Here is a 43,638-nt window from a genome sequence, read left to right as displayed (position 1 = left end):
CTTGTACGGTTGTCGTGACAAGTTGTATTTTTGTTGTGAGAAAGGGACGCTCAGGAGTATCGGGAGGGCGGGTGGGTCCAATACCTTAATGAGTGGACGGGGACACTTTCTTGCGGATGGCCTCTTCGTAGACGGTGCATTCTTGAGGACAGTGCATTCGCGGGACGGGGTCACCTTTTAGGAAGTGGTAGCGGATGTAATAGAGGGTATCGTCTTCGCCGCGTTCCGAGAGCATGCGCAGCAGAAATTCGAGCTGCGAGAGTGTCTCGGGATGGACGAACCAGAGGTGGCCGATTCCTTTTTTGAGATACTGGTACGGCGCCTGATCGGTATAAGCGTCTCCGAGGTAGACGCGGGACGCGCTGATGCGGTCCATAATCATCTCGGCGACGTAACGGCGCGGCATTGGGACGCCTTTGATGATGGTGTCACAATTGATACCGTAATCAATCCAGTATTCAAAATGATGTTTGTTGCGCCCTTTATGGTGCATCCAGGATTTTGACATGCCGGTGTCTTCGCGCTCGGCGTTATTGGGACTCCGGTCGCCCTGATAGTATTTCATGCCGACCAGAAATTCCGTCGGCGAATATTTCGAGAGGTCGTGGGTCAGTCCCTGCCAGTACAGTCCTATTTTGAAGCAGTACCGCATGACCCACATTTTGTGTGTGGTAATGGTTTTAAAGTGCTGCCATGCTTTCATCATTCTGCCTCTTCTCCTGCTTTCCTGTTAAAATTATGATACTGCGCGGCGGCACGATGACCGTTTTTGCGCTGACTTTTTTCTGATTTTCTTCTGTCAGGAAGACTTCCGGTGTGTTGGTGTCGGCCGTCAGATACCAGACCTTCTGTTCCGGGAGGGACGGCAGTGCCAGCTCATGCGGATTCCAGTGCATGTTGTAGGCAATATAAAGATCGTCGTCCTTGTTGCCGTCTTTATCCTGGAAATAGCTTCCGCAGTACATGACGCCGATAAAACGGCACGTATTTTCCATCTGGGAGAACCAGGCTCTCTGGCTGTGGAAGGACATATCCGGGCAGCCGTAGGATTTGTAGTCGATGAGGCGCGGCTCGCGTTCGCCGTGCAGCGCCGGATGCGCTTTCCGGAAGGCGATTGCTGCTTTTACAAAGGCGGCAAACTCCGGATTCCGGGCGGCTGCTTTCCAGTCGATCCAGCCGGTTTTGTTGTCCTGGCACCAGGCGTTGTTGTTGCCCTTCTGGCTGTTGCCGAATTCATCACCGCCGTAAATCAGCGGTGTTCCCTGGCTTGTCATCAGCATGAGAACGGCATTTTTCAGCTGGCGGAGACGCAGCGCGCGCACAGCCGGTTTCCGGGTCACGCCTTCTGCGCCGCAGTTCCAGGTCAGGTTTTCGTTGGAACCATCCATATTGTCTTCGCCATTGTCCAGATTGTGTTTCTGTTCGTAGGAAACGCTGTCATACAGGGTAAAACCGTCGTGATCCGCAAGATAATTGATCACACCGTGTGTCTCCGGGCTTCTTCTCAGATAATAGGTGAAGTCGGAAAGGCTGCCCTCATCGCCTTTTAAGAAGCGGCGGATATGGTACTGGTAGCCCTGATTGTGTTCCCCTAAATTCCGGAACCACGGGCGTTTTCCCTGATAGATCCGTGCGCCGTCAAAACCGAGGAAAATCAGTTTCGTCTTCCGAAGGAGTGCATCTTTGGACGCTTCTTCTGCCAGCGATGCATCGCCGACCAGATGGAAACCGTCGATCTGGTAGCGGAGCTGCCAGTGGTGCAGAACCTGCAGGGCAAAACCAGAAGGCGTTCCCGGGGCAAAACAGAATTCCATCAGGCATTCGATACCATTCTCATGCAGGGCATCGACCATCTCTGCGAACTCTGCGACGGCATCTGCGGATGCAGCATACGAAGCTTTCGGAGCAAAATACAGGGCCTTTGTGCCGTATCCCCAATAATTCACGCGCTTCTCTTCCGCCGGCGCCGGATATACATAGGCCGGCTCCGTAAGGGAGGTCCACTCAAAAAACTCGTAGGACGGCATCAGTTCTACTGCATTGATACCGAGTTCTTTTAAGTATGGAATTTTTTCGATCACGCCGCGGAACGTTCCCTTGTTCTTTACACGGGAGCTTCCGTCTTTGGTGAAACCGCGCACATGGAGCTTATACAGAATCGTCTCCTCATACGGCCGGTGCAGTGAGGTGGTGCGCATTACCGGGTACTCCGGGAGAAGGCAGCAGCAGGCGCCCTCTTCTTTTTCCATCGGTGCACCGAAGGTTTCTCTTCCTTCTACTGCTCCCGCATACGGATCCAAGCAGAAAGCTTCGTCCATCCGGTAGGCATACGAAAACTTTCCTACCGTCAGGCCTGTGATTTCCACGGAACTGATCACGCCAGTGCGCTCCTCTTCCGGAAGCGGCACGGTAAGAAACGGTTTCTGGTGACCTTTCCGGTACAGCAGAAGCTCTGCTTTTTTTCCATCTGATACTTCTACGGCAAAATTGTATCCGTCTTTCGTCGCCGATGCGCCCATTTTCTCCGGATTTCCCGGTAAAATTCGATATTTTCCTCTGTTTTTTGTCTGTATCATAATTTCCGCCCTTATTTTTTATAATTTGTTGCAATTGTCATACTATTAATGTAAATCATTTGAATAAAATTGTCAATTGACCAATGTTACCAATTGTTATACCTCTAAATCCAGTTCCACCGGGCAATGGTCGGAACCGAGAATTTCGGTATGGATTTTGGCATCTGCAACTGCATCTTTTAAGGACTCTGATATCATAAAGTAATCAAGCCGCCATCCTGCATTCCGCTGGCGTGCCTGAAAGCGGTATGACCACCAGGAATACGTCACGGTGTCCGGATACAGCATACGGAAGGAATCAACAAAGCCTTTTTCTTTGATCACAGCAAATTTTTCGCGCTCCTCTTTCGTAAAGCCGGCGTTTTTCTCATTTGCCTTTGCATTTTTGATATCCATCTCGGTCGCTGCGACGTTCAGATCTCCGCAGAAAATCACCGGTTTTTCCTGCTCCAGTCCTTTTAAATAAGAAAGAAACGCATCCTCCCACTCCATCCGGTAGGCAAGGCGTTTTAATTCATCCTGCGAATTCGGTGTGTAGACGGTTACAACAAAGTATTCCGGAAACTCTGCCGTAATCACACGGCCTTCCATATCATGTTCTTCGATTCCGATACCATAGCGAACGGAAATCGGCTCCTCTTTGGTAAACAGGGCCGTGCCGGAATATCCTTTCTTTTCCGCATAATTCCAATACTGATGATAGCCGGGCAGCTCAAGGTCGATCTGTCCTTCCTGCAGCTTTGTCTCCTGCAGGCAGAAAATATCGGCATCTGCCGCCTCAAAGTATTCCTGAAAGCCTTTCTTCATACAGGCTCTCAGTCCATTTACGTTCCAGGATATCATTTTTTTCATACGCAATTCATCTCCTTTTCCTGACAGTCTGTTCTCTGCGGTTTCTGTTGCAAAGCGCTGGGAACCGACTTCCGTTTTCTTTTATTCCTCTTTCAGAACATACAGCACTTCCAGCGACGCATCCGACGGTCCGTGAAATTCGCAGCCGTCTGCTTTATACTGGCGCATCAGTTCCAACATTTCTCTGCTGTACCGCTCGCCCGGGCAGATGAGCGGGATTCCCGGCGGATATGGGGCTGCCATCTCGGCTGCAATTCGTCCTTCCGCTTCTGCAAACGGAACGGCTTCCTTCTCCGCAAAATATGCCTCGCGCGGTGTCTTTACCATCTCCGGCAGGCTGCGGAACAGCCACTGCTTTTCTGTAAACTTCGTCCGCCCCGTCGTTTTCCCGCTCTCTGCTGCCGAAATTCCTGCCAGCGCATCGATCAGCCGTGTGATATCTTCCTCGCTGTTTGCCCAGGTAATAACGCAGACCACGTTCTCCTCGTCGGCAAGCTCTGTACTGACGCGGTATTCCTCGTACAGACGCACCTGCAGATCGTAGCCGGAAATACCAAGTTCTCTTGCCGAGAATACAAGACGCGTCAGGTCGATCTTCCATACGCCGCACGTTCCTTCCATCTCGGTCCCAAGAACTTCGATTCCTTTGATCTTTGCAAGCTCCTGCCGCGCCCTCTGGCCGAGTTCCAGCGCGCGTTCCATTCGCTCTTTTCCGTGCAGCGCCATCCCGCGCCGCGCCGCATCGAGGGATGCCATCAGAAGGTAGGACGGCGATGTACTCTGTACCATCTGCAGATTGGCGGCCACTCTTGCCTCATCGAGACGGCCAGAACCGAGTGATAAGAAGGAGCTCTGTGTAAAGGAACCCGCCGTTTTGTGGATACTCTGCGCGCAGGCATCCGCACCACTTTCCAGTGCGCCGAGAGGAAGCTGTTCGGAAAAATAGAGGTGCGATCCATGTGCTTCATCGACAAGAAGCGCTGCGTTGTGGCAGTGACAGATTTCTGCGATCGCCTGCAGATCACTGCAAAGACCGTAGTACGTCGGGCTGACCAGAAGTACGGCTTTCGCATCCGGCGTTTCCGCGAAGGCTTTTTCGATCGTCTCCGGCGTTACGCCGCCCCACATCTGCCATTTCGTGCTGTACTCCGGCATCACATAAACCGGTGTGGCTCCGCTTAAAATCAGGCCCATCAGCACCGATTTGTGCACGTTTCGCGGAACAATGATTTTTTCGCCCTCTTTCACAGACGAAAGCACCATCGCCTCGTTGCCGCATGTTGTGCCGTTGACAAGAAAAAAAGTTTTTTTTGCCTTCCACGTTTCCGCCGCCAGTTTCTGCGCCTCTGCAATCACGCCCTCCGCGTGATGCAGATCGTCAAGCCCTTCTGCCTCCGAGAGGTCATACGCCGCAAGCGACGCTCCGTTTAACGTCTCATCCAGCCCGCGCTCAAACCGGTGTCCCGGAATACGGAAATAGGCCGGTGCTTCCTCCCGGAACTGTTGTAACGCCTCCACAAGAGGCATTCGATTCTGATCCATTCTGCTTTGTTTCCTTTCAAACGATTTCTGAATCTTTTTCTGAAGCGAAAGAATCCTCCCCGCACCGCTGTGCGGGAAGGACCCCCTTATCTGCATTTTTCTGTTTTATATGGTTTATTCTACCGGAGTAGTCCAGCCATATTTATCTTCCAGTTTACCCCACTGGATACCGGTCAGGGTATCGTACAGTTTCTGGGTCAGCTCACCGATCTTGAAGTCATTTACAACAACAGAATCGTCCTTGTATACAAATTCACCAACCGGAGATACAACTGCTGCTGTACCAGTACCAAATGCTTCTTCCAGTGTGCCGTCATGACCTGCTTTCATCAGATCGTCAACCGACAGATGTGTTTCGTTTACTTTATATCCCCAGTCTCTTAAGATATGGATCAGGGAATCACGGGTTACGCCCGGAAGAACAGTTCCTTCCAGCGGTGCGGTGTAGATTTCGCCGGCAATCTTGAACATGATGTTCATGGTTCCAACTTCCTCTACATATTTACGATGTACGCCGTCCAGCCACAGAACCTGGGTGCATCCCATCTTCTCTGCTTTTACCTGGCCTGCGATGGAACTTGCATAGTTACCGCCGCATTTTGTAAATCCTGTGCCACCTTTGACTGCACGAACATATTCATCCTCAACCAGGATCTTAACCGGGTTGATGCCCTCTGCATAGTATGCTCCAACCGGAGTGGTGATGATAACGAATTTGTAGGATTTTGCCATATGTACGCCAAGGCTTGCCTCAGTAGCGAACATGAACGGACGGATGTAAAGAGATGTACCTGGCTCAGACGGTACCCAGTCTTCCTGTGCTTTAACCAGTGCTTTGACAGCCTCTACAAACATCTCCTCCGGTACGCCCGGCATGCAGAGTCTCTCGTTGGATTTAATCATACGGCGTGCGTTCATTTCCGGACGGAACAGCTGGATCTTTCCTTCTGCTGTTCTGTAGGCTTTCAGTCCCTCGAACGTTTCCTGTGCATAGTGAAGTACCATGGTTGCAGGATCCATCGGGATTCCGCCGTACGGTACGATTGCTGCATCATGCCATCCCTGCTCTTTGTCCCAGTCCATGACAAACATATAGTCTGTAAAGTGTTTTCCGAATCCAAGATTTTTCTGATCCGGTTTTTCCTGTAAATGTTCTCTTTTTTCAAATCTGATATCCATTTTTTGCCTCCCCGGCAGTTGAGGATAAGTTTGTTCAGCTGCCTGTATATTTAGATTCAATAGTGATAGTATAAAACTGTACCCGAAAACAGTCAATAGAAAATACGACTAATTTTTCATTTTTTCGTTCTTATTTATTGTATCTTTTCCGTATTTTCCTGTATCAGCCGCATTTTTTCTGCTTTCCCGGCACAGCCATTGTGTTTTTTTCTATTATCTGTTAGAATGGCAGACAAGAACCTGATAAGACTTGAACACGAAAAAGGAAGGTAATACAAATGAGTGAAGAATTATTCAACAGCGCATCCTGCAGCGGAGACTGCGCAGACTGCGGCAGCGACTGCCAGGATCTGGATCAGCCGACTGTTACCCTGACACTGGACGACGATACCGAAGTAAAATGTGCCGTACTGACCATTTTCCCAGCTCCGAACCAGAAAGAGTACATCGCTCTTCTGCCGCTCGATGAAAACGGCGAGAACGAAGACGGCGAAGTTTATCTGTATCGTTACTACGAAGAGAACGGCCAGCCGAACCTCGACAACATCGATTCCGATGAAGAGTACGAAATTGCAGCAGACGCATTCGACGAGCTGATGGATACCGAGCAGTTCAACGAGATGGAAGAAAATTCCACCGAAGAGTAAGAATCACAGACTTTGAAACGATTGCAGAACCCGGCGGGAGACCTTATTTTCCTGCCGGGTTTTTCTCTCTTTTTCTCTCAAATTCCCATTATTTCTTATTTGTACAGCTTTTCTGCATCTCTCTTTAAGATCTGTTTCTATTCTTTTACAGACGTATAATATATGTGAGTAGCAATTTTCATGCCGCTACATTACATAGGAATACGAGGTATCTTTTTATGAGAGATAAAGATGTGATACAGCACATTCAGGATTTATGCAAAGAGCGTTCCTGGACTTATTACCGTCTTGCAAAAGAGGCGGACATTCCCTATTCTACCTTAAATAATATGGTAAACCGCACCAATATTCCAACCATCCCTACCCTGCAGAAGCTCTGCGACGCTTTCGGCATCACACTTGCCGATTTCTTTCTCGACGAGCCGGATGCCCTGCAGCTTACCGAAGGACAGCAGGAAATCATTACGCTTTACAATAATCTTTCGCTGGAGAAAAAGAAAATCTTAAAAGCTTATATGAAAGGTCTTCTGATGGAAGTCTGACTTTTCCGGCATCATAAGTATCACAGATAAAGAAAGTTCCGTTTTTTGTTTTTCTAAAACAGAGGCGGAACTTTTTTTCTGTCGATAAACTTTTCTTAAATTTTTCTAAAGCCCGGGACTTTTCCCGTATTTCGTTGTAGAATAAAGGACAACTGTTCACATATTAATCACAGAAGGAGTTACCCTTTCATGCTACAGATTCAGCATATCAAAAAAGAATACCGGACCGGGACGCTGGTACAGAAAGCGCTCGACGATGTGTCCTTAAATTTGCGCGACAACGAGTTTGTCGCTATTTTAGGGCCGAGCGGTTCCGGAAAGACGACGCTTCTGAATATCATCGGCGGCCTCGACCGCTACGACAGCGGCGATCTGATCATCAACGGCATTTCCACGAAAAAGTATAAGGACCGCGACTGGGATTCCTACCGGAACCACACGATCGGCTTTGTCTTCCAGAGCTACAACCTGATCCCGCACCAGACCATCCTTGCAAACGTAGAGCTGGCGCTTACCATTTCCGGTGTTTCCAAAGAGGTGCGGCGCAAAAAAGCAATCGCGGCACTTGAAAAGGTCGGTCTTGGAAAACAGCTCCACAAGCGGCCGAGCCAGATGTCCGGCGGTCAGATGCAGCGTGTCGCCATCGCCCGCGCTCTTGTCAATGATCCGGAAATTCTGCTTGCCGATGAGCCGACCGGCGCGCTCGATTCCGACACCAGTATTCAGGTCATGGACCTGCTGCAGGAAGTTGCCAAAGAACGCCTTGTCGTCATGGTCACACACAATCCGGAGCTCGCCGAGCTTTACGCCAACCGGATCGTCACCCTGCGTGACGGTGTGATCTGCTCCGACACGAACCCGTTTGAGCCGGATTCCGAAACCCTGCTTCCGCCCAAACACAAAAACATGGGCAAATCGTCGATGTCCTTTCTGACGGCGCTCTCCTTAAGTTTTAATAACCTGCGCACCAAGAAAGCGCGGACCTTGCTCACCTCGTTTGCCGGCTCAATCGGCATCATCGGCATTGCACTGATTCTGGCACTCTCCTCTGGTGTCAACGAGTATATTCAGAATATGGAAGAGGAAACTCTCTCCGAATATCCTCTTCAGATCCAGAGCACCGGCTTTGACCTCACTTCGATGATGGTCGGCTCACAGAATGCCGGCAAAGACTCAAAAGATTCCGGCAAAAAGAATGAAATCAAAGTCCAGGAAGTCGTGACCAACATGTTCTCCACCATGAACTCCAACGATCTCGCTTCCCTGAAAAAGTACCTTGACGGCGGTGCGGACGGCATTTCCGACTACACAAATGCCATCGAATATTCCTACTCCGTCACGCCGCAGATCTACCGCGAAAACGGCGATTCCATCCGCCAGGTGCACCCGGACCAGTCGTTCCGCTCGCTCGGCCTTGGCGCAAGCTCCAACAGCATCATGTCATCCATGATGAGCACCAACGTCTTTTACGAGATGCCGGACACCGCTTCCCTGTACGAGAACCAGTACGACTTAAAAGCCGGACACTGGCCGGAAAACTATAACGAATGTGTGCTTGTCCTCACTTCCGACGGCGGAATGAGTGATTTTCTGCTCTACACCCTGGGGCTCCGCGATGCACTCGAGCTGGATGAGATGGTCCGCCAGTTTTTAAATGAAGAAACCGTCGAGACCCCTTCCTCCATCGGCACGTATTCCTACGATGATATCCTCGGCACCACGTTCCGTCTTGTGAACAGCGCCGACTGCTACGAATACGACAGTCAGTATCAGGTCTGGAAAGATAAAAGCGACAACGAAGACTATATGAAAAAGCTCGTTGCCAACGGCGAAAAGCTCACAATCACCGGTATTGTCCAGCCGTCCCCTGACTCTGCCGCCTCTGCCCTGACTGCCGGCATCAATTACCCGGCATCGCTGACCCGCCACGTTGTGGAGGAAGCAAAGAAATCCGAGATTGTGAAACAGCAGATGGCGGACTCCTCCATCGATATCTTTACGAATCAGGAATTCGGCACCGTGGATCAGAACAGCGGTCTTGATATGGATTCCTTTATCACTGTCGATGAGGACAAGCTGCAGAACGCTTTCCAGTTCGACGATTCCGCACTCTCCGGTGCTTTTTCCGGTGATTCCATGAACCTTGATTTTTCCAGTGCCTTTGCGGACGCCGGAAGCAGCATGGATCTCGCGGGTGCGATTGACCTCAGTCAGATCTCTCTTAATTTCGACGGACTGCCGCAGCTTGATCTTGGCCAGATTTTATCCGGGCTCACTCTCAATGTCAGTGAAGACGGCATGCAGGAACTGGCTTCCAGCCTCATGGAGGGCTATCAGGGCTACGCCTCGGAGCACCCGGAGGCGGATTATTCCCATTTACAGGAGGATCTCGTCTCCTACATCAATTCCACGGAAGCACAGGAAATCCTGCGGCGCCACATCCAGACCATCATTGCGGACGGCGGCGGTGTTTCCATTACACAGGAACAGATCCAGGAACTCATTCAGCGGATCTTCAAAGGGTATCAGGCATACCTGATCAAGATGGGCTACACCGATCCGGAACAGTTTGATGCTTATCTTGCGGAGTATCTGCAGACCGAAGAAGCTGTTCAGATCATCAACGACTGGATTTCCGAGGTGATGCAGAACAACGGCAATATCGAAATTACATCCGACCAGCTCACTGCGCTTGCGACGGAGCTTTCCAACGGTTATCTCGCTTACGTGAAGGAGAACGGCCTGCCGGATCCGACGGAGATGGGCCAGCACTTTATCGCCTATCTGAACACGGCGGACGGCCAGCAGCGGCTGAACAGCGGTATCACAAAAATCGTCGATCTCGACGGACTGCAGTCCCAGGTTTCTTCTGCGCTCACAAACTACATGGCAGGCGTTATGGGAAGCTACTCCGCTTCTGTCGCCTCGGTTCTGCAGACACAGATCACTTCCGCGATGGAACAGATGATGACGCAGATGGCCTCTGCAATTCAGTCCGAGATGGAGCGCGCCATAACGCAGGTCGGTAATTCTCTGCAGGATTCGATGGGCGATGCCATGAAGATTGACACCGATGCCTTTGCAAGTGCCTTCCAGATGAATATGACTGAGGATGATATGAAGGAGCTCTTCGCTTCTCTTAGTTCTTCCGGCTCTTCCACCTATGAGGGCAATCTGCAGAAACTGGGCTACGCTGATTTTGACGAACCTTCTTCGATCAGCATTTACCCGAAAAACTTTGAGAGCAAGGAACACGTTGTCTCCATCCTCGACGGTTACAATGACACGATGGAAAAAGAAGGCAAAAACGAGCAGGTAATCTCGTACACCGATGTGGTCGGCACTCTGATGTCCTCCGTCACGGATATCGTCAACATCATCAGCTACGTGCTGATCGCTTTTGTCGGCATTTCCCTTGTGGTTTCCTCGATTATGATCGGCGTCATCACCTATATCAGTGTTCTGGAACGTAAGAAAGAGATCGGTATCCTGCGCGCGATCGGTGCTTCGAAACGCAATATTTCGCAGGTCTTCAATGCCGAAACCTTCATCATCGGACTCTGTGCAGGACTGATCGGCATCGGGCTCTCGCTGCTTCTGATGATTCCGGGCAACCTTCTGATCCACCATCTGGCGGATACGACGAAGGTCAGTGCTTCTCTTCCACTCGTCCCGGCGCTTGTTCTGATTGCACTCAGCGTCGTTCTGACCCTGATCGGCGGTCTGATTCCGTCGAAGAAAGCGGCAAAAAGCGATCCGGTTACGGCACTCCGGACAGAATAATCTGATCCTTAAAACACACTTTGCAAGTACGCAAAAAGCGGCCGGCAGAGGCTTTTCAAAAGTCCCGCCGGCCGCTTTTTTCTATCTTAAACTTTTATTTTTCTTCCAGAGAAAATCCATGCTCTGTCCGCACCAGTGTCGTCTCATAAAAGGTCTTTGCGAACTGCACCAGATAAGCAGTATCTTTGGCACCTGCCGTCTCATACGGGGAATGCATCGCAAGCTGAGCCATTCCGATATCCACGCTTGTTACCGAGACAAGAGAGTTCAGAATTGCGCCGAGCGTGCTTCCGCCCGGAATGTCAGCGTGGTTTGCGAATACCTGGCACGGTACGCCGGCCTTCTCGCAAATCATCTTTGTTACGGCTTCCGAAACAGCATCGGTCGTGTATTTCTGGTTTGCACTCTGTTTGATGACAACGCCGCCGTTCATGTAGACGCGGCTCTTCGGATCGTATTTCTCCGCATGCGCCGGGTGGAAGGCATGTGCATTGTCAGCAGAAACAAGGAAGCTTCCCGCAAGATCTCTGTGATATGCAATCGTGTCTTTTCCACAGGCTGCATTGATATGCTGCAGTGTCTCTGTCAGGAACGAAGAATCCGCACCCTGCTTTGTGAGGCTTCCTACCTCCTCATTGTCAAAGATTGCGCAGACATTGACCTGGCCTGTTGCCTTTGCAGCAAGAAAGCCCTTTAAGGAGCCAAACGCGCTCTGCAGGTCATCCAGACGCCCACTGGATAAAAACTCTTTTCCGGCACCCCAGATGGATCCTTCCACTCGGTTATACAGATAAAGCTCCATGGAGAGAATATCCTCTTTTGCGGTATCCGGCAGAAACAGCTCATAAAAATGATCTTTCGCTGTCTCATCACCGAGAATCGGGAGCATGTCGGTCTGCACACTGTATTTGATTCCGTTGTTGATGTCACGATTCAGATGAATCGGCAGATTCGGGATCGTCACCAGATCTCGTCCGGCATCAACCAGCACGGATTTCACGCTGTTTCCGTCACGTACCACCATGCGGCCCGCCAGGGAAAGCGGACGGTCAAACCATGGGGAACGGATCATTCCGCCGTAGCCCTCCACGTTCAGGCGGGTGTAATGACCATCCGTCACGAATGGGTCCTCTCCCTTTACTTTAAACGTCGGACAGTCGCTGTGGCTTGCGATGATCTGGTAGCTGGAAAATGCGCTCTCAGGGATCTGGAACGCAATCACCGAGGATTCATTTCTCGTCACATAATATTTTCCGCCCGGAACGAGACTCCATTCTTTTGTCTCCTCCAGTTTTGTATATCCATTTTCGTTCAGCAGATCGCCGGCTTCTTTTACCACATGAAACGGGCTTTTGCACCGCATGATAAAATCGAGCAGCTCCTGCGCTGTATTCAGGTATTCCATAGTTTTTCTCCTTTGCATATATTCAAACGCTTCTTCTATTTTATAAAATCCCGCTGTCTTTTTCAAGACCCAAAAACCTGTGGGAACTTACTGTATCACTCGCAATCATCATTTCGAAGCGGATATTCGCAATCCGCTTCGCTACTCGCACATAAAACCAGCCGCTGCTTCGCAAAAAAATCCCGCACAGACAGATTTTTATTTTCTGTCGTGCGGGACTTACTTTTTCCGTTTTTTCTGCTATGCGGAAACCTGATTTCCGGTATACAGCTGGTAATATTTTCCTTTCTGTTCCATCAGCTGATCATGGGTACCGCGCTCAATAATTTGTCCCTGCTCAAGAACCATGATACAATCGGCGTTTCGTACGGTGGACAGACGATGTGCGATAACAAAGGTTGTTCTTCCACTCATCAGCTTATCCATACCATCCTGAACAATGCGCTCGGTACGGGTATCGATGGAGCTTGTCGCCTCATCGAGAATCAGTACCGGCGGATCTGCAATGGCTGCACGCGCGATCGCAAGAAGCTGCCGCTGACCCTGGGACAGATTCGCACCGTCTCCGGTCAGCATTGTGTCATAGCCCTGCGGCAGACGCATAATGAATCCGTGCGCATTCGCCAGTTTTGCTGCTGCTACAACCTCATCCTCCGTCGCATCGAGCTTTCCGAAGGCAATATTTTCTCTTACCGTTCCCGTAAACAGATGTGTATCCTGCAAAACAATGCCAAGCGATCTTCTCAGGTCATCTTTTTTGATCTTTCCAATGTTGATCTCATCGTAACGGATCTTACCTTTCTGAATATCATAGAAGCGGTTGATCAGATTGGTAATGGTTGTCTTTCCGGCTCCGGTAGAACCGACAAACGCGATCTTCTGACCCGGCTCTGCAAACAGCGATACATCGTGCAAAACAATTTTATCCGGGTTGTAGCCGAAATCAACATGTTCGAATACCACACGGCCCTGCAGCTCGCGGTAATCCACAGATCCATCTGCCTGGTGCGTATGCTTCCATGCCCATTTTCCGGTACGCTCTTTCGTCTCGGTGAGTTTTCCGTTTTCTTCCTTCGCATTGACAAGCGTTACATACCCCTCGTCCAGCTCCGGCTCTTCATCCATCAGTCGGAAAATACGTTCCGCTCCTGCAAGTGCCATAACAATTGCGTTCAGCTGCTGGCTGACCTGGTTGATCGGCATGTTAAAACTCTTGTTGAAGGTCAGAAAGCTTGCCAGACCACCGAGCGTAAAGCCACCGACGCTGCCAAGGGCAAGTGCACCGCCTACAATTGCACAGACAACATAGCTCATATTTCCAAGCTGTGCATTGATCGGTCCGATAACATTTGCAAACGCATTGGCATTGTAAGCACTCTCATACAGATTGTTATTAATTTCTTTGAATTTTTCGATATTCTCCTCTTCATGACAGAATACCTTGACAACCTTCTGGCCATCCATCATCTCTTCGATAAAGCCGTTGACTTTACCAAGATCCCTCTGCTGTTTTACAAAGAAATTTCCGGAAAATCCGGCCACCTTTTTTGTCACTCCCAGCATGATAGATACCATAACCAGCGTTGTAATCGTCAGCGGGATGTTCAGAATCAGCATACTGACAAAGACACTGACAATCGTGATTGCACTGTTGATGATCTGCGGGATACTCTGACTGATCATCTGACGCAGGGTATCAATATCATTTGTATAAATCGACATGATGTCGCCGTGCGCATGGGTATCAAAATATTTGATCGGCAGCTTTTCCATATTGCCGAACAGATCATTTCTCAGATTCCGCAGGGTTCCCTGGGATACATAAATCATGGTACGGTTCTGAACGAACGCAGCCACAATACCGATTCCGTAAAATCCGGCCACCCGCAAAATTGCGTGGAGCAGCGGGCCAAAATCCGGATCCGGCTGGGTCAGCATCGGCGTGATATAGCCGTCAATCAGCGTTTTCATAAACATCGTTCCCTGTACATTTGCCAGGACATTGACAAAAATCGCAATGACAACAGCGATGCAGTGTACCGTATAATCCTTTAATACATATTTCATAATTCTGGTAAAGATCTTCATCGGATTCTTGACCTGCGGTTTCACCCCTCTTGGAGGTCTTGCTCCCGGCCCCTTTACCTGCTGTACTCTCTCTGCCATTCCTTACTCACCTCTCTTTTCGTCAAAGTCTCCGCCGCCACCGGTCTGAGACTCATATACTTCGCGGTAAATTTCATTGGTTTTCAGTAATTCCTCATGGCTTCCAAAACCATTTACTTTTCCGTTCTCCATGACAATGATGCGGTCTGCGTCCTGCACACTGGAAATACGCTGTGCAATGATCAGCTTTGTCGTTTCAGGGATCTCGGTCAGGAATGCCTTCCGGATTTTCGCGTCGGTTGCGGTATCGACAGCACTTGTACTGTCATCCAGAATCAGCACCTTTGGTTTCTTCAGCAGTGCTCTCGCGATACAGAGGCGCTGTTTCTGCCCGCCGGATACGTTGGATCCGCCCTGCTCGATGTAGGTGTTATAGCCCTCCGGCATCCGATCGATAAATTCATCGGCGCAGGCAAGACGGCAGACACGCTTGCACTCTTCTTCCGAAGCATTTTTATCACCCCATCGGAGGTTGTCGAGAATAGTACCGGAAAACAGCACATTTTTCTGTAAAACAACGGCTACTTCATTTCGCAGCGTTTCCATATCGTAGGAGCGGACATCCTTTCCGCCGACCTTAACGGATCCATCTGTTACATCATACAGACGGCTGATCAGGTTGACAAGACTTGTCTTCGCACTTCCGGTTCCGCCAATAATACCGATTGTCTCACCCGATTGGATGGAAAGATTGATATCCGAAAGAACCGGCTCGCCGGCTCCTTTTTTGTAGTTGAAATAGACATGATCGAAGGTAATGCTTCCATCCGGAATCGAAAAGTCCGGATTCTCCGGATTATCGAGATCACTCTTCTCATTCAGGACTTCTGAAATACGGCGCGCACTTGCAAGGCTCATTGTGATCATAACGAATACCATGGAAAGCATCATAAGGCTCATCAGAATGTTCATGCAATAGGTCAGAAGGCTCATCAGTTCTCCGGTCGAAAGACTGCTTCCGACAATCATTTTGGCGCCGAGCCAGCTGATCAGAAGAATACAGCTGTACACGGTCAGCTGCATCAGCGGTGCATTAAAGGAAAGATTTTCTTCTGCTTTACAGAAAATTTTATAAATATTTTCGGACGCTTTGTGAAATTTTCCTGTCTCATAATCTTCGCGCACATACGCTTTTACCACACGGATTGCGGATACGTTTTCCTGCACACTCGCATTTAATTCATCATATTTTGGAAATGCCTGCTCGAAATATTTGGTTGCAGACCGCATGATCAGAAACAGACACGTTCCAAGAAGAATAACGGCCACCAGATAAATGCTCGCAAGGCGTGCATTGATGTAAAACGACATAATCATTGCAATGATCATACTCGCCGGTGCACGCATGCACATACGAAGGATCATCTGATATGCATTCTGCAGATTCGTCACATCTGTGGTCAGACGGGTGACAAGACCTGCTGTACTGAATTTGTCAATATTGGAAAAAGAATATTCCTGGATATTTTCAAACATGGCCTGACGCAGATTTTTTGCAAATCCGGCAGATGCCTTTGCTCCATATTTTCCGCCCATGATACCTGCAAACAGACCGATGGCTGCTGCCACTACCATGAATGCTCCCACCACGTAAATGTGATGGAGATCGCCTTTTTCTACACCGTTATCGATAATGGATGCCATCATAAGAGGAATGATCATCTCCATGATAACCTCCAGAATCATGAAAATCGGAGTGGCAATGGAGGCTTTTTTAAACTCTTTTACCTGTGCTCCAAGTGTTTTTAACATGATGTCTCTCCTAACATATTTTTTACGTTGTTTTTGACCTGATCGATGACACGGTAGAAAGTGTCAAGATCTTCTTTTGAAATTCCCGCAACCGTCTGTTCTTCCAGCATATCGATCATATCTTTCGTCTTCTCGTGAAGCTCTCTTCCGGTATCGGTCAGCACCAGTTTTTTCAGCCGCGCGTCATAGGGAACGGACTCCCGTTTGATGTAGCCCTTTTTCTCCATGAGCTTTAAAATGTTGGTCACGGTAGAGCGGCAGATCTTAAATTCCGCTTCAATATCTTTCTGGAAAATATCTTTGTGCTCGTTCCTGCACAGATAGCCCAAAATCCACCCGTGCATGGCCGTCAGTTCATCGACGCCCCGCTCTCTGGCGGCTGCCATCAGGTTCCGTGACATCATATTGTCCAGCGTCCGCAGTTCGTGGCCGATTTTTCTTTTTTTACAACACACGCTGCTTTTTTCCTCCTTTCCCCTTTGCTGCCGTCCCCATCTGTTCGTTATAAAACTGTTTGAATAAGGACTGTTCCATAAGCAACTGTTCTATAGATGACTGTTTCATATTAAACAGTTCGCTATAGAACATTCTAGGAGGTTTTGTGGGAAATGTCAACCTGTTTGCGTAAAAAAATCGAAAAAAATGCTCCGGATAAAAGTTTTTCACTTTCCGCCCGGAGCATTCCGCTCGTTTATTCTTCGATTTTTCTTCTTAAATAGCTTCCCACCATATGGGAAAAGTTGCGGATATCGCGCGCATACGCGAAATCCTTGCCGAAAATCTTCTGCTCCGCCATAAGCTCCGTCTCCTCGCCTACAAAGACCCCAAGCACCGAGACACCCTGCTGCCTGAGGCGCCGCACCTCAGTTGCCGTGTCATGCAGTGCATAGTCATCCCGGTACGGCTTTGGATTTCTCGCATTCGGCCGGTTCACCAGCACATCGTACGGCTTTCCGTCGCTTAAGAGGATCAGCAGCTTCCGGTCCTCCTGGCGTTTTAAAAGATCCATCCCCGCCGCCTTGACAGCAAGCCCGTCGCGGTTGTTTGAGGATGTGATATACTCAAAAATATTGCTGTTCTTCTCCCGCGGATCGTCGTAATCGCGCATCCGGTGCAGGATCGTGTAATCCCAGAACGTACAGAAGCTCATCACGCGGAACGGGATGTGCAGGCGGCTTAAGGTCTCCGCCAGAATGTACGTCTGCAGTGTCACATTCTCCTGGCGCGGCCGCTGGGAACCGCTCGCATCTACGAGAATATCCACGACAAAATCCAGCGAATTCCGCCGCTGCTCCAGCCGGAACAGATCCGCATTCTGGCTCCGTCCCACCTTCCACATCCGCGCGGGCTGTAAAATTCCGTGGTCTGCATCCGCAAACGACTGATCCTCCTGCAGCAGCATCGCTTTTTTCAGTTCCTGATACAGCAGCGAAATGTTCTGCCGCACCGCGCGGTGCTGGTCGTAATAGGCATGAAGGTTTTTATCCTTCTGCTTCTGCGCGTAGGAGAGCTGATAATACTTTCCGACCGGATTTTTCAGCACACCCTCCGTGTAATAGAGGCTGCAGTCGCTGTGGATGCCGCGGCAGAGCTGGTAATTCCGGCTTTTCTCCTCACTCTCCGAGAGCCACGTTTTTCCGTAATTGCGCTGAATGTACTGATACATCCGTGCCAGCGCTTTCTCATCGACGACAACGACCTTTTTGGTATCGCTTCCCGCTGTTTTTTCTTTCTTCTCTTCCGCCTCTTTTGATGTGAAATTTGTCATATCAAGCGAAACTCGCTCCAGATATGTCTCGAGCCCGTCCTCATACAGCTCTTCCGAAAGGAAATCCTTCCAGGAATACTCGGTGAGCTCCTCGATCGTTACCGCAAGAACCGAGGCAAGATCACCGTGCTTTTTCACAAATGCGGGATCGACGACCTTATTGTACAGCTCGTCCGTCACCCGGATCAGTTCCATTGTATCCGCTGTTTCGGATGCGTGCTTCAGCAGTTTCATCCACTCCCGCGTTTTTCCCGAGTATGAAGGGCTTTTCCCCTCGTCCTCCTCTCTTCTTCCGCGCAGATACTCCAGTTTCAGGCGGCCTGTCTCATTTTGGGATAAAGATTCAAACGAGTGGTCCAGTATTTCCTCCGCTGCTCTCCTTCGAAAGCCCTTGACACCGGGGCGCTCGCTTTCGAGCCGCTTCGATACGGCCTCCTCCGTCACCAGCTGGGCGAGCATCATCAGTTCTCCCTCCGCTGCGCCGCTGTAAACCTTCTTCACCAGATACAGGCTGTAGGCTTCCCGATCAAAGTAACACGAAAAGGCGCCCTGGCGGATTGTGTCGTACAGTACCGTATCCGGCTCCTTCGCATACCGCTCCACATCCGGTTTCAGCTTCAGCGTGTAGTCGCCGCTGACAGTCCAGACGAGATTGCGGATCCGGCTTTCCAGCTCCATCTCATGCGTTTTTAATGTTTCCTCTGTCACCATACGTATTTCCTCTAAAAAATATCCTGCGGCGTCCACTCTTCCGGAATCCGCGTGCGCACGACATCCCGCACGATCTCTTTTTCAAACAGGTCAAAGCATTTATTGACAATGCCGATCTGCACCGCAAGATACGGGGACAGCCCCTGGCGCATCGTGCCGATCGCTCCGAACAGACCGCGGAGGTCGAGCGCGCGCGTGGTGATTTCCGCCTGTTTTGCCTTTTTCTGCAGATCGAGGTAAAGGCCGGCCAGCGCTTCGCGTGCCGCCGGTTTCAGATCCGGGAATTTTGACTGCATCAAATAAAACAGTGTCTCTTCTGTAAGCGGCGGCATGTCAATCACCAGAAAGCGGGACACCAGCGCTTCATTCAGCTCCCTCGTTCCCGCATAGCCGTAATTCATCGTTCCGATCATCCGCGCCGCCGGGTGAAGCGGAATTTTATCGTAGCCCGGCACATCGATGATGCGGCGGTAGTCGAGCGCGGCGTGAAGAACACTGACCGCATCGTTTTTCGCCATGTTGATCTCATCGAGAATACCAAAACCGCCTTCCTCTGCACAGCGGTAAATGCTGCCTTTCCGGAGTGTGACCTCCTGGTTCTGGAACGTATCTGTTCCGATCAGCTCGGCGCTTCCTGTGTTTACATGGAAGGAAACGTTGTACGTCGGTCTTCCGAAAACATACGCCAGTGTCTCTGCCAGCACGTTTTTTCCCGTTGCCTTCTCGCCGGTCAGCAGCAGATTTTCGCCCTGCAGCAGCGCGGCAATTGCCATCTCCAGAATCTCTTTTCCGAAAAACGGGATTTCCGGCGTGCTCATGCGGTTCTCTAAGCCCTCCGCCACCGGATAGCTCTCGCGGAATTTCCGCACACTCTCAATTAACGCCCCGCTTACGCCCTGTTCCTGTAAAAATGAATCGTTCATCTTCTATTTTTTAATCCTCTCTGTCGTTAAAATATCGCTTTGCTTCTCTATAGTATACGGGATCCGGCCGCTTTCTGCAAGGTCGGACTTTGGCTCACTGCCCGCACAAAAAGACACCGGAAAACAGGTTTTCGTCCCATTTTCCGGTGTCTTGCTTCTATTTTATCTTCGATTCATCGATCGCATTATCCGCGGATTCCGAAAAGAATCTCCTCTGTGGAAGCTTTTGCCTCCTCGTCCAGGTTCTCTTTCTTATAGTTCTCATATCTCTGTTTGTGATGCGGATTCTCTGCCCACAGCTCGTCTGCGGCTTTTTTCCACTCAGCAGCATACAGATCACATTTTCCGCACAGATGCTCTGCGCTCTCCGGAGACTGCAGGTCGGTTGACTTCGCGCCGGTCTTCTCTACCATCTCACGCAGCAGTTCCGGATTTTCGAGCATCGGACATGGACGCAGGTGGTTGCGGTTGAACGGCTGTCCATCGCGGTATGCCTGGAACAGCGGCTGCTGCAGTGCTTCGATCAGGGAAACTTCGTTGATGTTGGCGCCGGAGTAATGGATGAAAACACACGGCTCCACATCGCCGTTTGCATTGATATGGCAGTAGTTTCTTCCTCCTGCGATACAGCCTCCGACAAACTCACCGTCGTTCTGGAAGTCCATAACAAAGATCTGTTTGTCACTCTTATCGGAACGGATCTCACGCAGTCTGTGATAGATATATTTTCTCTGCTCAACCGTCGGCATCAGCTCCGGTGCAGCGTCCATGCCGACCGGCATGAAGTGGAAATACCAGCTGTAACGGCATCCGTGCTCGATCAAAAGATCCAGGAACTCGTCACTTGTAACGGTCTCGAGGTTTGCTCTTGTGTAGCAGATGGAAGTACCAAAAAGCAGACCGTGTTTTTTCATCAGATCCATGGCTGCCAGAACTTTATCGAAAATACCCTCGCCGCGGCGTCCGTCGTTGACCTCCTCGAAGCCTTCCAGAGACAGGGAGAAGGAGATATTGCCGAGCTTCTGAACCGCCTCACAGAACTCCTCGTCGATCAGGGTTCCATTGGTGAAGCAGTGGAATTCACAGTCATGATGCTCTTCTGCCAGACGCAGGATGTCTTTTTTGCGCACAAGCGGTTCACCGCCGGTGAACATGTAGAAGTAGGTTCCCAGCTCTTTTCCCTGGCTTATGATATCAGAAAGTTTCTCATAGGAAAGATTCAGCTTGTGGCCGTATTCTGCTGCCCAGCATCCGGTGCAGTGCAGGTTACAGGCACTTGTCGGGTCCATCAGCATCGTCCATGGGATGTTGCAGTTGTATTTTTCACGGTTCATACGGATCTGTTTCGTTCCGACGAAAGCTGCCTGGAATCCCAGGTTCAAAGCAGTCATTTTGATCACCTGCGGATCCAGCTCGTCCAGTCCGCGGTTGACATACTGTACCCATTTGTTGTCCGGATTCTGCAGCATGGTGCGGATATTGTCGAACGTTTTCTCCGCAAACATATTTCCGGTAAATTTCTGTACAAAATCCGTCAGATTCAGCAGTGCTTTTGTTCTGTCATCTCCGTGGTTCACATATTTTAAAACACCATCGATCGCAGCGCCTGCAGCGGCTCTTTCTACTTTCATTTTTGCATCCATTGTTCACGATCTCCTTTGTAATAGTTTAATATTTTCGCCCGGAATTGATCTGGTTTTGAATACCACATCCTGGCTTTTTCTCATTATATTCTCCATATTTGGAAAATACAACCCAAAATTCCCTCGTTTTGGACATATCAAAAAAAGTGTCCCACGCGGGAACACTTTTTCCTGTTTTTCTCTTTCTGTTATGTTTCACATTGCATTTTCGGATTCACACAGGGCATTTCCTAATTTTCGATCAGAACCGCACGGATCGGGCCGCCGTATTGGTGTTTCTTTTGGATCGGCGCAGCCACGAGAAAATAATGACCAGAGGTCACTTTCTCCAGATTCAGATTTTCAACAATCACCGTGCCTTTTTTCAGTAACTGCTGATGAACATCATTCCCTGATGTCTCATTTCCGACGGTTTCCTGCTCCACACCGAGCAGCACCAGTTTTTTCTCTGCCAGGTAATCTGCCCCATCGCGTGTAATCTGCGCATCGCCGCGGATCAGGAGACGTTCACAGTCTTCTTCCATGACCTCCTCGAGCACTTCTCTTGTCACTTTTCCCTCAAGCTCCGCCACCTGACAGATGCCAAGTGACCGGTCGAGCGTCGTCTGCGCCGTTCCTTCCTCCGTCATCAGATGACGCGGCGCGTCCATTGCGGAAAACTGCTCTCCGGAAATGTCATATAATTTCATATTTTCCTATCCTCAAACCGGGAAACTCCCGTCTTTCTTTTTTCCAATATTTGCCGATACTGCCAGATTCTGCCGGCAGCCAAACCTTGTTTAGTATAGCCTATTTTCGGACGCTTTACAAGGCTCATTTCTGCAAAAATTCTGACTTTTATACAGCAATCCTGTCTGCAATAAACAATTTGTCATTTTCACTCCCCTGATGTATAACAGAAATATCCAAACGGTTACGCTATCTTTCAAAAGGGAGGGAAATCTTATGAAACTCCGGCTAAGCCCGTGGATCTGCGCCACGGCTTCGCCGGAGTTTTTTACACTCTTCTGGTTTACGGAATCAGACGGTGAATGTCTCTTGGAAACAGGGATGCGTTCCGCACATTTTCAAATCCGAGAAGCCGTGCCGTAAACCGCTCCAGCCCAAGACCGAGGCCGCCGTGCGGGGGCATGCCACAGCGGTGCATCATTAGATAGCTCTCAAACGCTTCAACATGCATGCCGCGGCTTTCGAGCTTTTCCACCTGCTCCCGGTAATTGTGGATGCGCTGGCCGCCGGTCGTCACCTCAAGGCCGCGGAACAGAAGGTCAAAGCTTTCCGTCTCTGCCGGATTTTCTCTGCTGTCCATCGCGTAGAACGGGCGCTTGGCGCTTGGATAATGTGTCACAAATACGAAGTCACTGCCTGTCGTTTTCTTCACGTATTCGCACAGCAGTTTTTCCTCCTCCGGTTCAAAGTCCAGTTTCTCCGAAAAGGCTCTTTTGTATACGCGGCTCACCAGCTCTTTCGCCTCGGAAAAACGGATTCTCGGAATCTCCGTGATCACCGGCACCTCTGCTTTTAAAAGCGAAAGCTCCGCTCCGCATGTCTCCTGCAGCCGTCCAAATGTGTACCGCAGCATTTCCTGCTCCATCGCCATGATGTCCTCAAAATTCTCGATATAGCCCATCTCAAAGTCCACGCTTGTATATTCGTTCAGATGACGCGCCGTGTCGTGCTTCTCCGCCCGGAAGACCGGTGCGATCTCATAGACACGCTCGAAGACGCCGACCATCATCTGCTTGTAAAACTGCGGGCTCTGCGCCAGATATGCCCGTTCGCCGAAATACGACAAAGAGAAGATATTAGCTCCGCCCTCGGCTCCCGCCGCTACGAGCTTCGGTGTGTGGATTTCGGTGAAGTGCTGTCCATCCAGAAATTCGCGGAACGCCTGACAGATCTTTGCCTGGATCTGGAAAATCGCGCGCTCTTTTTCGTTGCGCAGCGTAATTGGGCGATAGTCCAGCAGGTTCTCAATCGAAGTGTTGACCCGCCTCTGGTTGATGACAACCGGCGGTACTTCTTCCGGCTCGGAGAGGATTTCCACTTCTAACAGATGCAGGTCATACCCGCTTCTGGAACGCTCTTCACGGATCACCTCCGCGGTAAACCGGACACACGCCTCTTCTTTTAATTCCTCCAATGCAAACCGTGCATACGCCGGCTCGTACACGCACTGTACCATCTGCCGTTTCGTCCGAAGCAGCACAAATGCAAATGAGCTCATTTTTCGGATTTTGTAAATGCTTCCATGTAGCCGCACGATTTCGCCGATGTGTGCTCCTAACTGCTCTGCTTCGAGTTCCTCTGTTTTTCTTACTTTTACGGTATTCATTTCTGTCTTCATAGTCTTTTCTGCCTTTCTGTTCTGATTTTTCTTTATCGCCGCAAAATCAGCAGAAAATCCATATGGACATAATCTGTATGTCCCATACGATCACAACCCTTCTCTGATGTAAATTTCAAGTCATTCCCGCATGGATAAAAAATGGCAAAGAAAAACCACACAGGGTATTTCTTTTTCTCCCGGTGTGGTTTCCCTTTGCCTTATCTTCCACACAGGTACAACACAATCAGCGCCTGTACCTGTGAAGTATAGTAGTCTTCACTCTGATACAAGCGCTATCAATCGTCGTCCCTGTGCATCTGTACGCTGTGCATCTCGTTCATCGTTGATAACCTCTGTTTCGTAGTTTTGTTGTATTATAATTCTGCGTTCCGGTTTTGTCAACCCTTATTTTCCGTAATCGATGATCACCACTTCCGCTTTCGTCCCGATCCGCATCGGCGGTCCCCAGAGACCCACGCCGGATGTGACGATGCTGTACATGTCTCCGACTTTCTTCATCCCGCAGGCATTCTCCCACATCAGGCCGGTAAGGATATTGCCTGGGAAGAGCTGTCCGTCGTGCGTATGGCCGCCAAGATCAAGGTCTGCGCCTGCCTCTGCCAGCTCGGTCAGCTCCGACGGCTGGTGGTCAATCACAAAAACTGGAAGCGACTGGTCCAGTCCGGTAAGCAGTTCGGACGGCGTGTCGCGTGTCTCCTGCGTTTTGCGGATCCGGTCGGGATCTTTTCGGCCCGCCAGATAAAAGGCATCATCGATACAGACCACATCATCCTCCAGCAGATGAATCTTCGCGCGGTCCAGAAACTCACCGAACCGGCGGTCGGCGATGCGCTCCTCCTTCGTCTCAAACGTAAAGCCCGCGAGAATCTTCTCATCGAGATCGTGGTTGCCGTAGCAGGCGTACGTGCCGTACCGGCTCTTTAAGCCCGCCAGAAGATCCGCCACGCGGTCCGGCTCATAGATGGCATCGTACTCATTATCAAAAATATCCCCGGCAATCACAACGACATCCGGCTCCTCAGCATTAATTTTTTCCACCATCTCTTCCATCTGATGACTGCCGATGCTGTACCCCAGATGAAGATCTGCGACGAGAGCAATTTTCAGATGTGCATCCTTTTTCGATGGAACCTCATATCGTGTCGTGTAAATATGGACTGCATGCACCATTCCGTAGATGCACATTCCCGTCACAAAAAGGATCGCGCCAAGGCCGACCGCTTTCAATCCCATCGGAGAATACAGCCAAGTTTTCGTCAGTGCCGTATGCGCAAAAATGAAGCGCAGCAGCACCAGAATCGCGGTGAAGCCAAGAAAATACAGATACATGCCAAGCCAGCAGTTGCTGATGACCTTTAAAATCCGGTGAACGGGATCTCTTTTGATCAGAAAGCTCGTCAGCAGGGAAAGTGCAAAAAATGCATACAGCACCAAAATGACACCCAGCACGGCCGGATGGCGGAACAAAGGATGCACCTCCTTCATCCACCGCAGCAGCCAGTAGGCGGTAAATACATTTGCCAGTATGTAGACCGGCGCAAGAAATATTGCAAGCATACGTATGTTTCCTCTCTTTTTCGATTCAAATACAGGGCAGGAAAAAGCGTGCCGAACGAAACGTTTCCGGCACGCTTTTTTGCCAGGCATTCATCAGAGTTTTTTCTCTATGATATCAAACAGCTCACGTCTCCGCTTCCGCCAGCGCCAGCCATTTGCAAGTTTGTTGTAGAAATAGAACGAATCCACAAGCACCATGTTCAGGCGGCCGATCCGGTCTTTCGTCGTTCCGTTATAATGTTCTCCGCCGCATTCGATCTGCGGGCACGTTTTTACGTAGGCGATCAGATCATCCTCACTTCTGATGGTATCCGGCAGCTCGGTGTACGCTTTTCCGATGCAGTTCAGCCGGTGCGCATCGCTTCCGCCAAAGCCGGGCTTATTGAATTTCTCCGCCAGCCGTTTCGCTTTTGCGTTCGTCTCCGCGCTCTCACACGCATTGAAAATTTCAACAAAATCGAACTGCGGGAGAAGCTGGGCAATCCGCTGCTGATACTTTTTCTTCCGTTCATTCGTGCTGATCATGCTCATAAATTTTTCGCCGTACGGATGCGCCGGTCCTAAAATTCCGCCGTACGCATGGACGATCTTGACAAGGATCGATCCCGGCAGGCCGCGCAGCTCCAGAATTTTTAATTTTACGCCGAACGGCATAATCACAAGAATGTGGCCGCAGTCGCACGTATCGTACTCAACACCTTTTAATACCACAAAATCCTGGTGTGCTCTTCCCTTGATGGCATTCTTCCACTCGCGGTATCCGTCATAGGAATCGTGGTCGGATACCAACATTCCTCCAAATCCTTTTCGTTTCAGTGTTCGGATGTACTCCTCAATCATGACTTTTCCATCCATCGAACCCTCTTTTGTGTGGCAGTGCATATCAAATTTCATGCAAAACGCCTCCTTTTATCTTCCATGTTCGAAAACCATTTCGTTTTTCCTATTTTTCTGGAATCGTTTCGGATGGTTCCGCCGCGTTTTTGGCGCGGCAGAATCGATAGTTTGTACCATCTAACTTTATTTTACCACTTTTTCCACAAAAGAAAAAGAAATTTCTTCTGAAGATCTGGTAAATTTTCCTTAAGGAATGGAGTTTTTAGACAATTCCTGTTCTTTGTCCCTGTTTTTACCGTGTTCTTTTTGCTATGATAAAAACAGCTTATTTTACTTGATCGGAGGAACACATTATGAATTCACAGGACATTACCCGCGCACTGATCGACACAACAGTTGCACGCGCGATGGTGGAGATGGACGCAGATCCGAAACGCAGCGTCCGCAAGCTCTGCGATCTTGGCCGCCAATTTTCCCGCGGCCGCTTTCAGAATCAGATTTTTGCCATTTTTCAGGATCTTCTGCGCAACGATGAAAGCCCGTATTATCAGGCGATCGACTTTCTGCTGCGCAGCAACGATCCGGAAGCGCTTCGTCAGTTCGGCATCAACATCGGCTACAACAGTTTTACCTACGGTGCGCAGATTCTGCGCCAGAAGCAGAAAGAACTTTCCTTTGCTGTTCCCTGGGTTGTCAAGCTCCGTCTCGACAGCCGCATCCCGGACACTTACGATTCCTCGTTTTTTGCATCCGTGGTCAGAACCGGTCTGACATACGGCATCTACTCTTATCAGCTCCGCTCCATGGATCATCATGAGGATATGGAATCCTACCTTGCCGTTATCCAGTCGCATCCGGAATGCGCGTTTCTCTGGTTTCTTTCCGATACGCCGCTTACCGAAAAACAGCAGAAACTGCTTTTATCCTGCCCGAACCTGATGGTTTCTCTTCCAATTGATGCCCCCTCAACGGCTTCCATGGCAAAAGCCCTGCGCCGTCAGAAAACGCTGTTCGGTATGCACAAAGTCTATCAGGATGCAGATGCTGCCGCTTATCTGCTCTCTTTTGACCACCTGTATTCCCAGATGGAACAGAGTGTCTTTTTCTTTCTGGTCGCAGATGATTCGTGCTCAAAAGAAAGTATCCGGGCTGTTTCCGATGTTGTTCAACAGTACCGCTTCACCCCCATACAGCCATTCTTCCCGATCGAAGTGCAGGAAGACTCCCGCAAAATTGAGCAGATTATCACCGCCAATCCGGCGTATCTGCTGCTTCTGCCGGATCACATGGCCCGCACACTCGATACGCCCACCGTTTCCTTTGAAGAGTTGTCTCTTCGGAATATATTTTACCGTGAACTGCTCGCAGATGCATAAAAGTACAGCCAAAGCGGAATTTTATTTCTTTGGTTCCGCTTTGGCTGCTATTTTTTCTGATGATCTGCATATCACTTCTTTCAGTTCTTCGACAAACGTTTCCGGTTCCAGCTCGCTTTCCATGGAAAACCAGCGCAGAACCGCGGTCAGGAAGGCATCACAGAAGAACGTTACAAACAGTTTCTGATTCTGTACCTGAAAGAGATCCTGTACAAAAAACGCCATGACCGGCTCGAGCATCTCGTAAAAGTAATCCTTAAAACTGTTCTGCCCTTCGATCCTCAGGGCACTCTGGTAAAATGCTTTATTCTGATAGAAAATATTGCAGACCGCCACCAGCACATCCCATTCATTCTCAAAGTTCTTTCCGCCCATGTTTGTCAGAAAGTCCACATAAAAGATCCAGTTTACCAGATCGTATTTATCTTTAAAATGATAATAAAAGCTTTTCCGGTTCAGACCGCATTCCTCGCAGAGATCTGAAATACTGATTTTCGCAAAAGACTTGCATACCATCAATTTTTTCATTGCATCTGCAAGCGCACTCTTTGTACTGTTGGAATCCGCCATCTCTTCTCTCCCTCTCTTTTCGACCGTTTGTGCTATTATTCTACACCATCTTTTTCCTTTATGCAAGAAAAGCGCACCAGGAAAAGGCTGTATTTCCTTTTTCTGGCACGCTTTTTGCAATCATGCTTCTTCCGTTTTTCCATCTGCCTCCAGTGTGAACCAGAATGCCACACCGTTGTCGTAATTCTGGCAGCCGCACTGCTGCTGGAAGGAATCCATAATGGCTTTTACGATGGAAAGGCCGATGCCGCTTCCGCCGTATTCCCTTGTTCTCGCTTTGTCCACCTTGAAGAATTTCACCCATACCTTGTCGAGATCCTCCTCCGGGATCGGGTCCCCGGTATTGAAAACGGTTGTCTTTACGACATTCCCTTCTTTTTTGCAGCTGATCTCAATCGTGTGGTCGTAGTCCAGATGGTTTAGGGCATTCGTCAGATAGTTGGTGATAACCTCCTCGACTTTGAATTCATCGCCCCAGACATAGAGCGGGTCGCCGCCGGTAAAGAGCACTTTTGCCTCTTTCTGGCGGATCAGGATGTCGGAGGACTGCAGCACGCCTTTAATCACGGCGTTCAGATCGAACCGTTCCATATTGACCTGATCCTCACCGAACTCGAGTTGGTTCAGGTTCAGGAGTTTTTTGACCATCTCGTTCATCTTTGCCGCCTCGTCGATGATGACATCGCAGTAGAACTCGCGGCTTTCCTCGTCGTCGTTGATGTTGTCTTTCAGGCCTTCCGCATAACCCTGAATCAGAGCGATCGGGGTTTTCAGCTCATGTGTGACATTTGCGAGAAACTCGCGGCGCATTTCATCAATCTGCGTTTTTTTGTCAATATCTTTCTGCAGCTCAACGTTCGCACTTTTCAGCTCGGAAATCGCCTGCTCAAGCTGTTCGGACATGACATTGAAGTTGTTTCCAAGCTCGCCGATCTCGTCTTTTCCGCCGCTCACGTAGCGGGCATCGAAGTCAAGGGCTGCCATTTTTTTCGAAATTTCGGTCAGCTCCTGCACCGGACGGACGATCTGGCGGGTGATGATCCAGATCACAATGGCACCGATGATGATGATCGGAATGCCGATAAAGAGGTAAAACTGGTTGGAAAGGCCGACCGCATCCGTGATGCTCTCCAGCGGGCATCTTGCAAAGTAGCAGTTTCCATTGTCAAACCAGCCGATGATCTGCAGATACTCGGCATCGGCGTGGCTGTCGTAGAATTTCTGGATCTGATAGTTGTCTTTGCTGTCAACGACTTTGGTATTTGCCTGCTCGTTTCCGCTGATCAGGCCGAAGATCAGGGTCTGGAGGCTCTGGCGGTCGGTTGCGTTGGAATAGACGAAGCTGCTGAGCTCCGGTCCGGTGATAATGACTTTCAGGTTGTTGGTAGCGCAGAACTGCTCGAAGGTATCAGGGATATCGTCGCTGTCTCCGCCTGTCGCATTCAGTTTCTGAAAGCTCTCTGCCAGAATGTGTTCTTTATCCCGGATATAAAAGGACCCGAGAAAGAAGTAATTGATCAGGCCGATGATAAGCAGGGTAGCCGCCATGGTCGCAATAAAAGTGTAGGCAATTCGTTTTTTGACGGAGTGTTTTCTTCCCTTTTGTGGCATTTTCAAGTGAAACCGGTGCTTTTTCTCCGTCTGGTTTCCCATTGTCACACGAGAATCTTCTGCAGGTATCTCCATGGAAGTCTCATTTTGTTTTTCTGTTCCGTTCATGATTCGTCCGCCTCGAATTTATAGCCCATGCCCCAGATGGTCTTGATTAAATCGCCTTTGTCGCCCATTTTGCTGCGAAGTTTTTTGACGTGGGTGTCGATGGTGCGGGCGTCGCCGTAGTAGTCGTAGTTCCAGACGTTGTTCAGGATTTTTTCTCTGGAGAGGGCGATTCCCTGGTTTTCGAGGAAGTAGGTGAGGAGTTCGAATTCTTTATAGCTTAACTCCATTGGTTTTCCGTCAATGGATGCCATGTGGGCGGCTTTGTCGATGCGGATGCCGCCGGCTTCTAATACGTCGTCTTCGCCGGTTTTGCCGCTGCGGCGCAGGATGGCTTCGACGCGGGCGACGAGGATTTTCGGGGAGAATGGTTTTGAGATGTATTCGTCTACGCCGAGGTCAAAGCCGAGGAGTTCATCGCGTTCTTCGCTTTTGGCGGTGAGCATGATGATCGGGACTTTGGAGTTCTGGCGGATTTCGCGGCAGACCTGCCAGCCGTCCATTTTGGGCATCATGACGTCGAGGATGATGAGGGCGATGTCTTTCTGGGCGTAGAAGGTGTCTACGGCCTGTTCGCCGTCACCGGCTTCGATGACGTCGTATCCGGCTTTTACTAAGAAATCTTTGACGAGTTTGCGCATGCGGCTTTCGTCGTCTACTACTAGGATTTTTAATTTTTCCATGAGTTTTGTCTCCTTTATATGACGGACGGAAAACGCCCGGCTGCCCACCCGCTCGTGCTTTTTCCTGATCTCGTTGTGTTTTTATGTTTGATATTTTTACCATTTTACTTTAACATGGGTTTATGTTTTTTCTGTGAAATGGGGTGAGTTTATTTTAACATATAGAAAGGGAGTTGGAAACTTCTATTTTTTGTATTGATTAAATTTGGGTATGAAAAAAGATCTCCTGGGGTTGGCAGGAGATCTTTTTTCATACGGGTTATTCTTCTTCGTCGAGATAGTATCTACCGTAGGCGTCGGCTGCTTTAATGGCGGCGAAGACGGTCTCCGGGGTTACTTCGAATGGCATGTTGTGGAGGGTGTCGGTCTCTGCGCATGCGGTTTTGGCTACTTCCATGAGCTGGTCGTCGGTTACGTTTCCGGCACCGAGTTCAGCCAAGGTGACTGGGAGACCGACTTCGATGCACCATAAGATGATGTCTTCGAGTTCATCGAGCGGTACGTTTTCCAGGACGAGCTGAGTCAGGGTTCCGAAGGCTACTTTTTCACCGTGGTACATGTGATGGCACTCTTCGAGTACGGTGAAGCCGTTGTGGATGGCGTGGGCTCCTGCGAGGCCTGCGCTTTCAAAACCGATTCCGGAAAGGAGGGTGTTGGCCTCGATGACTTTCTCGACTGCCGGGGTGCATACGCCGGCTTCAAGAGCGATTTTGGCTTTTACACCTTCTTCCATCAGAGTGTCAAAGCAGAGTTTCGCGAGTGCCATCGCTGCCTCGGTTGTTTTTCCACCGGCGCAGGAAGTAGCTCCGCTTCTCTGGCAGGCTCTTGCTTCAAAATAGGTGGCAAGTGCATCACCCATTCCGGCTACGGTCAGGCGGACTGGAGATTTTACGATGATGTCGGTGTCCATCAGAACCAGGTTCGGGTTTGCCGGAAGGAAGAGGTATTTCTCGAATACACCCTCTTCTGTGTATACAACAGACAGTGCGCTGCACGGTGCATCGGTCGATGCGATGGTCGGGCAGATGAATACTGGTTTTTCTGCGTAGTAGGCAACTGCTTTTGCGGTATCAAAAATTTTGCCTCCGCCGACACCGATGACCAGATCACAGCCTTTTTCTTTCACGATAGCAACCAGACGGTTGATCTCACTCTCACAGCACTCGCCGTTGAAATAATCAAAAACAACGTTGCAGTCGCTTCCCGCAAAGCTTTCTTCGATCATTGTTCCGATCCGTCTGTAGCCTCCCTGGCTGATCAGAACCAGTGCTTTCTTTCCGCATTTTGCAGCATATGTTCCGATGTTTTTCATTTCCCCTGCGCCCTGTAAATATTTGGAAGGGCTGATTAAAATTTTTGCCATTTCTCTTACGCTCCTTTTTTGTTTTTTGAACGTCATCCTCCGCTTCTGGCGTTTTCTGCGAAAAACGAGTTTACTGCAGAACTTGTCTTTATTATAATAACTGTGCTGTAAAATTGCAAGAATATTTCCATCCAAAAAGCACCCAGGAAGTTCACATATTTCCCGGGATTTTTCGGTTTATTCTGCCTGATCGTAAATGATTTTGCAACGCAGCAGTCCTGTGCGTCGTTTGGGTAGGTATACGGTGCAAACAGATAGACAACTGTCGGGGCATCGTAAAAAGCATTCTGGATTGTGCTGTCATCAGCGATGCTGTCGGCTTCGAGAATTTTGTCCAGTTCTTCCTTTTTGATCTGCTCCGGCTGGTAAAACGGGTGGAATGTCTGGCTTTGATTAAAGTAACCGCCCCTCTGATACGTTTTCACATAAATTGGCTAAGGGTTGGCTGTGTTGACGATCGCATCGGCATGAACTTTTGTGATGTCGTTTCGGATGATTTTAAATGGCATGGGGATCACCTTCTTTCGTGGGATTTATAGCTGTTTTAATTTATAAGTTGCAAACAGCGTATAATGGTATATTTACCATCCGCTCCTGCTCTTTATACTTCAATGTTGAAAATCGAACTGCTTCTTCCGGCTGGAACTTTTCGCAATATGTTTTAAGACTATGGGATCGAATGTTCTGTTCCGCCTTTACTTCAATCGGCACAATACTCTTTGCCTTCTGAATCAGAAAATCCTGCTCGAAAGTTGCTTTTTCATTTCCATAATAATATGGCGTATAAGGGGTATCTGAAATCAACTGCTGCAGAACGTACTGTTCTGTAAGCGCGCCTTTAAATTCAACAAAAATATCGTTCCCCTCCAATATGGATTCTGCTGGCAGTTCACTCATTGCTCCGAGCAGTCCTACATCCAGTACGAATAATTTATATGCATTCATATTTTTATACGCCTTCAGCGGCATATGAGGCTCATTTACCCGGTTGACTTTATATACTAATCCACAATCCAGAAGCCACTGAATTGCTATTTCAAATTCGCTGCTTCTGGCTCCTTTCTTTATCTGTCCAAAGAAAAATTTTTTATTCTCCTTCGCCAGCTGCATCGGAATAGAATCCCATACCATTCGTATTCTTGGGAGAACTTTTGCTTCAATATGCTTTCCAAAATCACCCTCATACTGCCGTACAATATCACTCTGTATCTGTCGTACTTCTGCATAATCTTTATTCAAGCGAAATGCATCTACAACTGCTGGCATGCCGCCTGTATAATAATAATTTTTCAGCCAGAACAAATATTTATCCGCAAAATTGTCAATTAAATTGTAATCCTTTGTTTCCAATGCACTTTCCAGCCCTTCTTCGTCCATAGCGCACAGGAATTCTCTAAAATTGAATGGATATAAATCCAGTAAATCTACTTTTCCCACCGGATAGGATATTCCCTCATGAAGCGCCACGCCAAGAAGTGAACCTGCTGCTATTACATGATATTCCGGTGCTTCTTCGCAAAAATATTTCAAAGATTCCAACGCTTTCGGTGCATTTTGAATTTCATCCAGAACAATCAATGTATTCTCTGGGGTGATCGTTACGCCTGATTCAATATTGAGGTTCATAATAATACGTTTTATATCGAAATCCGTATCGAAAACCGCCTGCATTCTCTGATTATTGTAAAAAGAAATGTAGGCGGTTTTTTCATAATATGTCTTACCAAATTCTTTCATTAACCACGTTTTACCAACCTGCCGGGCTCCCATTAAAATCAGTGGTTTTCTGTTACTTTTTTTCTTCCAGTCTAATAGTTTATCCATTGCAAATCGACGCATGCTGACCTTCCTCCATTTCTCTTTTTTATTATTTCACATTTTTCCCTGGTTATTCTTACTCTAATTTAACATTTTTCCCGACCTAATTCAATATAAAATTAACATTTTTCCCGACTTCACCGGAACAGAATCTGCTGTGAAACCTTCTCTTAAGACAAACATAATCTCTCCACGGAAAAATACGACGGCCAGCCACCGTCGTATTTTTCGTTATCGAATATTTTTATTTTTCTTCTCTGATCAGTCTGAGTCCGTCTTTTTCCAGCAGATACTCCTTCCCGCACACCTCTCCGATATACTTCCTGTCATGCGAAATGCTGATGATGGCGCCTGGAAATTCGCGGAGCATTTTTCTTATGACCGGTCCCGATAAGGGTGAAAAGTTTCGGGTTGGTTCATCCAGAATCAGCACATTGGCATTGCCAAGGCTCATTTTCAGAAGCAATACTTTTGCCTTCTGGCCGCCGGACAGTTCGCGGATGGGGTGATCCATCTCGTCTGCCGTGTACTTCAGCGACCCAAGATACGTTCGTATCTTCGTCCTCTCACTCTTCTCCCCGGTGGAATCCAGAAAATCGACCGGCGTCATGGAAAAATCCAGCTGATCCTCGTAGTTCTGCGGCATGTAATCTACGCGGAGATCCTCCCGTTCTTTCAGCTCTGCCGCAATCTTTTTCAGCAGTGTTGTCTTGCCTGCCCCGTTCGGGCCGACAATGCATATTTTTTCCGGTCCTCTTATCTTTAAGGTGATATTTTCCGCCAGAACCCGCTCCCCATCCGGCGTTTCCAGTTTCGGAAGCTGATATTCGATGACCGTTTTCCCGGCGGGCATGGCTGCCTCTGCTCCTCCAAGCTGGAAGTAAATCGCTTCCTCCTGCTCCGGCATTTCTGTCATGCGGGCATCTTCTTTTTCAAATCTGCGGTTCATCGCCTTTACGGTATGCATTTTGTCCTTCAGATTTTTCGCCACGGACGGTGCCTGACGGGAACAGTTGCTCAAGGCGTTCTGCACGCTCTGGTATACCTTTCGGTATTTCTCATCGCGCAGCGCTTTCTCTCTCCTGTCACTCTGCGCCTTCTGTTCCTGGCGCTCGAAATTCTGCAGGCGCTCCTCTACATACGTCCGATAGGGAAGTTTCGCAACCGTGTATCTCGATTTTGTCTTCCGCACAATCTGTTCAATATGAATGACCATATTTGCCGTGTTTTCAATCAGCGTTTCATCGTGCGAAATAAAAACAACAATATGCTCCCATTCGCGGATCAGTTTCTCCAGAAGTTCCAGTGTCGCAAGATCAATATCATTTGACGGCTCATCCAGCAGAAGGACCGTGACATCCTCCATGAGAAGACGCATCATCTGCGCTTTCACCTTCTCGCCGCCGGAAAGCTCACTCATCTGCTGATCCCGATAGAAAAACTCTTCCGTCAGACCAAATTTTCTTGCCAGCACCGCCAGATCCTTCGGTGTCTGATCCCAGAACTTTTCTTTTTCATAGAAATACTCATACACCGTCTTCGTTTTCTCCGCCTCCGGAAGTTCCTGCGGCAGATATCCAAGCCGCTCCTTTCCGATGATGCGCTCGCCTGTGGATTCGATGTAATCTTCCGTCAGTGCGGGATCGTACATCCACTTCAGCAGCGTCGATTTTCCGTTTCCCTCCTCTCCAATGATAACGGCCTTATCACCGTCATTCAGTACAAGCTGAAAATCTTCGAGAATCACCCGCAGATCTTTTTTATGTGTCAGTGTTAATTTTTTTATCTGCATCATACAGAAGTCCCCTTTGCTCCGGCAGCCTCTTTTCTGCTTTTTTACGCAAAACGAGCCTGCCCTGCGTACGCAAAACAGACCCGCAAAAAAATATCCCTGTTCTATTCTCATAAAAAAGGGAGATGATTCAGCGATTCTCGTCTTTAAGCGTACACGAAAAACAGGCCTGTTTTCCAGGCTGCCCGTTCTTTGTGTTTTTCTTAAAGTCGATTATCGCAGAAACATTCCCTCACCTTTACACCAATGGTGCTCTTTCTTTTTATTTTCTGTTCCCTATTATAGGACAACTTACAGATAAATGCAATCCGTTTTTTTACAAATTGAGAAGTTCCTCTGCCAGCGCCTGTGCATGTTCCAGATACCAGCCGTCTTCGTCCTCTTCTGCTTCCACAAACTCGATATACTCATTCAGCGTGGCCAGCTTCACATCCAGATTGAACTGTTCGCGTGAAATCTTTGTCTTTAACGCTTCATACATCCGATCCAGAAACAGCTCTTTCTGTGCATCGTTCATGTAGAACGGGAAAGTACTCCGTGTCTCGGTCGCATGTGCCAGGAATCTTGCAATGTCCAGAGAATACGGCATCATTCCACCAAATCCCCAGTCAATCATGACAACATTTTCGCCGTCATAGATCACATTCCACTGCAGGAAATCACCGTTTGACATCGTACATGGACAGATCAGCTGGCGGTCCAGGAACATCTGATACGCTTTCCGCAGAATTGGATCATCCACTACGGACGATGCTCGGCGCAGAACGCGTTTCCAGTATTCGACAAATCTCTGCTCCACTTCATTTTCCGGCGCTTTGTCCATCGACGGTGTCCAGAAATACGACTGAATTTTACTTAAGGTTTCTGCCGCTTTTTCTGTTGTCTCGTCCGTCATATCCCGCATGTCGTTTCCTTCTACATACTTCATGCAGATCCAGTCCGCATCCTCTGCCTGCCGCATGCCGACATACTGCGGTACGTGAAACTCTCCTTTTGACAGATACTGCACATAAATCTGCGCTTCTTTGCTGCCGGTTTTCTTCAGTGTATATTTTCCTGCATCTGTCTCGATCACATACACATCGTACTCCCGCACTTCATCTTCCGCCTCGCCCCACTGCTCGCAGATGCGGGAAACTGCTTTTACCGGTTCTCCGATGATTTCAAATGCCATTGTTTTGATTTCATCTGAATCTACTGATTTCTGAAAATTTCCTAACTCCATCTCTTTTGTCAAATCCTTCTCTTTTTCACATTATTCTACTACTATATCACATCTGTGACACTTTTGTCATTCTATCTTTCTGGCTTTTAAAAGCTTTGGAAAGTTTTTTCACAAAAAAGCAGGCGCACCAGACATTGCCGTCTGATGCGCCCGTATCTGTCAATTTTATGATCCAATCGAGTATTCCATCGATGCCACGCTTAAGATAACGGTTGCGCTTTCATCCCCTTCCGTAAAAGCCGTCAGCTGCAGAACCGTATCCTGCTCCCCCTGCCACTGATAAATCTGATTTCCGAGTCCAGTTGCAATTCCTCCGCCGTATAAAGAATTCAGTTCGTCTACTTCTTTCTGAATCCATGTATTGGCATCCTGTTCGATGTCAAAAGTAAAGGAAACCTGACTCAGCTGACCGTCCGAAAATTCCAGATCCATGTTAGATTCTGCATTTTCCAGGGAAAATTTTTCTTTGCTCTCGTATGTCTTTGTGCTGCTCTCATCACCCTGTCCCAGATCTTTTTCATCAAACTTCAGGAAGCTCTGTTTGAAAAGCTGTTCCGAATCCGTTCCCCATTCAAAATCCGCATACTGGAAAACCTGCTCCTCTGTACAGAGTTCCTTTAAATCCAGATCTCTGCTCTGTGATCCTCCTGCAGATGCGCAGCCCGCCAGCAAAAACAAAGGTAATAAAAAGATTGTCTGTCTTATCTTCATAAACTTCCCCCCTTCTGTTTCCTGATTTTTTAATTAATACTGAATATTCTATCGTTTCTTTATTTTTTCTGTAAATTTATGGTATCATACTTTATTCTGCTGCGCAATACTTTTATCATGTTTCTATTTGCATCAAAGGAATGGCCGCCTCATGATATGCATAGAAAAAGACCGGTAACCCGATCTTTTTCCATACACCTTTTATCCAATTACACTCGTGCCAAATGGCATAAACGAAAGCCTTGCCATCTTGAAAAACTGCCGTCCAAACGGAATTCCAACAATCGTAATACACCAGATGCATCCTGCAAAAATCCATGCAAGTCCGCCGAACATGCCTCCAAATATAAACCACAGAATATTTCCCAAAGTTCTCATATCCGCATCTCCCCTGACGCCATTCCAGACACTGCCAGCTATCCATTATTTTGTGAACAGTTTGCCGCATCGATCGCCAGCACCAGTAATAATGCCGGAATTTCATTGCTCGGATTATCATATTCGATGACATACATGTCACCCCAGCTCAGAAGTTTTTTATGTACGTGGACGACTGCACTGCAGGCTTCATATACATCGTAATCCCATCCCATGAAGTCACCTTCTGCACGCCATCCCATGAAATCTACATCGTATTTGGGGCGGAACAGTGCAAAACGTTTTTCGATATGTCCCATTAACTGCCCGTTCCATTCAATTTCGAAAGTCGGAAGAAAGCAAAATAATTTCTGTTTGATAAACCCAATTTCATTATGCGCCGCATCGTACACATGCAGACGGTGTCCCAGCGAGATAAATTCATTTTTCACAAAATACTTTTGGTTCCCCTGCTCGTCATAGATATCATACGTGTCTGACCAGGAAAATACACGTTGTTTGATTAGTAACTGCATATCTGCTCCCCTTTTCATTTTTCTATCAGATAATCAACTTTTTTATGGAAAATTTTTCCTTTTCCCCTTAATTTTCGACCGCGATTTTGACCCCATTTTTTTCGGTCTGAAACAGTCTATAGCAAAACCTCCATATATCGCAGCACCTTTGGCTTCACACGAAGCTGATCTGCGTACTGCATCAGTCTGTGAATGTTCTTATCCTTGGATGCTGCATAGCGTTTCATAGCTTCTCCGACAATCTGTATATCACTGCCGCTGCCGCGCAGGATGTCACACAGCGTCCGTTCCAAATTGTAAACACGAATTGGATTGCCGGATGGGGATTTCATTTCAATTCTGCCAAGTTCATAGTTCTCCGGCACAACGCGCTTGACAATTAGATTTTCCCGTTTCAAGGATGAAGCATTGTAGCCTTTGGGAAAGGTCATCGTATATTTTGCCGGGGTACGATCCGAATAGCCCCGCAGATACAAAGCAGTATCGTGCGAATAAATTCCGCGCCCATACTTTCGCTGTAAAAGGTAGAAATCATCCTCCCATACGTCGCTCCACACATACAGGCCACGCCCGAAGCGGTATATCTCGCCGCTCTTGACAAACTTCTGTAAAACGCTGCGGTGCAGTCCGGCTTCTGTTACTTGCGCTGCGGTAATCGTACCGTCCTCTGACGCTTCTCGCAGTTCTTCGATTTTCTCCTTAACATTCATGTTTCTCACCCCTCTTTGACAATCACACATTATATTATATTGAAATAATGTGTGATTGTCAACTGTAAAGCGACGAACACACATTAAATTACGCAAAAATAATGTGTGATTGTCAGATACCAGGGAATTTCTAACATGTACTTAAGTAAAAAACAAAGAACGGCATAGCCGTTAAGCTATATCGTTCCTTGTTTCCATATTTTTTAAATTACCACCGCATTACTGGCGTTTTTTCTGCGGACGGTTTCTTCCAGCACACCGAAAAATCCTGCCACCAGCGCCATTAAAATGCCGGTCAAGGTCGCATCTCCTGTTTCTAGGCTTCCGGCTTTGGTGATAGTCGTACATTTTTCATTGTCATTCACAATGTTTCCAGTTCTTACGATTAGGACCGTAGTTCTTATGAAGCGGTTATGGCATAATCAATATATAGAAGCAAATGCAATTGATAAGTTACGGAATATATTGGGCTACAATGCGAAAGGTATCATGACGCATTATTCGGATGACAATGTGTTTTAAAGCCTGTATAAATCGGCACATGCATAGAACATAATGAAACAGCCTCACCCCTGAAAGTCCCGGTAGTGAGGCTGTATTCTTTTCCTTAATCTTTTTCTGTTAATTTCACCCGTTCTCCATTTGTCAGTTCTGATGTGCTTACGACCATCGGTTCGTCTACTTCTGATAAAAGTACCACGAAATCTGAATTTCTATTTGGAAAACATGTCACAGCTTTTTCTTCCAGAATATTTTCATACCCCCAGGCTCCCTTCTGACGCTTAATATAATAGACACACGTTTTTCCAAAGTCTCCTTCATGAATCGCCTGCCGTGTGATCACTTTTGGAAAAACATCTTCAGAAGTGATTTCGATTTTTCCCTCAACGTTTTCACCAATCGAATGTTTTTCATACAGATCTACCGTAAGCTCATACAAATCATCCTTTCGAATGACAGAACACACTTTTCCAACCAGAAGATCTCTGCCCTCCTGCAGCAAAGATTCCGGAACGTTATCATACATGCTGATATAGCCAATTGCCTGATCAGCTGCGCTTACTTCCAAATCAACTGGAAATTCATACTCAATGCTGCCTTCCTGTGCCTCCTCTGTCCAGACGGAAGGAAGCGTTTTGTTCTCTTCTTTGACCGACCAAAACGTTGCGGCAGTTAAAAACAGAAACCACAGAGCGATTAACCCTATACTTATTTTTTTGAACTTCATCGTACTTTCTTCCCCTCTACGCTTTCACACCGGACATACTGATTCCCTGTATCAAATAGTCCTGTCCCATTAAGAATATCAATAAAACTGGTACTGCGTAAAAAACGGACGCTGCATAAAAGATATCCGGCTGTTCCTCTAAAATCTGGCAAAGATACACGGATAACGGCTGCTGATATGGCTCTCTCAAAAAAATGACCGCCTGGTCTACAATATTCCAATTGTCAATAAAAATCAGGATTAATGCAGCAGCAATGGCTGAACTCAAATTAGGCTTTACAATGGAACGATAAATTCTGTATTCGCTGGCTCCGTCCAGTCTGGCTGCTTCTAACGTTTCCTGCGGAAAATCCTGTATCTGCTGACGAATCAGAAATACCCCCAATGGCTGAAACATTGCCGGAAGAATAATTGCCAAGGACGAATTTTGAATGCCCAGCCAATTCGCCACTAAATAATTTGGCACTAAAGTCAGCTGCAGCGGCATAAGCATGACAATCATGTAAAGATAGAACAAAATCTCCTTGTATTTCCACCTGCATTGCCAAAAGCCGTATGCGGCAAGCGGTGCAAGCAAAAGCTGTCCAATCAAAACCGGAATAGTAATAATCAGGGAATTCCACATCATCCGCAAATACAAAGGTCTCTTAAAGAGCAATATAAGATACTCTTCTGGAACTTGTACCGACTTTCCAGCCACAAACAACAACGGAATGACTGCCAAAATGACAGCTCCCATGCAGATCAGCTTTTCGAAAAAATTCGAATATCTCTTTTTCATAAAATCACCCACAAAAGATCTTTACAAATAATCCAGATTCTTCCTCTGGACCCGATAAATGATGCCCAGAAAGATTCCCAGTATGAGAAACATACACCATGCTGCAGCAGACAATTTCTGCATATTAAGTGACAAAAACTGGTTATTCATATAGTGCTGCAGCATATAAACATACGGTGATGGATAGGCCCCATACAGCATATAGATCTCTTTAAAAACCTTAAAAGAATTCACGATCGACATCAACAGCACAACTAACGTCGTTGGTTTTAATAAGATCCATGTAATATATTGGAATTCCTGCCGCCCTGTAGCTCCATCCAGCTGGCACTGCTCATGATAGATCTGCGGAATCCAGTTTATCCCGGACCAGAAAAGGACAATCGAAAAACTGATATTTTTCCACAGATACATCAGGATAATAATCAAAATGGCCCATCTGGAATTCTCAATATCGAACATGTTTTTTCCAAAAAGCTGTAAAAACCCATCCAGAAAACCATTTCTCTCAAACAAATATTTCCAGAAAGCAATCACCGTTCCAGATGGAACGATTAATGGGATCAGGAGCAGGATAAGAAGAATTCGACCTCTCCTCTGCTTTTTCAAAACCAGTACCAGAAGCAAAGCAATCGCCATTCCCAGCGGTATTGCAATCCCGCAAAAAATTCCGGTATTACGGAGTGCTGAAAGGAATAACTCATTTTCGAATAACAGTTTAAAGTTTTTAAGACCCACCCATTCCTTGTTCATCATGTTGTCAATCACTGCAAAATACAAGGACAGAAGAAACGGCACGATGTAAAAAGCCATGATCCCGATAAAACTTGGAAGGATAAAACACATATAAATAAAATTTCGTTTTTTCATTTCATATACCTGATTCCATGGATTAAGGACAGCTTCTACTCATTAACATAAAGCTCTGCTCTTTGCTGAAAAAGCTTCGCACATTCCTCTGGGGTGATTTTCTGCTCCATACATTCGTTTCGAATTTCAGTCAAAATACTGTCTAACTGTAAATCCCGAAAAGCTTTTGCAGAAACTTTTTCATTGTATGCTTCCCATTTTTCTGCTGTGTCGTCATCATTTTCCAATTGATACGCAACAAGCTGCCGTGTGTTTTCTTTGTTCAGCATACTGCCATAGGTAAAGAAATTTCTGTAGTAAGAATCACTGTTTGCATCTTCGAACTCAAATTGTTTCTGACCAATGCAGAATTTGATAAATTCCCATGCAAGCGCTTTATCTTTGCAGCCTGAACTCATGGAAAAGTCCTCACCAATTCTCAAGAAAGGAATTTTTCCATCCGTTGATTTCAACAGGATCGGTTTTGTTGCCGTATCGGTTTCTTCAAACATTCCGCTCGGAGAACCTTCGAGTAAATTTGTAAATGTATTCAGCAGGACACTCTTTCCGGAAAAGCTTTTAATATCCGTAAATGCATGGGTCGCATAGGATGGTTGATATTGATACAGTTCCTGCATTTTTCTCAGAAAATCCACATAATTTTCTGAATCAAAATTTACTTCTTCCTTCTTCAAATAAGCTCTGTCCTCTGTCATCGGCAGAAACACGTAAATATTGTTTTGTACATCAATCGTAAAATCATCATCTGCAATTGGCTTGGCCTGCTGATATAACTCATATAAATCATTGATATCCATTTCGTCCGGGACTTCATAATTCAGTTCATCCGTTATGTTTCTATTCAACCGAAGCATAACATAATAAAAACCTTCCGGAATTTGATACAGTTTTCCATCGACTTCTGCTGCTCGCAGGATATTATCGTAATAATCATCTCTGTTAAAATTAGGATCTGCATCAATATACTGATTTAAGTCCTCGAAATAGCCGCTGCCTTTCGTCTTAATTTCCGATGGTAAATACGTTGCATCATAAATATCCGCCCGTTGATCCGATGCAAGTTCTGTAAGCAAGGTATTTAAGCCTTCATTATACTGTTCATCCGTAACATCATTGTCAAAAACAACCTTTGTTTCAATTTTTACGCCTGGATGCTCCTTCATAAATAAATCAATCATATGCTGGGTCTGCGGCTCAATAAATAAGGTTCCATATGTAAGCGTTCCTTCCAAATCAGCTCCCTCTTCATAGACAGAAATATCATTTCTCACATCTTTTTCATCTTGGGACCCACTTTGTGTGCTTCCACAGGCACCAATCGCTGCTGCACATAGCATTCCAATTACCACGCAGGATACCTTTTTACCATATTTTCCGAGTTTTTTCATAGGCACTTTTCCTTTCAATTTTTCTCACCGCTTATATTTCTATATTTTATTATATACCCTCCGTTTCATTGACAATATGCTTATTTTTACTATATTTTCAGAATTATTTTTATTAGTTTTGCACATAAAAATGCCCTGACACTTTTTCCTTTTTGAAAAATAGCATCCGGGCATATCTCCTAATATTATCAAATCACTTTATTTCACTCTCTGATAATTTTATCTTCTAAACTATAAATGAGCAAATCCAAAATATTGCACAAAAGAAAGACACCCTCTGT

General features: G+C 47.6%; 37 protein-coding genes. 4 read left to right on the top strand and 33 right to left on the bottom strand.

Going from position 1 to position 43,638, the window contains the following annotated elements; all coding sequences use genetic code 11:
• Positions 1-85 precede the first annotated feature (85 nt).
• The 5 genes from DWX26_RS01310 to DWX26_RS01290 all read right to left on the bottom strand — a co-directional run bounded on the left by DWX26_RS01310 (position 86) and on the right by DWX26_RS01290 (position 6,149).
• Positions 86-703, bottom strand: coding sequence for a DUF5662 family protein (locus DWX26_RS01310; protein WP_226906316.1), 618 nt, complete (start codon positions 701-703; stop codon positions 86-88).
• A complete protein-coding gene (locus DWX26_RS01305) occupies positions 681-2,576 on the bottom strand; it encodes an alpha-amylase family glycosyl hydrolase (RefSeq protein ID WP_055218161.1) in 1,896 nt (631 codons plus the stop codon). Before DWX26_RS01305 ends, DWX26_RS01310 begins: the two co-directional genes overlap by 23 nt.
• A 96-nt stretch (positions 2,577-2,672) precedes the next feature.
• Positions 2,673-3,428 (bottom strand): exodeoxyribonuclease III, encoded by a 756-nt coding sequence (locus DWX26_RS01300; protein WP_117812864.1) that lies wholly within the window; start codon positions 3,426-3,428, stop codon positions 2,673-2,675.
• A gap of 81 nt (positions 3,429-3,509) precedes the next feature.
• Positions 3,510-4,970, bottom strand: a complete 1,461-nt coding sequence (locus DWX26_RS01295) for an aminotransferase class I/II-fold pyridoxal phosphate-dependent enzyme (protein WP_158554953.1) — start codon at positions 4,968-4,970, stop codon at positions 3,510-3,512.
• A gap of 114 nt (positions 4,971-5,084) precedes the next feature.
• Complete coding sequence (locus DWX26_RS01290) at positions 5,085-6,149, bottom strand: branched-chain amino acid aminotransferase (RefSeq protein WP_117509070.1); 1,065 nt, start codon at positions 6,147-6,149, stop codon at positions 5,085-5,087.
• A 278-nt stretch (positions 6,150-6,427) separates the two neighbouring features.
• On the opposite strand from DWX26_RS01290, the gene DWX26_RS01285 reads away from it, so the two are divergent.
• The 3 genes from DWX26_RS01285 to DWX26_RS01275 all read left to right on the top strand — a co-directional run bounded on the left by DWX26_RS01285 (position 6,428) and on the right by DWX26_RS01275 (position 11,121).
• The gene (locus tag DWX26_RS01285; protein WP_117509071.1) at positions 6,428-6,796 is read left to right on the top strand and encodes a DUF1292 domain-containing protein; all 369 of its coding nucleotides are present in this window, start codon (positions 6,428-6,430) and stop codon (positions 6,794-6,796) included.
• A gap of 218 nt (positions 6,797-7,014) precedes the next feature.
• A complete protein-coding gene (locus tag DWX26_RS01280) occupies positions 7,015-7,338 on the top strand; it encodes a helix-turn-helix domain-containing protein (RefSeq protein ID WP_055218165.1) in 324 nt (107 codons plus the stop codon).
• 189 nt (positions 7,339-7,527) lie between these two features.
• Complete coding sequence (locus DWX26_RS01275; RefSeq protein WP_118600596.1) at positions 7,528-11,121, top strand: ABC transporter ATP-binding protein/permease; 3,594 nt, start codon at positions 7,528-7,530, stop codon at positions 11,119-11,121.
• Positions 11,122-11,215: 94 nt separating this feature from the next.
• On the opposite strand, the gene DWX26_RS01270 is transcribed toward DWX26_RS01275, so the two are convergent.
• From DWX26_RS01270 to DWX26_RS01220, 11 genes are all read right to left on the bottom strand, one after another.
• The gene (locus DWX26_RS01270) at positions 11,216-12,526 is read right to left on the bottom strand and encodes a M18 family aminopeptidase (RefSeq protein ID WP_118600594.1); all 1,311 of its coding nucleotides are present in this window, start codon (positions 12,524-12,526) and stop codon (positions 11,216-11,218) included.
• A gap of 240 nt (positions 12,527-12,766) precedes the next feature.
• Complete coding sequence (locus tag DWX26_RS01265; RefSeq protein ID WP_117509074.1) at positions 12,767-14,692, bottom strand: ABC transporter ATP-binding protein; 1,926 nt, start codon at positions 14,690-14,692, stop codon at positions 12,767-12,769.
• 3 nt (positions 14,693-14,695) lie between these two features.
• A complete protein-coding gene (locus tag DWX26_RS01260) occupies positions 14,696-16,444 on the bottom strand; it encodes an ABC transporter ATP-binding protein (protein ID WP_117760378.1) in 1,749 nt (582 codons plus the stop codon).
• A complete protein-coding gene (locus DWX26_RS01255; protein ID WP_242991099.1) occupies positions 16,438-16,899 on the bottom strand; it encodes a MarR family winged helix-turn-helix transcriptional regulator in 462 nt (153 codons plus the stop codon). The genes DWX26_RS01260 and DWX26_RS01255 overlap by 7 nt, the downstream gene beginning before the upstream one ends.
• A 236-nt stretch (positions 16,900-17,135) precedes the next feature.
• Positions 17,136-18,923, bottom strand: a complete 1,788-nt coding sequence (locus DWX26_RS01250) for a cobaltochelatase CobT-related protein (RefSeq protein ID WP_118600592.1) — start codon at positions 18,921-18,923, stop codon at positions 17,136-17,138.
• 11 nt (positions 18,924-18,934) lie between these two features.
• The gene (locus DWX26_RS01245) at positions 18,935-19,846 is read right to left on the bottom strand and encodes an AAA family ATPase (protein WP_117800888.1); all 912 of its coding nucleotides are present in this window, start codon (positions 19,844-19,846) and stop codon (positions 18,935-18,937) included.
• Between the two features lie 185 nt (positions 19,847-20,031).
• Complete coding sequence (locus DWX26_RS01240; RefSeq protein WP_118594711.1) at positions 20,032-21,489, bottom strand: radical SAM protein; 1,458 nt, start codon at positions 21,487-21,489, stop codon at positions 20,032-20,034.
• A gap of 230 nt (positions 21,490-21,719) precedes the next feature.
• The gene (locus tag DWX26_RS01235; protein ID WP_117800885.1) at positions 21,720-22,178 is read right to left on the bottom strand and encodes a hypothetical protein; all 459 of its coding nucleotides are present in this window, start codon (positions 22,176-22,178) and stop codon (positions 21,720-21,722) included.
• 323 nt (positions 22,179-22,501) lie between these two features.
• Positions 22,502-23,836, bottom strand: coding sequence for an aspartate--tRNA(Asn) ligase (gene aspS, locus DWX26_RS01230; protein ID WP_330422973.1), 1,335 nt, complete (start codon positions 23,834-23,836; stop codon positions 22,502-22,504).
• 387 nt (positions 23,837-24,223) lie between these two features.
• The gene (locus tag DWX26_RS01225; RefSeq protein WP_022463295.1) at positions 24,224-25,396 is read right to left on the bottom strand and encodes a metallophosphoesterase; all 1,173 of its coding nucleotides are present in this window, start codon (positions 25,394-25,396) and stop codon (positions 24,224-24,226) included.
• A 93-nt stretch (positions 25,397-25,489) separates the two neighbouring features.
• Positions 25,490-26,290: a PHP domain-containing protein gene (locus DWX26_RS01220; RefSeq protein WP_117812860.1), complete on the bottom strand. Its 801-nt coding sequence runs from the start codon at positions 26,288-26,290 to the stop codon at positions 25,490-25,492.
• Positions 26,291-26,586: 296 nt separating this feature from the next.
• Between DWX26_RS01220 and DWX26_RS01215 the strand changes: the two genes are divergently transcribed.
• Positions 26,587-27,609 (top strand): hypothetical protein, encoded by a 1,023-nt coding sequence (locus tag DWX26_RS01215; RefSeq protein ID WP_055218180.1) that lies wholly within the window; start codon positions 26,587-26,589, stop codon positions 27,607-27,609.
• 21 nt (positions 27,610-27,630) lie between these two features.
• Here the strand turns inward: DWX26_RS01215 and DWX26_RS01210 are convergent, their stop codons facing one another.
• From DWX26_RS01210 to DWX26_RS01130, 17 genes are all read right to left on the bottom strand, one after another.
• On the bottom strand, positions 27,631-28,179 hold the full coding sequence (locus DWX26_RS01210) for a TetR/AcrR family transcriptional regulator C-terminal domain-containing protein (protein ID WP_055218182.1): 549 nt from the start codon (positions 28,177-28,179) through the stop codon (positions 27,631-27,633).
• 120 nt (positions 28,180-28,299) lie between these two features.
• Positions 28,300-29,898 carry a sensor histidine kinase gene (locus tag DWX26_RS01205; RefSeq protein WP_243030467.1) on the bottom strand — a complete coding sequence of 533 codons (1,599 nt, stop codon included), beginning with the start codon at positions 29,896-29,898 and terminating at the stop codon, positions 28,300-28,302.
• Positions 29,895-30,578: a response regulator transcription factor gene (locus tag DWX26_RS01200; protein WP_055218183.1), complete on the bottom strand. Its 684-nt coding sequence runs from the start codon at positions 30,576-30,578 to the stop codon at positions 29,895-29,897. The genes DWX26_RS01205 and DWX26_RS01200 overlap by 4 nt, the downstream gene beginning before the upstream one ends.
• A 259-nt stretch (positions 30,579-30,837) precedes the next feature.
• Entirely contained in the window at positions 30,838-31,941 is a 1,104-nt protein-coding gene (locus DWX26_RS01195; RefSeq protein WP_117760383.1) for a glycerol dehydrogenase, read from the bottom strand.
• 32 nt (positions 31,942-31,973) lie between these two features.
• Positions 31,974-32,366, bottom strand: coding sequence for a hypothetical protein (locus DWX26_RS01190; RefSeq protein WP_117760384.1), 393 nt, complete (start codon positions 32,364-32,366; stop codon positions 31,974-31,976).
• Between the two features lie 124 nt (positions 32,367-32,490).
• Positions 32,491-33,780, bottom strand: coding sequence for an ATP-binding protein (locus DWX26_RS01180; protein WP_118594709.1), 1,290 nt, complete (start codon positions 33,778-33,780; stop codon positions 32,491-32,493).
• Between the two features lie 223 nt (positions 33,781-34,003).
• Positions 34,004-35,554 carry an ATP-binding cassette domain-containing protein gene (locus DWX26_RS01175; RefSeq protein WP_117814630.1) on the bottom strand — a complete coding sequence of 517 codons (1,551 nt, stop codon included), beginning with the start codon at positions 35,552-35,554 and terminating at the stop codon, positions 34,004-34,006.
• 313 nt (positions 35,555-35,867) lie between these two features.
• Entirely contained in the window at positions 35,868-36,788 is a 921-nt protein-coding gene (locus tag DWX26_RS01170; RefSeq protein WP_117814629.1) for an aminoglycoside phosphotransferase family protein, read from the bottom strand.
• A gap of 153 nt (positions 36,789-36,941) precedes the next feature.
• Entirely contained in the window at positions 36,942-37,487 is a 546-nt protein-coding gene (locus tag DWX26_RS01165; RefSeq protein ID WP_117509083.1) for a hypothetical protein, read from the bottom strand.
• A 201-nt stretch (positions 37,488-37,688) separates the two neighbouring features.
• A complete protein-coding gene (locus DWX26_RS01160) occupies positions 37,689-37,865 on the bottom strand; it encodes a YccF domain-containing protein (RefSeq protein ID WP_082424435.1) in 177 nt (58 codons plus the stop codon).
• Between the two features lie 38 nt (positions 37,866-37,903).
• Positions 37,904-38,380 carry an LURP-one-related/scramblase family protein gene (locus DWX26_RS01155; protein ID WP_117509084.1) on the bottom strand — a complete coding sequence of 159 codons (477 nt, stop codon included), beginning with the start codon at positions 38,378-38,380 and terminating at the stop codon, positions 37,904-37,906.
• A gap of 116 nt (positions 38,381-38,496) precedes the next feature.
• The gene (locus tag DWX26_RS01150; protein WP_022463308.1) at positions 38,497-39,090 is read right to left on the bottom strand and encodes a type IV toxin-antitoxin system AbiEi family antitoxin domain-containing protein; all 594 of its coding nucleotides are present in this window, start codon (positions 39,088-39,090) and stop codon (positions 38,497-38,499) included.
• Between the two features lie 203 nt (positions 39,091-39,293).
• On the bottom strand, positions 39,294-39,455 hold the full coding sequence (locus DWX26_RS16685; RefSeq protein ID WP_156338048.1) for a hypothetical protein: 162 nt from the start codon (positions 39,453-39,455) through the stop codon (positions 39,294-39,296).
• A gap of 242 nt (positions 39,456-39,697) precedes the next feature.
• Complete coding sequence (locus DWX26_RS01145; protein WP_117509085.1) at positions 39,698-40,318, bottom strand: hypothetical protein; 621 nt, start codon at positions 40,316-40,318, stop codon at positions 39,698-39,700.
• Between the two features lie 16 nt (positions 40,319-40,334).
• Complete coding sequence (locus tag DWX26_RS01140) at positions 40,335-41,099, bottom strand: carbohydrate ABC transporter permease (protein WP_147326093.1); 765 nt, start codon at positions 41,097-41,099, stop codon at positions 40,335-40,337.
• 21 nt (positions 41,100-41,120) lie between these two features.
• Complete coding sequence (locus DWX26_RS01135) at positions 41,121-41,969, bottom strand: carbohydrate ABC transporter permease (RefSeq protein WP_055266562.1); 849 nt, start codon at positions 41,967-41,969, stop codon at positions 41,121-41,123.
• Between the two features lie 35 nt (positions 41,970-42,004).
• Positions 42,005-43,357: an ABC transporter substrate-binding protein gene (locus tag DWX26_RS01130; protein ID WP_118600590.1), complete on the bottom strand. Its 1,353-nt coding sequence runs from the start codon at positions 43,355-43,357 to the stop codon at positions 42,005-42,007.
• Positions 43,358-43,638 lie beyond the last annotated feature (281 nt).

Source organism: Blautia sp. AF19-1 (assembly GCF_003479155.1).
Lineage (GTDB): Bacteria > Bacillota > Clostridia > Lachnospirales > Lachnospiraceae > Fusicatenibacter > Fusicatenibacter saccharivorans.
This window is presented reverse-complemented; position numbering and strand designations above follow the sequence as displayed.

Coding starts and splice junctions, on each gene's coding strand:
- DWX26_RS01310 (WP_226906316.1), bottom strand. CDS start 703: ATGAAAGCATGGCAGCACTTTAAAACCATTACCACACACAAAATGTGG.
- DWX26_RS01305 (WP_055218161.1), bottom strand. CDS start 2,576: ATGATACAGACAAAAAACAGAGGAAAATATCGAATTTTACCGGGAAAT.
- DWX26_RS01300 (WP_117812864.1), bottom strand. CDS start 3,428: ATGAAAAAAATGATATCCTGGAACGTAAATGGACTGAGAGCCTGTATG.
- DWX26_RS01295 (WP_158554953.1), bottom strand. CDS start 4,970: ATGGATCAGAATCGAATGCCTCTTGTGGAGGCGTTACAACAGTTCCGG.
- DWX26_RS01290 (WP_117509070.1), bottom strand. CDS start 6,149: ATGGATATCAGATTTGAAAAAAGAGAACATTTACAGGAAAAACCGGAT.
- DWX26_RS01285 (WP_117509071.1), top strand. CDS start 6,428: ATGAGTGAAGAATTATTCAACAGCGCATCCTGCAGCGGAGACTGCGCA.
- DWX26_RS01280 (WP_055218165.1), top strand. CDS start 7,015: ATGAGAGATAAAGATGTGATACAGCACATTCAGGATTTATGCAAAGAG.
- DWX26_RS01275 (WP_118600596.1), top strand. CDS start 7,528: ATGCTACAGATTCAGCATATCAAAAAAGAATACCGGACCGGGACGCTG.
- DWX26_RS01270 (WP_118600594.1), bottom strand. CDS start 12,526: ATGGAATACCTGAATACAGCGCAGGAGCTGCTCGATTTTATCATGCGG.
- DWX26_RS01265 (WP_117509074.1), bottom strand. CDS start 14,692: ATGGCAGAGAGAGTACAGCAGGTAAAGGGGCCGGGAGCAAGACCTCCA.
- DWX26_RS01260 (WP_117760378.1), bottom strand. CDS start 16,444: ATGTTAAAAACACTTGGAGCACAGGTAAAAGAGTTTAAAAAAGCCTCC.
- DWX26_RS01250 (WP_118600592.1), bottom strand. CDS start 18,923: ATGGTGACAGAGGAAACATTAAAAACGCATGAGATGGAGCTGGAAAGC.
- DWX26_RS01245 (WP_117800888.1), bottom strand. CDS start 19,846: ATGAACGATTCATTTTTACAGGAACAGGGCGTAAGCGGGGCGTTAATT.
- DWX26_RS01240 (WP_118594711.1), bottom strand. CDS start 21,489: ATGGATGCAAAAATGAAAGTAGAAAGAGCCGCTGCAGGCGCTGCGATC.
- DWX26_RS01235 (WP_117800885.1), bottom strand. CDS start 22,178: ATGAAATTATATGACATTTCCGGAGAGCAGTTTTCCGCAATGGACGCG.
- aspS (WP_330422973.1), bottom strand. CDS start 23,836: ATGAAGACAGAAATGAATACCGTAAAAGTAAGAAAAACAGAGGAACTC.
- DWX26_RS01225 (WP_022463295.1), bottom strand. CDS start 25,396: ATGCTTGCAATATTTCTTGCGCCGGTCTACATACTGGCAAATGTATTT.
- DWX26_RS01220 (WP_117812860.1), bottom strand. CDS start 26,290: ATGAAATTTGATATGCACTGCCACACAAAAGAGGGTTCGATGGATGGA.
- DWX26_RS01215 (WP_055218180.1), top strand. CDS start 26,587: ATGAATTCACAGGACATTACCCGCGCACTGATCGACACAACAGTTGCA.
- DWX26_RS01210 (WP_055218182.1), bottom strand. CDS start 28,179: ATGGCGGATTCCAACAGTACAAAGAGTGCGCTTGCAGATGCAATGAAA.
- DWX26_RS01205 (WP_243030467.1), bottom strand. CDS start 29,898: ATGAACGGAACAGAAAAACAAAATGAGACTTCCATGGAGATACCTGCA.
- DWX26_RS01200 (WP_055218183.1), bottom strand. CDS start 30,578: ATGGAAAAATTAAAAATCCTAGTAGTAGACGACGAAAGCCGCATGCGC.
- DWX26_RS01195 (WP_117760383.1), bottom strand. CDS start 31,941: ATGGCAAAAATTTTAATCAGCCCTTCCAAATATTTACAGGGCGCAGGG.
- DWX26_RS01180 (WP_118594709.1), bottom strand. CDS start 33,780: ATGCGTCGATTTGCAATGGATAAACTATTAGACTGGAAGAAAAAAAGT.
- DWX26_RS01175 (WP_117814630.1), bottom strand. CDS start 35,554: ATGATGCAGATAAAAAAATTAACACTGACACATAAAAAAGATCTGCGG.
- DWX26_RS01165 (WP_117509083.1), bottom strand. CDS start 37,487: ATGAAGATAAGACAGACAATCTTTTTATTACCTTTGTTTTTGCTGGCG.
- DWX26_RS01160 (WP_082424435.1), bottom strand. CDS start 37,865: ATGAGAACTTTGGGAAATATTCTGTGGTTTATATTTGGAGGCATGTTC.
- DWX26_RS01155 (WP_117509084.1), bottom strand. CDS start 38,380: ATGCAGTTACTAATCAAACAACGTGTATTTTCCTGGTCAGACACGTAT.
- DWX26_RS01150 (WP_022463308.1), bottom strand. CDS start 39,090: ATGAATGTTAAGGAGAAAATCGAAGAACTGCGAGAAGCGTCAGAGGAC.
- DWX26_RS01145 (WP_117509085.1), bottom strand. CDS start 40,318: ATGAAGTTCAAAAAAATAAGTATAGGGTTAATCGCTCTGTGGTTTCTG.
- DWX26_RS01140 (WP_147326093.1), bottom strand. CDS start 41,099: ATGAAAAAGAGATATTCGAATTTTTTCGAAAAGCTGATCTGCATGGGA.
- DWX26_RS01135 (WP_055266562.1), bottom strand. CDS start 41,969: ATGAAAAAACGAAATTTTATTTATATGTGTTTTATCCTTCCAAGTTTT.
- DWX26_RS01130 (WP_118600590.1), bottom strand. CDS start 43,357: ATGAAAAAACTCGGAAAATATGGTAAAAAGGTATCCTGCGTGGTAATT.